The 57,068-nt window shown below is 71.1% G+C and carries 52 protein-coding genes (1 of these 52 only partly in view); 31 read left to right on the top strand and 21 right to left on the bottom strand.

What is annotated here, in order from left to right:
* The 4 genes from ACYVLP_RS22715 to deoC all read right to left on the bottom strand — a co-directional run.
* Positions 1-135: the 5' end (the start) of a uridine kinase family protein gene (locus ACYVLP_RS22715; RefSeq protein ID WP_460629570.1), read on the bottom strand. 387 nt of this gene lie to the left of the window's left edge; only the first 135 of its 522 coding nucleotides appear in the window; its start codon is at positions 133-135; its stop codon lies off the left edge, out of view.
* A 172-nt stretch (positions 136-307) separates the two neighbouring features.
* Positions 308-1,195 (bottom strand): aldehyde dehydrogenase family protein, encoded by an 888-nt coding sequence (locus ACYVLP_RS22710; protein ID WP_460629569.1) that lies wholly within the window; start codon positions 1,193-1,195, stop codon positions 308-310.
* Positions 1,192-2,664, bottom strand: a complete 1,473-nt coding sequence (locus tag ACYVLP_RS22705; protein ID WP_460629568.1) for an aldehyde dehydrogenase family protein — start codon at positions 2,662-2,664, stop codon at positions 1,192-1,194. Before ACYVLP_RS22705 ends, ACYVLP_RS22710 begins: the two co-directional genes overlap by 4 nt.
* A gap of 16 nt (positions 2,665-2,680) precedes the next feature.
* Positions 2,681-3,667: a deoxyribose-phosphate aldolase gene (deoC, locus tag ACYVLP_RS22700; RefSeq protein ID WP_460629567.1), complete on the bottom strand. Its 987-nt coding sequence runs from the start codon at positions 3,665-3,667 to the stop codon at positions 2,681-2,683.
* 170 nt (positions 3,668-3,837) lie between these two features.
* Here deoC and ACYVLP_RS22695 point away from each other — a divergent pair, with 170 nt between their 5' ends.
* The gene (locus tag ACYVLP_RS22695; protein WP_460629566.1) at positions 3,838-4,554 is read left to right on the top strand and encodes a PH domain-containing protein; all 717 of its coding nucleotides are present in this window, start codon (positions 3,838-3,840) and stop codon (positions 4,552-4,554) included.
* A gap of 27 nt (positions 4,555-4,581) precedes the next feature.
* Here the strand turns inward: ACYVLP_RS22695 and ACYVLP_RS22690 are convergent, their stop codons facing one another.
* Together ACYVLP_RS22690 and ACYVLP_RS22685 are read right to left on the bottom strand one after the other, a co-directional pair.
* Positions 4,582-6,267, bottom strand: coding sequence for a phospho-sugar mutase (locus tag ACYVLP_RS22690; protein ID WP_460629565.1), 1,686 nt, complete (start codon positions 6,265-6,267; stop codon positions 4,582-4,584).
* Entirely contained in the window at positions 6,267-7,106 is an 840-nt protein-coding gene (locus ACYVLP_RS22685) for a purine-nucleoside phosphorylase (RefSeq protein ID WP_460629564.1), read from the bottom strand. The genes ACYVLP_RS22690 and ACYVLP_RS22685 overlap by 1 nt, the downstream gene beginning before the upstream one ends.
* Positions 7,107-7,158: 52 nt before the next feature.
* Here ACYVLP_RS22685 and ACYVLP_RS22680 point away from each other — a divergent pair, with 52 nt between their 5' ends.
* Entirely contained in the window at positions 7,159-8,571 is a 1,413-nt protein-coding gene (locus ACYVLP_RS22680; RefSeq protein ID WP_460629563.1) for an NAD(P)H-quinone dehydrogenase, read from the top strand.
* Between the two features lie 121 nt (positions 8,572-8,692).
* Here ACYVLP_RS22680 and ACYVLP_RS22675 read toward each other — a convergent pair whose 3' ends face one another.
* Positions 8,693-8,983 (bottom strand): hypothetical protein, encoded by a 291-nt coding sequence (locus tag ACYVLP_RS22675; protein WP_460629562.1) that lies wholly within the window; start codon positions 8,981-8,983, stop codon positions 8,693-8,695.
* A 20-nt stretch (positions 8,984-9,003) separates the two neighbouring features.
* Positions 9,004-10,779, bottom strand: coding sequence for an acetyl/propionyl/methylcrotonyl-CoA carboxylase subunit alpha (locus ACYVLP_RS22670; protein WP_460629561.1), 1,776 nt, complete (start codon positions 10,777-10,779; stop codon positions 9,004-9,006).
* Positions 10,780-10,895: 116 nt separating this feature from the next.
* Between ACYVLP_RS22670 and ACYVLP_RS22665 the strand changes: the two genes are divergently transcribed.
* The 6 genes from ACYVLP_RS22665 to ACYVLP_RS22640 all read left to right on the top strand — a co-directional run bounded on the left by ACYVLP_RS22665 (position 10,896) and on the right by ACYVLP_RS22640 (position 15,665).
* On the top strand, positions 10,896-11,738 hold the full coding sequence (locus ACYVLP_RS22665; protein WP_460629560.1) for an aldo/keto reductase: 843 nt from the start codon (positions 10,896-10,898) through the stop codon (positions 11,736-11,738).
* 137 nt (positions 11,739-11,875) lie between these two features.
* On the top strand, positions 11,876-12,385 hold the full coding sequence (locus ACYVLP_RS22660) for a DUF3806 domain-containing protein (protein WP_460629559.1): 510 nt from the start codon (positions 11,876-11,878) through the stop codon (positions 12,383-12,385).
* 22 nt (positions 12,386-12,407) lie between these two features.
* Positions 12,408-13,283, top strand: coding sequence for a tryptophan 2,3-dioxygenase (kynA, locus tag ACYVLP_RS22655; RefSeq protein WP_460629558.1), 876 nt, complete (start codon positions 12,408-12,410; stop codon positions 13,281-13,283).
* Between the two features lie 2 nt (positions 13,284-13,285).
* Positions 13,286-14,080, top strand: coding sequence for a class I SAM-dependent methyltransferase (locus ACYVLP_RS22650; protein ID WP_460629557.1), 795 nt, complete (start codon positions 13,286-13,288; stop codon positions 14,078-14,080).
* A 74-nt stretch (positions 14,081-14,154) separates the two neighbouring features.
* The gene (locus ACYVLP_RS22645; RefSeq protein WP_460629556.1) at positions 14,155-14,757 is read left to right on the top strand and encodes a DUF6318 family protein; all 603 of its coding nucleotides are present in this window, start codon (positions 14,155-14,157) and stop codon (positions 14,755-14,757) included.
* 62 nt (positions 14,758-14,819) lie between these two features.
* Positions 14,820-15,665: a hypothetical protein gene (locus ACYVLP_RS22640; RefSeq protein ID WP_460629555.1), complete on the top strand. Its 846-nt coding sequence runs from the start codon at positions 14,820-14,822 to the stop codon at positions 15,663-15,665.
* An 85-nt stretch (positions 15,666-15,750) separates the two neighbouring features.
* Here ACYVLP_RS22640 and ACYVLP_RS22635 read toward each other — a convergent pair whose 3' ends face one another.
* The 3 genes from ACYVLP_RS22635 to ACYVLP_RS22625 form a co-directional block, all read right to left on the bottom strand.
* Positions 15,751-16,206 (bottom strand): SufE family protein, encoded by a 456-nt coding sequence (locus ACYVLP_RS22635; protein WP_460629554.1) that lies wholly within the window; start codon positions 16,204-16,206, stop codon positions 15,751-15,753.
* A 13-nt stretch (positions 16,207-16,219) separates the two neighbouring features.
* Positions 16,220-17,098, bottom strand: coding sequence for a sulfurtransferase (locus ACYVLP_RS22630; protein WP_460629553.1), 879 nt, complete (start codon positions 17,096-17,098; stop codon positions 16,220-16,222).
* 82 nt (positions 17,099-17,180) lie between these two features.
* A complete protein-coding gene (locus ACYVLP_RS22625; RefSeq protein ID WP_460629552.1) occupies positions 17,181-17,585 on the bottom strand; it encodes a MerR family transcriptional regulator in 405 nt (134 codons plus the stop codon).
* Positions 17,586-17,672: 87 nt separating this feature from the next.
* On the opposite strand from ACYVLP_RS22625, the gene ACYVLP_RS22620 reads away from it, so the two are divergent.
* Genes ACYVLP_RS22620 through ACYVLP_RS22610 form a run of 3 tightly spaced genes read left to right on the top strand, consistent with a single transcriptional unit; the run spans position 17,673 to position 21,671 of the window.
* A complete protein-coding gene (locus ACYVLP_RS22620; protein WP_460629551.1) occupies positions 17,673-18,854 on the top strand; it encodes an acyl-CoA dehydrogenase family protein in 1,182 nt (393 codons plus the stop codon).
* Entirely contained in the window at positions 18,851-20,410 is a 1,560-nt protein-coding gene (locus tag ACYVLP_RS22615; protein WP_460629550.1) for an acyl-CoA carboxylase subunit beta, read from the top strand. Before ACYVLP_RS22620 ends, ACYVLP_RS22615 begins: the two co-directional genes overlap by 4 nt.
* The gene (locus tag ACYVLP_RS22610; RefSeq protein ID WP_460629549.1) at positions 20,364-21,671 is read left to right on the top strand and encodes a hypothetical protein; all 1,308 of its coding nucleotides are present in this window, start codon (positions 20,364-20,366) and stop codon (positions 21,669-21,671) included. Before ACYVLP_RS22615 ends, ACYVLP_RS22610 begins: the two co-directional genes overlap by 47 nt.
* On the opposite strand, the gene ACYVLP_RS22605 is transcribed toward ACYVLP_RS22610, so the two are convergent.
* From ACYVLP_RS22605 to pknB, 3 genes are all read right to left on the bottom strand, one after another.
* Entirely contained in the window at positions 21,662-22,381 is a 720-nt protein-coding gene (locus tag ACYVLP_RS22605) for a Maf family protein (protein ID WP_460629548.1), read from the bottom strand. The two genes, ACYVLP_RS22610 and ACYVLP_RS22605, sit on opposite strands and share 10 nt — an antisense overlap.
* 110 nt (positions 22,382-22,491) lie before the next feature.
* Entirely contained in the window at positions 22,492-24,189 is a 1,698-nt protein-coding gene (locus ACYVLP_RS22600; protein ID WP_460629547.1) for a DUF885 domain-containing protein, read from the bottom strand.
* Between the two features lie 52 nt (positions 24,190-24,241).
* Complete coding sequence (gene pknB / locus ACYVLP_RS22595; protein ID WP_460629546.1) at positions 24,242-25,909, bottom strand: Stk1 family PASTA domain-containing Ser/Thr kinase; 1,668 nt, start codon at positions 25,907-25,909, stop codon at positions 24,242-24,244.
* A 181-nt stretch (positions 25,910-26,090) separates the two neighbouring features.
* Here pknB and ACYVLP_RS22590 point away from each other — a divergent pair, with 181 nt between their 5' ends.
* The 5 genes from ACYVLP_RS22590 to ACYVLP_RS22570 are packed head-to-tail and all read left to right on the top strand — an operon-like array spanning position 26,091 to position 34,850.
* Positions 26,091-27,851 carry a hypothetical protein gene (locus tag ACYVLP_RS22590; protein ID WP_460629545.1) on the top strand — a complete coding sequence of 587 codons (1,761 nt, stop codon included), beginning with the start codon at positions 26,091-26,093 and terminating at the stop codon, positions 27,849-27,851.
* 4 nt (positions 27,852-27,855) lie between these two features.
* Positions 27,856-31,125, top strand: a complete 3,270-nt coding sequence (locus ACYVLP_RS22585) for an ATP-binding protein (protein WP_460629544.1) — start codon at positions 27,856-27,858, stop codon at positions 31,123-31,125.
* A gap of 1 nt (position 31,126) precedes the next feature.
* Positions 31,127-33,211 (top strand): FAD-dependent oxidoreductase, encoded by a 2,085-nt coding sequence (locus ACYVLP_RS22580; protein WP_460629543.1) that lies wholly within the window; start codon positions 31,127-31,129, stop codon positions 33,209-33,211.
* Positions 33,208-33,819 (top strand): hypothetical protein, encoded by a 612-nt coding sequence (locus ACYVLP_RS22575; protein ID WP_460629542.1) that lies wholly within the window; start codon positions 33,208-33,210, stop codon positions 33,817-33,819. Before ACYVLP_RS22580 ends, ACYVLP_RS22575 begins: the two co-directional genes overlap by 4 nt.
* The gene (locus ACYVLP_RS22570; protein ID WP_460629541.1) at positions 33,816-34,850 is read left to right on the top strand and encodes a polyprenyl synthetase family protein; all 1,035 of its coding nucleotides are present in this window, start codon (positions 33,816-33,818) and stop codon (positions 34,848-34,850) included. The genes ACYVLP_RS22575 and ACYVLP_RS22570 overlap by 4 nt, the downstream gene beginning before the upstream one ends.
* Positions 34,851-35,143: 293 nt before the next feature.
* On the opposite strand, the gene ACYVLP_RS22565 is transcribed toward ACYVLP_RS22570, so the two are convergent.
* The 3 genes from ACYVLP_RS22565 to ACYVLP_RS22555 form a co-directional block, all read right to left on the bottom strand.
* Positions 35,144-35,617 (bottom strand): SRPBCC family protein, encoded by a 474-nt coding sequence (locus ACYVLP_RS22565; protein ID WP_460629540.1) that lies wholly within the window; start codon positions 35,615-35,617, stop codon positions 35,144-35,146.
* 68 nt (positions 35,618-35,685) lie between these two features.
* Positions 35,686-35,961, bottom strand: a complete 276-nt coding sequence (locus ACYVLP_RS22560; RefSeq protein ID WP_460629539.1) for an acyl-CoA carboxylase subunit epsilon — start codon at positions 35,959-35,961, stop codon at positions 35,686-35,688.
* Positions 35,958-37,610, bottom strand: coding sequence for an acyl-CoA carboxylase subunit beta (locus ACYVLP_RS22555; RefSeq protein ID WP_460629538.1), 1,653 nt, complete (start codon positions 37,608-37,610; stop codon positions 35,958-35,960). Before ACYVLP_RS22555 ends, ACYVLP_RS22560 begins: the two co-directional genes overlap by 4 nt.
* A gap of 23 nt (positions 37,611-37,633) precedes the next feature.
* On the opposite strand from ACYVLP_RS22555, the gene ACYVLP_RS22550 reads away from it, so the two are divergent.
* From ACYVLP_RS22550 to purE, 8 genes are all read left to right on the top strand, one after another.
* Positions 37,634-38,503, top strand: a complete 870-nt coding sequence (locus ACYVLP_RS22550; RefSeq protein WP_460629537.1) for a biotin--[acetyl-CoA-carboxylase] ligase — start codon at positions 37,634-37,636, stop codon at positions 38,501-38,503.
* A gap of 93 nt (positions 38,504-38,596) precedes the next feature.
* On the top strand, positions 38,597-39,790 hold the full coding sequence (locus ACYVLP_RS22545; RefSeq protein ID WP_460629536.1) for an adenylate/guanylate cyclase domain-containing protein: 1,194 nt from the start codon (positions 38,597-38,599) through the stop codon (positions 39,788-39,790).
* A 39-nt stretch (positions 39,791-39,829) separates the two neighbouring features.
* Positions 39,830-40,663, top strand: coding sequence for an enoyl-CoA hydratase/isomerase family protein (locus ACYVLP_RS22540; protein ID WP_460629535.1), 834 nt, complete (start codon positions 39,830-39,832; stop codon positions 40,661-40,663).
* A 131-nt stretch (positions 40,664-40,794) separates the two neighbouring features.
* A complete protein-coding gene (locus ACYVLP_RS22535; protein WP_460629534.1) occupies positions 40,795-41,472 on the top strand; it encodes a response regulator transcription factor in 678 nt (225 codons plus the stop codon).
* Between the two features lie 2 nt (positions 41,473-41,474).
* Complete coding sequence (locus ACYVLP_RS22530; protein ID WP_460629533.1) at positions 41,475-42,503, top strand: sensor histidine kinase; 1,029 nt, start codon at positions 41,475-41,477, stop codon at positions 42,501-42,503.
* Positions 42,504-42,617: 114 nt separating this feature from the next.
* Positions 42,618-43,292 carry a GtrA family protein gene (locus ACYVLP_RS22525; RefSeq protein ID WP_460629532.1) on the top strand — a complete coding sequence of 225 codons (675 nt, stop codon included), beginning with the start codon at positions 42,618-42,620 and terminating at the stop codon, positions 43,290-43,292.
* Between the two features lie 345 nt (positions 43,293-43,637).
* The gene (locus ACYVLP_RS22520) at positions 43,638-44,876 is read left to right on the top strand and encodes a 5-(carboxyamino)imidazole ribonucleotide synthase (RefSeq protein WP_460629531.1); all 1,239 of its coding nucleotides are present in this window, start codon (positions 43,638-43,640) and stop codon (positions 44,874-44,876) included.
* Positions 44,877-44,922: 46 nt separating this feature from the next.
* Positions 44,923-45,420: a 5-(carboxyamino)imidazole ribonucleotide mutase gene (gene purE, locus ACYVLP_RS22515; RefSeq protein WP_460629589.1), complete on the top strand. Its 498-nt coding sequence runs from the start codon at positions 44,923-44,925 to the stop codon at positions 45,418-45,420.
* A gap of 28 nt (positions 45,421-45,448) precedes the next feature.
* Here the strand turns inward: purE and ACYVLP_RS22510 are convergent, their stop codons facing one another.
* Positions 45,449-45,925 carry a CoA-binding protein gene (locus tag ACYVLP_RS22510; protein WP_460629530.1) on the bottom strand — a complete coding sequence of 159 codons (477 nt, stop codon included), beginning with the start codon at positions 45,923-45,925 and terminating at the stop codon, positions 45,449-45,451.
* 52 nt (positions 45,926-45,977) lie between these two features.
* On the opposite strand from ACYVLP_RS22510, the gene ACYVLP_RS22505 reads away from it, so the two are divergent.
* Positions 45,978-46,994: an LLM class F420-dependent oxidoreductase gene (locus ACYVLP_RS22505; RefSeq protein WP_460629588.1), complete on the top strand. Its 1,017-nt coding sequence runs from the start codon at positions 45,978-45,980 to the stop codon at positions 46,992-46,994.
* 315 nt (positions 46,995-47,309) lie between these two features.
* On the opposite strand, the gene ACYVLP_RS22500 is transcribed toward ACYVLP_RS22505, so the two are convergent.
* Genes ACYVLP_RS22500 through ACYVLP_RS22490 form a run of 3 tightly spaced genes read right to left on the bottom strand, consistent with a single transcriptional unit; the run spans position 47,310 to position 49,917 of the window.
* On the bottom strand, positions 47,310-48,095 hold the full coding sequence (locus ACYVLP_RS22500) for an SDR family oxidoreductase (RefSeq protein WP_460629529.1): 786 nt from the start codon (positions 48,093-48,095) through the stop codon (positions 47,310-47,312).
* Positions 48,096-48,097: 2 nt separating this feature from the next.
* The gene (locus ACYVLP_RS22495) at positions 48,098-48,862 is read right to left on the bottom strand and encodes an acylneuraminate cytidylyltransferase family protein (protein WP_460629528.1); all 765 of its coding nucleotides are present in this window, start codon (positions 48,860-48,862) and stop codon (positions 48,098-48,100) included.
* On the bottom strand, positions 48,859-49,917 hold the full coding sequence (locus tag ACYVLP_RS22490) for a Gfo/Idh/MocA family protein (protein WP_460629527.1): 1,059 nt from the start codon (positions 49,915-49,917) through the stop codon (positions 48,859-48,861). The genes ACYVLP_RS22495 and ACYVLP_RS22490 overlap by 4 nt, the downstream gene beginning before the upstream one ends.
* Before the next feature lie 163 nt (positions 49,918-50,080).
* Here ACYVLP_RS22490 and ACYVLP_RS22485 point away from each other — a divergent pair, with 163 nt between their 5' ends.
* Genes ACYVLP_RS22485 through ACYVLP_RS22460 form a run of 6 tightly spaced genes read left to right on the top strand, consistent with a single transcriptional unit; the run spans position 50,081 to position 57,064 of the window.
* Positions 50,081-51,502, top strand: a complete 1,422-nt coding sequence (locus ACYVLP_RS22485) for a lipopolysaccharide biosynthesis protein (RefSeq protein WP_460629526.1) — start codon at positions 50,081-50,083, stop codon at positions 51,500-51,502.
* 57 nt (positions 51,503-51,559) lie between these two features.
* Positions 51,560-52,993 (top strand): hypothetical protein, encoded by a 1,434-nt coding sequence (locus ACYVLP_RS22480; RefSeq protein ID WP_460629525.1) that lies wholly within the window; start codon positions 51,560-51,562, stop codon positions 52,991-52,993.
* 1 nt (position 52,994) lies between these two features.
* Entirely contained in the window at positions 52,995-53,639 is a 645-nt protein-coding gene (locus ACYVLP_RS22475) for a NeuD/PglB/VioB family sugar acetyltransferase (RefSeq protein ID WP_460629524.1), read from the top strand.
* Entirely contained in the window at positions 53,636-54,754 is a 1,119-nt protein-coding gene (locus ACYVLP_RS22470) for an N-acetylneuraminate synthase family protein (protein ID WP_460629523.1), read from the top strand. The genes ACYVLP_RS22475 and ACYVLP_RS22470 overlap by 4 nt, the downstream gene beginning before the upstream one ends.
* A 1-nt stretch (position 54,755) precedes the next feature.
* The gene (gene neuC, locus ACYVLP_RS22465; RefSeq protein ID WP_460629522.1) at positions 54,756-56,012 is read left to right on the top strand and encodes a UDP-N-acetylglucosamine 2-epimerase; all 1,257 of its coding nucleotides are present in this window, start codon (positions 54,756-54,758) and stop codon (positions 56,010-56,012) included.
* Entirely contained in the window at positions 56,009-57,064 is a 1,056-nt protein-coding gene (locus tag ACYVLP_RS22460; protein WP_460629521.1) for a nucleotidyltransferase family protein, read from the top strand. Before neuC ends, ACYVLP_RS22460 begins: the two co-directional genes overlap by 4 nt.
* The last annotated feature ends 4 nt before the right edge of the window (positions 57,065-57,068 follow it).

Below are 57,068 nucleotides of genomic sequence, written 5' to 3'. Positions count from 1 at the left end.
GACGAGCTCCCGGAGCGCGGCCACCGCCGCGTCGGCGTTCCAGGAGTCGACATGGTCCCAGTCGGCGATGCCGAGCGGCGACCGCGGGAGTCGCGGGTCGTCGACCTCGCGGTAGAAGTCGTCCAGCCGGACCACCGGCCAACCGTGCGCAGTGCTCAGCCGCGCCGACAGCCGGCTCTTGCCCGCCCCGCTGGGGCCGGTGACGAGGATGACGCGGTGGCGTCCGTGGGGTGCTGGACGGCCGGGAGGGCGACTGCCCGGTGGGGTGGTGTCGGCGGATCCCAACGGTCGAGCCCGTGCCCGCTGCTCAGAGACCCTTGGGGTGCCAGACCGTCTTCGTCTCGACGAAGGCACGGATCCGGCCGAGGCCCGGGTCGGCGGTCCAGTCCGGCTCGACCGGGGTGCCGTCGGCCAGGGCCGGGCGGTAGACCCGCTTGAGGTTGCCGGCCGCGTCCGCCTCGAGACCGGCCCAGTCGACGCCCTCGGCGCCGGCGACCCCGGTGAGGTCGATGGCGTTGACGTCCCGGTGTGCGGCCAGCCACGACGCGACCTCGGCCGTGCGCGCCGTCACGATGTTGACCACGCCGCCCGGCACGTCGGACGTCGCGAGCACCTCGCCGAACGTCACCGCCGGCAGGGGACGGTCGGTCGACGAGACGACCACCGCGGTGTTACCCGACGCGATCACCGGGGCGACGACGGATACCAGCCCGAGCAGCGAGCTCGCCTGCGGGGCAAGGACGCCCACGACGCCCGTGGGCTCCGGCGCAGACACGTTGAAGAAGGGGCCGGCGACCGGGTTGAGGTTGCCGAGGACCTGGGCGATCTTGTCGGTCCACCCGGCATACCAGACCAGCCGGTCGACGGTCGCGTCGACGACAGCGGATGCAGCGCGGACCGTGAGGCCCTCGCCGGCGCTCACCTCGTCGACGAACTGGGCCCGGCGGCCCTCCAGCACCTCGGCGGCTCGGTAGAGCACCTGGCCGCGGTTGTACGGCGTCGCACCGGACCAGCCGGCCAGGGCGGAGCGTGCTGCGACGACGGCGTCTCGGATGTCCTTGCGGGAGCCGAGGGAGGCGTTGGCGAGGAACTCGCCCTTGGCGGATACCACCTCGTAAGACCGCCCGGACTCGCTCCGGGGGAACTTGCCCCCGATGTAGAGCTTGTACGTCTTGCGGACGTCGAGGCGCGTCATCGGGTGGCTCCAGTCAAGCTCGCAGGGCTGGTGGTGACATAGGCTTCGAGGCCATGCCGGCCGCCTTCGCGGCCGTAGCCGGACTCCTTGTAGCCGCCGAACGGCGACGTCGGGTCGAAGCGGTTGAAGGTGTTGGCCCAGACCACACCGGCACGCAGCTGGTCGGCCATCCAGAGGATCCGGGATCCCTTCTCGGTCCAGACGCCTGCCGAGAGGCCGTATGCCGTGTTGTTGGCCTTCGCGACCGCCTCCTGAGGCGTGCGGAAGGTCAGGACCGACAGGACCGGCCCGAAGATCTCCTCCGTCGCGACGCGGTGGGTCTGCGACACCCCGGTCAGGACGGTCGGCGGGAACCAGTAGCCCTTCGCGGGCAGGGTGCACTCCGGGCTCCAGCGGTCCGCCCCCTCGGCCACGCCGGCCTCGACGAGCGAGGTGATGCGGTCGAGCTGCGCCTTGCTGTTGATCGCGCCGAGGTCGCTGTTCTTGTCCATCGGGTCGCCGACCCGCAGGGTGCCGAGTCGGCGCTTGAGGCGGGCGACGACGTCGTCGTGGACGCTCTCCTGCACGAGCAGGCGCGACCCGGCGCAGCAGACCTGGCCCTGGTTGAAGAAGATGCCGTTGACGATGCCCTCGACCGCCTGGTCCACCGGGGCGTCGTCGAAGATGATGTTCGCCGCCTTGCCGCCGAGCTCGAGCGTCGCCTTCTTCCTCGTGCCCGCGATCGAGCGGGCGATGAGCTTGCCGACCTCGGTCGAGCCGGTGAACGCGATCTTGTCGACGTCGGGGTGCTCGACGAGGGCCTGGCCAGTCCGGCCGTCGCCAGTGACGATGTTGACCACGCCCGGCGGGAGCTCGGCCTGCTGACACACCTCGGCGAAGAGCAGAGCTGACAACGGCGTCGTCTCGGCAGGCTTGAGCACCACCGTGTTTCCGGTCGCCAGGGCCGGCGCGATCTTCCAGGCCAGCATCAGCAGCGGGAAGTTCCACGGGATGACCTGTGCGACCACGCCGTGCGGGCGGGGCGCCTCGGCCCCGGAAGGCGACAGGCCGGCATACTCCAGCTTGTCGGCCCAGCCCGCGTGGTAGAAGAAGTGCGCCGCGGCGATCGGGACGTCGACGTCGCGCGTCTCCTTGATCGGCTTGCCGTTGTCGAGGGTCTCGAGGACCGCGAACTCGCGCGACCGCTCCTGCAGGATGCGAGCGATGCGAAAGAGGTACTTTCCGCGCTCGGCGCCGCTCATCTTCCCCCAGACACCTTCGAAGGCGCGGCGCGCGGCAGCGACCGCCCGGTCGACGTCCTTGGGACCGGCCTGGCTGACCTCGGCCAGGACCGTCTCGTCGGCGGGGTTGACCGTCGCGAACGTCGCCTTGGGGCGGGTGAAAGCGCCGTCGACGAAGAGGCCGTACGACTTCTCGATGGTGACGATGGCGCGCGACTCGGGCGCAGGGGCGTACTCGAACGTGGGCATGATGTTCCTTCGTCGGTCAGTCGATCGTCACGTAGTCGGCACCGGAGTAGGCGCCCGTCGCGAGCTTCTGCCGTTGCAGGAGAAGGTCGTTGAGCAGGCTCGATGCGCCGAAGCGGAACCAGTCCGGCGACATCCAGTCGTCGCCCGCGATCTCGCTGACCATGACGAGGTACTTGATCGCGTCCTTCGCGGTGCGGATGCCTCCGGCGGGCTTGACGCCGACCTGCACGCCCGTGAGCTCGCGCCAGTCGCGGACCGCCTCGAGCATGACCAGGGTGACCGGGAGCGTCGCGGCCGGCTGGACCTTGCCCGTGGAGGTCTTGATGAAGTCACCGCCCGCGAGCATGGACAGGTAGGACGCACGGCGGACGTTGTCGTGCGTGACGAGCTCGCCGGTCTCCATGATCACCTTGAGGTGCACGTCGCCGCACGCCTGCTTGACCTCGGCGATCTGGTTGAAGACCGTCAGGTAGTCGCCGGCGAGAAAGGCTCCGCGGTCGATAACCATGTCGATCTCGTCGGCTCCTGCAGCGACAGCGTCTCGCGTGTCGGCGATCTTCACCGGCATGCTCGCGCGTCCCGAGGGGAACGCCGTCGCGACCGCGGCGACGTGAATCCCGCTGTCGCCCAAGGCTTCCTTCGCGGTTGCGACCATGTCGCCGTAGACACAGACCGCAGCGGGTCTCGGGGTCGTCGCGTCGAGCGGGTCGGGCACGAGCGCCTTGGCGCACAGCGAGCGCACCTTGCCGGGCGTGTCGGCGCCCTCGAGCGTCGTGAGGTCGATCATCCCGATGGCGGTGTCGATCGCCCATGCCTTGCTCGTCGTCTTGATGGAGCGGGTGCCAAGGGACGCGGCGCGGGCCTCGCAGCCGACCTGGTCGACTCCCGGCAGCCCGTGGACCCACGCGGTGAGCGCGTGGTTCGTCAGCCGCGACACACCCAGGACGTCGCGCGCGTGGGCGGTCAGTTCCTGCGCCGTGCGCGTCGTGGTGCTTACTGTCACCCGCCGAGTCTATCCACGGAATGAGACGGCCCGTGGCGGCTCCAGGCGCCCCGCAGAGGCACCGACCCGGCATACGCTGGCCGCCCGGCGATGTCATCATGCAGGCGCCGTGAGAGAGTCGAGGTGCGGCGTCGCGCACGGCGACCCGACGCAGCAGGAGGACCCCCACAGTGAGCCAGGACGCCACCGACCAGCCGTCCGACGACGCCAGGAACGCCGCCAAAGCAGCGGATGCCGCGAGCACAGCCGGCGCCCCGAGCTCGGCCCTCGCCTCGGGGCTCGGCCGCAGGCGCGACCTGCGCGACGCCCGGACGTTGCGGCCCGGCTCGGCCGTCGGGATCAGCGTTGCGGGCGGGATCGTCGGGCTGGCCCTGCTGGTCCCCGCCGTCGGCACGTCGCAGCGCAGCTGGACGCTGATCTCCTCCATCGTGCTCGGGCTCGTCCTGCTGTGGCTCTTCGTCTACCGCCCGTGCGCGGTCATCCACGCGGAGGGCATTCGCCTCGTCAACCCGATGCGCGTCGTCGACCTCACCTGGCCTGCGATCTCCGAGGTGCGGTCCCGCTGGACGCTCGAGCTCTTCTCCGACGGGAAGCGCTACACCGCGTGGGGCGTGCCCGCCGATCCTGGGCGCCCGAGGCACGGCAGGCAGCTGCTCACGATCCCGACCAACCGCCTCAAGCAGAAGTCCGCCGCCGATGCCGAGCCCAAGAAGCCGAAGCTGGACGCGCAGCTGGTTGCTGCGGAGGTCGAGGAGCGGATGGCAGCCGACCGCCGGCGCAAGGATGGGCGCACTCCACGGATCGCGGTCCAGCACTGGGACCCGGTCGCCGTGGGCCTCCTCCTTGCGGCAGTGGCCTTCTTCGTCATCGGCACCTTCGTCGTCTGACCGGGCGCCCGAGCTCGACAGGAGGCGTCAGAGCGCGGTGAGCCGCTCGAAGTCGGTGCGTATGCCGTCCATCCGGGCCTGCGCGGCCGCGCGCGACGCCGCGAGGCCCGACGCGTCCGGGACCGGCTCGATGACCTCGAGGTAGATCTTGACCTTGGGCTCGGTGCCGCTCGGCCGGACGATGACCCGTGAGTCGTCGGCGAGGTGGTAGCGCAGGCCATCGGTCGGCGGTAGCCCACCCTCGCCGAGAGCCAGGTCGTCGACCCGGTCGACGGCGACTCCCGCGACCTGTGTCGGCACGTCGGCACGCAGCCGGGCCATCAGGGGATCGATCTGGGCGAGGTCGGACACCCGCACCGAGAAGGAGTCGGTGGCGTGGACGCCATGCTCGACGGCGAGGTCGTCGAGCAGGTCGGTGAGCAGGCGGCCCTCCGCCTTCAGGGTCGCGGTCAGCTCCGCGAGCAACAGGGCCGCGCTGACGCCGTCCTTGTCGCGCACCAGGTGCGGCGCGACGCAGTAGCCGAGGGCCTCCTCGTAGCCGAAGCGCAGCCCCGGCACACGGGAGATCCACTTGAAGCCGGTGAGCGTCTCCACGTGGGCGATGCCGGCCGCGCGGGCGATGGACGCGAGCAGCCGGGACGACACGATCGAGCAGGCGAAGACGTCGTCGGGCCTGATGCCGCGCCGCACGATGTGCGCCCCGAGCAGCGCTCCGACCTCGTCGCCGCGCAGCATCCGCCAGTCGCCGATGGCGGGGTCACGGACCGCCGCGGCGCACCGGTCGGCGTCGGGGTCGTTGGCGATGACGATGTCGCACCCCATCGACCGGGCCTGACCGAGCGCCAGGTCGATAGCGCCCTTCTCCTCCGGGTTGGGGAACGCGACGGTCGGGAAGTCGGGGTCGGGCACGGCCTGCGCGTCGACCGGTGTCGGCGCCGGGAAGCCGGCTCTGACGAATGCAGCGTGGACGGTGCCGTGACCAACGCCGTGCAGGCTGGTGTGCACGCAGTCGAGGTCGCGCGGCGATGCGGGATCGACCACGGTGACGACCGCGTCGATGTAGTCCTCGAAAAGCCGGTCGCCGAGGACCTCCCAGCCATCGGCGGCTCGTGGCACGTCCGCGACCCGGTCGACGCGGGCGATGTGTGCGGCGATGTCCGCATCGGCCGGCGGGACGATCTGGCTCCCGTCGCCGAGATACACCTTGTAGCCGTTGTCCTGCGGTGGGTTGTGGCTGGCGGTCACCATGACACCCGCGTCGGCGCCGAGGTGGCGGATCGCGAACGCCAGGACGGGCGTGGGCAGCGGCTGAGGCAGCAGCAGCGCACGCCCTCCGGCGCCGACCACGACCGCCGCAGTGTCGCGCGCGAACACGTCGGAGTTGTAGCGAGCGTCGAAACCGATGACGACACAAGGACTGTCGCCGACGTCCCCCTCAGCCTTGAGATATGCCGTCAGGCCAGCAGCCGCTCGGATCACCACGCTGCGGTTCATCCGGTTGGGTCCGGCACCCAGGGCGCCGCGGAGTCCGGCGGTGCCGAACTCCAGCATCCCGGAGAAGCGGTCGGCGAGGTCGGCGCGCGCGGACTCGTCGCCGTCGACGGCCGACGTCAGGAGGGCGTCCAGCTCCTCGCGCGTGGTGGAGTCGGGGTCGTCGTCGCGCCAGGCTCGGGCGGCGGCGTACAGGGTCTCGGTGGAGTCGGTGGCGGTCATCAGATCCGCCCCACCACAGCCGCCAGGAGCCGCCCGCACCGCTCGGCTGCAGCCTGACCGGCCTCGAGGACCTCCTCGTGCGACAGAGGCGTGTCGGAGATCCCGGCGGCCAGGTTGGTGACGAGGGAGATGCCGAGCACGTCGAGGCCAGACTGCCGGGCCGCGATCGCCTCCAGCGTCGTCGACATCCCGACGAGGTCCCCGCCGATGGCCTTGGCCATCTGCACCTCCGCGGGTGTCTCGTAGTGCGGCCCCCGGAACTGGACATACACGCCTTCGTCGAGCCCCGGGTCGACCTCCCGCGCCAGCGCCCGGAGGCGAGGGGTGTAGAGGTCCGTGAGGTCGACGAAGTTCGCGCCCTCGATGGGGGAGTGTGCCGTGAGGTTGATGTGGTCGCGGATCAGCACGGGTGTGCCGGGGCCCCAGGCCGGGTTGAGGCCTCCGCACCCGTTCGTGAGCACGATCGTGGAGCAGCCCGCGGCCTTGGCGGTGCGCACACCGTGCACGACCGACCGGACGCCGCGCCCCTCGTAGAAGTGCGTCCGCGTCCCGAAGACCAGCGCTCGCCGCCCGGTGTCGCCGATGGCCACCGAGCGCATGCTGCCGGCATGGCCGGCGACCGCGGCCTTGTGGAAACCGGGCACGTCCGCGTTGTCGACGGTCGCGAGCGTCTCGCCGATCAGGTCGGCGGTCTGGCCCCAGCCGGAGCCCAGCACGAGGGCGACGTCATGTCGCTCGACGCCGGTGCGTTCCGCGATGACGGCGGCAGCCTGGGCCGCAACGTCGAAGGGGTCGGTGGCAGGGTCGCGGAGGTCAGCCGCAGAACTGGTCACGGACATGGACTCTAGCCGCCGTACTACCGCCCGGAGCAGGCATCGCCGGGATGGTTGGATGGTCTCCGTGATCACGCGTGAGACATCCGTTGTCATCATCGGCGGCGGCCCGGGCGGCTATGAGGCGGCGCTCGTGGCCGCCCAGCTCGGGGCGCAGGTCACGATCGTCGAGAAGGACGGGGTCGGGGGAGCGGCGGTGCTCACCGACTGCGTCCCGAGCAAGGCGCTGATCGCCACGGCCGACTACATGTCCGACTTCGAAGTGGCCTCGGGACTCGGGGTGCGGCTTCAGGACGACGAAGGCGACCAGGTGTCCGATGCGGTCGTCGAGGCCCGGACGGTCAACGGGCGCATCCTGGCGCTCGCAGCCGCCCAGAGCGCTGATATCCAGACCAGTCTCGAGCAGGTCGGCGTGACCGTGCTGCGTGGGCGGGCACGCATCGCCACGCGGGAGCTCGTGATGGCGGACCTTGCCGACGGCAGGACTGCCGAGCTGTCCGCCGACGTGATCCTGGTCGCCACCGGGGCGACGCCGAGGGTCATGCAGACGGCTCAGCCCGACGGCGAGCGGATCCTCACGTGGCAGCAGATCTACTCGCTCGACGAGCTGCCCGAGCGGATCATCGTCATCGGCTCCGGCGTCACGGGCGCCGAGCTCGCGCAGGCGTACCTCGGTCTCGGCTCGCAGGTCGTCCTCGTCTCGTCGCGCGACCGCGTGCTGCCAGGCGAGGACGCCGATGCGGCCTCGGTCATCGAGGACGTCTTCCGCAAGCGCGGGATGGAGGTGCTCAGCAAGTCACGCGCTGCGAGCGTCACCCGGTCCGAGCACGGCGTCGTCGTGACGCTTGAGGACGGGCGCACGGTCGAGGGCAGCCACGCCCTGCTTGCCGTCGGTTCGGTGCCGCAGACCCAGGGCCTCGGGCTCGAGGAGCTCGGGATCGAGCTCGGCCCCGCGGGGCACATCCAGGTCGACCGCGTGTCGCGCACCAACATCGGCGGGGTGTATGCGGCCGGCGACTGCACGGGTGTGCTGCCCCTTGCCTCGGTCGCCGCGATGCAGGGCCGGATCGCCATGTGGCACGCACTCGGCGACGCGGTGAACCCGCTCAACGTCAGGGGTGTGGCGGCGAACATCTTCACGGAGCCCGAGATCGCCACGGTCGGCATCTCCCAGCGGGCCGCCGACGAGTCAGCCGACGTCGAGTCGGTCATGCTGCCGCTGGCCCGCAACCCGCGCGCAAAGATGCAGGGCATCACCGACGGCTTCGTGAAGCTCTTCTGCCGCAAGGGCTACGGGACCGTCCTCGGTGGCGTCGTCGTGGCGCCCAAGGCTTCTGAGCTCGTCTACCCGGTGGCCCTGGCTGTGCAGAACCGGCTCAGCGTCGACCAGGTGTCCTCGACCATCACGGTGTACCCGTCGCTGTCCGGCTCGATCGCCGAAGCGGCCCGGCAGCTGCACCAGGCCGACTGAGGCGTCCTACATCCCGGGCGCGGCATGTGCGTTGGTCCACGGGGTGGAGCAACGCACAGGGTGGCGACACCACGACCGACAACCCTGAGAGCGGCCTGCTGGGAGCGATGCCCGGGGCCGTTCAGGAGCCGTCGTCCGGACGATCCTCGGGCCCGGTCGCCTGGCCGCTGGACGGGTCCGCGGACGAGCCCGTCGCCGGACCCTGCTGAGCCTGCTGCTCTTCCTGGAGGCGCATCCGCTCCTGCGCCTGCCGATCCTCCTCGGCCCAGCGCTCCTTACGACGCTTGGAGACGCTTCCGCGCAGCCACTTCTGCAGCGGGTACAAGATCACTACAGCGGCCAGCAGGATGATGATGTTGGCCCACGTGAACGTCGTCGGGCTGCCGGTCGCACTGGCCAGGTTCGCAAACACCCATGCAGTGTGCCAGAGGCTCAGGCGTCCTTGATCTCGGCCAGGACTGCACCTGATGTCACGGTCTCGCCGACCTTCGCCGACAGGCCCGTGACGACACCGGCCTTGTGGGCGTTGATCGGCTGCTCCATCTTCATCGCCTCGAGCACGATGACGAGGTCACCGGCCGCTACTGTGGCGCCGTCGGTGACCGCGAGCTTGACGATCGTGCCCTGCATGGGCGCGGTGAGCGAGTCGCCCGACGTCGCCGCACCGGCCTTGCCCCCGCCGGACCGCTTCGGCGCCTTCTTGCGCGTCGTGGCCGCGGATCCGCCACCCAGGGCGAGCCCACCCGGTAGGGACACCTCGATGCGCTTGCCGCCGACCTCGACGACGACCTTCTGGCGCTCCTCGGGCTCGGCGCCGTCGGCAGCCGGCCCACCGGCATACGGCGGGATCGTGTTGTCCCATTCCGTCTCGATCCAGCGGGTGTGGATGCGGAACGGCGCATCGCCCTCGGGGGCGAACGCCGGGTCGGCCACGACCGCGCGGTGGAAGGGCAGGACGGTCGGCATCCCCTCGACCTCGAACTCGGCGAGCGCCCGGCGGGAGCGCTCGAGCGCCTGCTGGCGCGTGCGCCCGGTGATGATGAGCTTGGCGAGCATGGAGTCGAAGGCGCCACCGATGACGTCGCCCTCGACGACGCCGGAGTCGACGCGGACGCCGGGACCGGACGGGGTGCGGTAGACGGCGACGGTGCCGGGTGCGGGCAGGAAGTTGCGGCCGGCGTCCTCGCCGTTGATCCGGAACTCGATCGAGTGGGCGTGCGGCTCCGGGTCGGGGTAGTCGAGCGTCTCGCCGTTGGCGATGCGGAACTGTTCGCGCACGAGGTCGATGCCGGTCACCTCCTCGGTGACGGGGTGCTCGACCTGCAGGCGGGTGTTCACCTCGAGGAAGCTGATGTCGCCGTCGGGACCGACGAGGAACTCGCAGGTGCCGGCGCCGACATAGCCGGCCTCCTTGAGGATCGCCTTGCTCGCGCGCAGCAGCTCCGCGTGCTGCTCCTCGGTGAGAAAGGGAGCGGGTGCCTCCTCGACGAGCTTCTGGTTGCGGCGCTGGAGGGAGCAGTCACGCGTCGAGACGACCACGACGTTGCCGTGCTGGTCGGCCAGGCACTGGGTCTCGACGTGGCGTGGGCGGTCCAGGAACCGCTCGACGAAACACTCGCCGCGTCCGAAGGCCGTGACGGCCTCTCGCACCGCGGACTCGTAGAGGTCAGGGATCTCCTCGATCGTGCGCGCCACCTTGAGGCCACGACCGCCGCCACCGTATGCCGCCTTGATCGCCACCGGGAGGCCGTGCTCCTGCGCGAAGGCGACCACCTCGTCGGCACCGGCGACCGGGTCCTTCGTGCCCGGCACGAGCGGCGCACCGGCCTTGGTGGCGATGTGGCGGGCCTTGACCTTGTCGCCGAGGGAGTCGATGGCCAGAGGGCCGGGGCCGATCCAGGTGAGGCCGGCGTCGATGACGGCCTGGGCGAAGCCGGCGTTCTCGGCGAGGAAGCCGTAGCCGGGGTGGACCGCGTCCGCGCCGGCCTGCTCGGCGACCTCCAGCAGCTTGTCCTGGAGCAGGTAGCTGTCGCCGGGAGTCGAGCCACCGAGGGCATACGCCTCGTCGGCGACCTTGACGTGCAAGGCATCCCGATCCGGCTGTGCGTACACCGCGACCGAGCCGATGCCGCTGTCCTTGCACGCGCGCGCGATGCGTACTGCGATCTCACCACGGTTTGCGATCAGGACCTTGCTGATGGATGCCATGGATCGGACTCTATCGGGCTGACGTAGCGTCAACTCGGGGCTGTGAGGTTTGTTCGGGCCCCTCCCGGAGTGAGGTCCGGCACATCTGCGATGTGCCCGGGCATAGCGTGGGGACCATGTCCACTCACGAGCGCGCTGCCACCCTGTCCCTCGGCCATGCCTCCGCCCCAGGCCAAGCCATCCCGCAGGTCGGCTTCGGCGTGTGGGAGGTGCCGGACAGCGAGGTCGACGCCGCCTTCGGGCACGCGCTGGACGTCGGCTACCGCCACATCGACACGGCGCGCCTCTACGGCAACGAAGAGGGCGTCGGCCGGGTCCTGGCCGCCACGGCCATCCCGCGCGACGACATCTTCGTGACCTCGAAGGTGTGGAACGACGACCACCGGCGGGTGCCGGCGGCCTTCGACGGGTCGATGCGCCGCCTCGGCCTCGAGGTGCTCGACCTGTTCCTCATCCACTGGCCAGCGCCGAAGCAGAACGCCTACGTCGAGGCGTGGCAGGCGATGCTCGACCTCCAGCGCGACGGTCGCGTGCGGTCCGTCGGTGTCTGCAACTTCCAGGTGCCGCACCTGCAGCGGCTCCTCGACGAGACCGGCGTGCTGCCCTCGGTGAACCAGGTCGAGCTCAGTCCCTACCTGCAACAGGGCGAGCTGCGCGCGTTCCACACCCAGCACGGCATCGTCACCGAGGCGTGGAGCCCGCTCGCCGCGCGGGCCGGCCTGCTCGAAGACCCGGCGATGGTGTCCCTCGCCTCGAAGCACTCCGTCTCGCCGGCACAGGTCGCGCTGCGCTGGCAGGTGCAGCTCGGCAACGTCGTGCTGACGCGGTCGGTCACGCCGGCGCGGATCGAGGAGAACTTCGATGTGTTCGGCTTCTCGCTCGACGACGACGACCTGGCGACCATCGCCGGGCTCGACCGCGGGCACCGCACCGGCCCGGACCCGGACCGGCTCGGCTGAGGCCGTCCGGTCGCGATCTCGCGGCGACGTCGCGCCAGCCAGTCGACGGCACGATCGCTCAGTGGCGTCGCAGCGCTGCGGCGTCGCCGGCCTTCGGCGGTCCCGTTGAGACGCATCACTGACTAGATTTGCGAGACATGGGCCTGTTCTCCCGCAAGAGCAAGGAATCGCCCGTCGAGGAGACCGACACCTCGGGCGACCAGCCAGACCCCGCCGACGTGCTCGCCAGTGACTTCACCGGCCGACCCGTGTCGAGCCCGGTCGGCGAGGACGACCGGCGGCGGATCACGGCAGCCCTGGACCGGGCGGCAGCCGCGGGCGTCGACGTCGACGACCTCGAGTCGATCGGCGCGCACTACGACGAGGCCTACCGCGCCTTCGTCGCGGACGAGTCCGGCTCGCAGGGTCCCGACGTTCTCGTGGACACGTTCGCGATGGCGATCGGGGAGCACCTGGCCAGGCACAGTGCCCGGGAGTGGGCGGTCGTGACGGACGTCTTCGGAACCGACCTCGGGCTCGTGGCCGCGCGCGCCGAGACGGTGATCGTCCCGCACAACCTCGTCGGGGCCCGCTGGATGCGCGGTGAGACGGGGTGGATCCCGGGCGTCGTGTCGCACCTGGTCCGCATGCGCCCGCGGCCTCGCTGACGGGACGCCTAGGATCGCCAGCATGGACAGTGTCGTTGGCGAAGGGACCGAGTCGCGGAGCAAGCGGGAGCTGGAGCACGGGATCGAGCGAGACTTCACGCGCAAGATGTCGTACGGCGACTACCTCTGTCTGGACGTCCTGCTCAGTGCCCAGCGGCCGCTGAGTGAGCCGCCTCAGCATGACGAGCTGCTCTTCATCATCCAGCACCAGACCTCTGAGCTGTGGCTCAAGCTGCTCATCCACGAGCTTCGTTCTGCCAGAAGGCTGCTGCGCGAGGACGACCTTGCCCCGGCACTCAAGCGCATGGCTCGGGTCAAGCACATCCAGCACACGCTCACCGACCAGTGGTCGGTGCTGGCGACGCTCACTCCGAGCGAGTACGCCGAGATCCGGCCGTTCCTGGCCACCAGCTCGGGCTTCCAGTCGGCGCAGTACCGCGAGGTCGAGTTCCTGCTCGGCAACAAGAACGCCGACATGGTCGCGGTGTTCTCCCACGACGAGAAGGCGCGGGCCGAGCTCGACGCGCTGTTGCACGAGCCGAGCCTGTACGACGAGTTCCTCGCCTATCTGTCGCGGCGTGGGTATGCCGTCCCGCAGGAGCTGCTCGACCGTGACTGGTCGCAGCCCTACCGGCACCACGAGGGGCTCGTCGACGTCTTCGCCAAGGTGTATGCCGCACCCCACGACCACTGGGGCGTCTACGAGACGTGCGAGGAGCTCGTCGACGTCGAGGACAACTTCCAGCAGTGGCGCTTCCGTCACCTGCAGGTCGTGCAGCGCACCATCGGGCAGAAGACCGGCACCGGCGGCTCGACCGGCGTCGACTTCCTGCGACGTGCGCTCGACCTGACCTTCTTTCCCGAGCTCTACGAGGTCCGCACGCGGATCGGCGGCTGACCATGGTGCGCGCCTGGGACGAGCGGGCGGACGAGCTCGCCTCGGTCGCGATCGAGTCCGGCGAGCCGACCTCGTGGTTCGACCGCCTGTACGGCGAGGGCGAGCGTGGCGAGGTGTCGATGCCCTGGGACCGCCGGACTCCGAACCCGGTTCTGGAGCAGTGGGCTCGATCCCAGGACCTCTCCGGACACGGCCGGCGCGCGGTCGTGGTCGGGTGCGGCCTCGGCGCCGACGCTGAGTACCTCGCCTCGCTGGGCTTCGCGGTCACAGCGTTCGACGTGTCGCCGACGGCGGTGCGCCTTGCGGCACAACGCAACCCGGGCTCGACAGTCGAGTACCGGCAGGCGGACCTGCTCGACCTGCCCGAAGAGCTGGTCGGCGCTTTCGACCTCGTCGTCGAGATCTTCACGCTGCAGGCGTTGCCGGACCCGCCACGGGCGAGTGCGGTCCCGGCCGTCAGGAGCCTGGTCGCGCCGGGCGGGACGCTGTTCGTGGTCGCGCTGCGCAGCAACACCGACTCAGACGCCGTGACCGGCCCGCCGTACGCGCTGGGCGCGCGACGCTTCGCATGCTCGCGGCCGGCACGCTCGAGCTGGAAGAGCTGGTCGCGCTCGACGTCCCGCTGTGGCAGGCCGTGCTTCGGGATCACCGAGCCTGAACGCACCGCGCCGCTCCGGCTCCGTGAGGGCTGTGGACAACGCGCGCACCCTGATGCGTGGATGGGCCACGATAGTGATACGGCATCAGTCGTAGGCAAACGGCATCATCCGTGGGTGAGTGCGGTTTCCCGTTCGTGAACCAGTCAGGGGCATCGATGCAGCCACACGCGCGACAGGCTCGCCGACCGCCGAATTCGTATGGCGCCTGGCTCGTGGCCCTTGTCGCGCTGTGGCTGGTCACGGGCTGCGCCGGTGCGGGGGCGGACCGTGCGGCGGGTCCGAGCGCCGCGGGTGTCGCGACGCATTCAGTCGCCACAACCAGCGGAGCGCTGGCAGCCACGTCAGCCGCCCAGACGCCGACGACCCGCCCGCCGGCACCACCTGCCGATCCGGTCCTGGCTCGCATCCCACCCGCGGCCCGCGCCGAGACCGAACGAGCGGCACAGTTATTTGCCCAGTACTTCTTCGACACGCTGAATGCGGCTGCCATGTCCGCTGATCCAGCGTTGGTCGACGGCCTCTTCGGCGAGCAGTGCAAGACCTGTGTCGCAATGCAGCGATCACTGCGCGACCTCAAGGCCTCCGGACAACACCACGAGAAGCCCACGATCCGAATTGTGAGTGTCACCACGGACTCGTTCGTGACGGAGCGCCGGGTGGTTCTGGTCGCCGTCGATCAGGCCTCTGTAGCCGTCCTGGACCGGTGGGGGAGTGGCACGTCGCGCACGCTTGCCGACCGTGGCACCTTCGCAATGACGCTGCTTTACGGCCATTCGCACTGGGTCGTTGCGCGTTTGCAGACGGTGGAGCGATGACCGCGGCCACACTGGCATTGGCCCTGAGCCTGTCTCTCGCACCGGGGCCTATAGGGCCGTCCATGGCCCACGCGCCGAGCTCGCCGTGTTCCAAGACATGGATCGGCTGCGGGACGACTCAGGACGCCGCCTATGTGAACGTCATGTCGGGCGACGAGGTGCACGCGCTTGAGAAGTTCCCGGGGGACCAAGGGACCGTCGTGGTGGACCGGGCTGGGGATGCGCCGGTCTACGAGTACCTCTCGCTCAACGACTGCCCTGAGGCGCGGCCCGACACGGTCACCGAGCAGGTGTCGTGCGCGCACGCCCTGCGCGACTGTCCACCGGGCGAGGCCGGGCCGTTGCTGCGGATCTGGCGACGCACGACGCAGGCCGGTCGCGTGGTCGAGCCGTGGCGGTCGGTCGGCATCACCTGCGCCGCCGACGTCGCGCCAGGAGCCCGCCCCACCCTGACCATGGCCGACATCACCGCCCAGCTCATGCGCACCCCCTGGGCCCAGCCCCACGTCGATACCCAACCGGCCGGCAACCTCACCCTGGTCAACCTGCCCACCTACTACCAGGTCCACTGGAGCACCGCCGGCTACCAGCCCGGCGAGACCGACCAAGCCGTGCTGCGAGGCATCCCGGTCCGGATCCGCCCCACCCTGGTCGGGTTCCGCTACGACTTCGGCGACGGCACCACCCACGGGCCCACTACCTCGACCGGCGGCACCTACCCCGACGGCGATGTCCGCCACGCCTACCGCGCCAAGGGCACCTACCGGACCCGGGTCATCACCACCTTCGGCGCCGACTACAGCCTCGACGGCACCACCTGGAACCCCATCCCACAGACCGTCACCGTCCCCGGACCCGCCACGACTATCACCGTCCGAGAAGCCCGAGCCGTCCTCGTCCAGCACTAGGTCCGAGGCGGGTCAACGTCGGGCGGGGGTCAATGTCGGGCGGGGTCTCCGTCAGGCGGGGGTCTCCGTCAGGCGGAGGTCTCCGTCAGGCGGCGGTCTTCTCGCGCACCTGGCGCTTGATCCGGCCGAGCATCGCGACCATGCCGCGCATCCGCAACGGGGAGACCGCTTCGGACAGGCCGAACCGCATCGGGGCGTCGTCCGGCACCGCAAGCACGTCCGACGCGCTCAGACCATCGAGACCCTCGTGCAGGATGCCCGCGAACCCCCGCGTCGTGGGTGCCTCGGGCGGTGCGTCGAAGAAGATGTTCACCACCCGGTCGTCCAGCGAGTCACCCGGGCTCACCTCGACCACGAGGAACAGCGGCGACTGGCACTCGTCAACCCGCTCGAGCTGGTCGAGGTGACCGACATACCGCTCCGGCAGCGCGGGCAGCTCGTCGCTGAACTCCAGCAGCAGCTGAAGCTTGAGCTCGTTCGTCGCCGACTGGAAGTCCTCGGCGATCTCGGCCAGCGAGGGAGGCAATGTCACGTCGATCATCTGGGCTCCGGGGTCACTTCTCGATCGGCATGCGCACGGCGTTGCCCCACTCGGTCCAGGAGCCGTCGTAGTTGCGCACGCTGTTGAAGCCGAGCAGGTAGGTCAGCACGAACCACGTGTGTGACGACCGCTCGCCGATGCGGCAGTACGCCACGACGTCGTCGCTCGGGGCGAGCCCCTGCTCGGTGAGGTAGATCGCCTCGAGGTCGTCGCGCGACTTGAACGAGCCGTCCTCGTTGGCGGCCCGGGCCCACGGCACGGACTTCGCGCCGGGGATGTGACCGCCGCGCATCGCGCCTTCCTGCGGGTAGTCGGGCATGTGCAGCAGCTCGCCCGAGAACTCGCCGGGAGAGCGGACGTCGACCATCGGCTTGCCGATATGGGCCAGCACCTCGTCGCGGAATGCCCGGATCGGGGCGTCGTTGCGCTCGGCCACCGGGTAGTCCACGGACGTCGGAGTCGGCACGTCGCGCGTCACCTCCCGACCCTCGGCGATCCACTTGGCCCGGCCGCCGTCAAGCAGCCGGACGTCTGCGTGACCGAACAGGCTGAACACCCACAGGGCGTAGGCCGCCCACCAGTTGCTCTTGTCGCCGTAGATCACGACGGTCGTGTCGCGGCCGATGCCGCGCGAGCCCATGACCTTGGCGAAGCCGGCGCCGTCCACGTAGTCGCGCGTCAGCGGGTCGTTGAGGTCGAGATGCCAGTCGACCTTGATCGCGCCCGGGATGTGCCCGGTGTCGTACAGCAGGACGTCCTCGTCGGACTCGAGCAGGACGATGCCGTCAGGGCCTCCGAGCCGACCGGCGGCGAGCTGCTCAGCCAGCCACTCGGTGGTCACCAGCCGCTCGGGGTGGGCGTACTCGGCGATCTTGGTGTCGTCAGCGGTCATGACCCCATCGTTTCACGCTCACAGGTCAGCATCGCTATTGGAGTCCATAACCCTCTGTTTGGCGCAGCCTCGAGCCGGCTACTCAGGCCGGTCCGTCGAGACGGGCCAGGTCCTGCCGGCACCGGTGCTCGAAGTCGCCGAGCTCGGCGATGGCGTCCTCGACGTCGCGCAGGCGCTGCTCGAGGTCCGATCGACGCTCGTCGATCTGGCCCAGCACGTACTCGAGCTGGGTCCGCCGCCCCCGCGGCGCGTCGAAGAGGTCGATGATCGTGCGGATCTCGTCGAGCGGGAAGCCCAGGCGCTTGCCGCGCAGGATGAGGTTGAGGCGGGTGCGGTCGCGCCGGTGATAGACCCGCTGGGTGCCGCGCCGCTCGGGGGAGATGAGCCCGAGGTCCTCGTAGTGGCGCACCGTGCGATGGGTCACGCCGAACTCCTCGGCGACCTGGGCGATGGTCCACGTCTGCTCCGTCGTGGCCGCACTTGTCATGTCGACGATAGTGCTTTACGTTTACGTCAACGTCAAGTACATCTCACGAGCCGGTCGTGAGGACGGCAAGTGTGCAAGGGGACATCGATGTTCGAGCTCAGCCAGGACCACGAGGACTTCCGCAAGGTCGTCCGCGACTTCGCCGAGAAGGAGGTCGCGCCCAACATCGCCAAGTGGGACGCCGCCTCCCACTTCCCGGTGGACCTCGTCCCCAAGATGGGCGACCTCGGCCTGTTCGGCCTCGTCGTGCCCACGGAGTACGGCGGCAGTGCGGGCGAGGGTGGCGACTTCACCAGCCTCTGCGTCGCGATCGAGGAGCTCGGCCGGGTCGACCAGTCGATCGGCATCACGCTGTCCGCGGGCGTCGGCCTCGGCATCAACCCGATCCTCACCTACGGCAACGACGAGCAGAAGCAGCGGTTCCTGCCCGACCTCGTCTCCGGGCGGGCACTCGCCGGCTTCGGCCTGACCGAGCCCGAGGCGGGCTCCGACGCCGCAGCGACCCGGACCAGGGCCACGCGCGACGGCGACGAGTGGGTCATCAACGGCGCCAAGGCCTTCATCACCAACTCGGGCACCGACATCACCTCCGTGGTCACCGTCACGGCCCGCACCGGCACGAACGACGACGGCTCGGCCCAGATCTCGGCGATCCTCGTCCCCGCCGGCACCCCCGGTTTCGTCGTCGAGCCCGCGTACCACAAGCTCGGCTGGCACGCCTCGGACACCCACGGCCTCACCTTCGCCGACTGTCGCGTGCCGGTCGAGAACCTCGTCGGGCAGCAGGGGGAGGGCTTCAAGCAGTTCCTCAAGACCCTCGACGACGGCCGCATCGCGATCTCTGCGCTCGCCGTCGGGTGCGCGCAGGCCTGCCTCGAGCTGGCCACGGACTACGCCAAGACCCGCACCGCCTTCGGCAGGCCGATCGGCGCCAACCAGGGGATCTCGTTCCAGCTCGCCGACCTCGCCGTGATGGTCGAGGGCGCTCGCCTGCTGACGTACAAGGCCGCTTGGCTCAAGGACGAGCTGCACGACGGCCGCAGGTCGGTCAAGGAGGTCAAGCACGCCGCGGCCATCGCCAAGCTCTACGCCACCGAGGCGGCCGTCACCTCGACCCGCATCGCCACCCAGGTCTTCGGCGGCAACGGCTTCATGGAGGAGTTCCCGGTGGCCCGCTTCTACCGCGACGCGAAGATCCTCGAGATCGGCGAGGGCACCTCCGAGGTGCAGCGGATGCTCATCGCCCGAGGGCTCGGCCTCCCGTCATGACCGACGTAGACCCAGCCGGCGACCCGCGCGTCGCCGACGTCCGCGAACGGCTCCGGGCGGCATACCTCGCCTCGGACACTGCGCCCGACAAGGCGCAGGCGAAGCTGGACGCCCAAGGCAAGATCTACGTCCGCGACCGCATCGCCCTGCTCTTCGACGAGGGCTCCTTCGTGGAGGACGGCCGCTACGCCAACGCCCTCGCGTCCGGACTGCCCGCCGACGGCGTCGTCACCGGGCGCGGCACGGTCGATGGCCGGCCTGCGATCGTCATCGCCAATGATCCGACCGTCAAAGCGGGCAGCTGGGGCGCGCGGACGGTCGAGAAGATCGTCCGGGCGACCGAGATGGCCCTGCGCGAGGAGCTGCCCGTCTTCTGGTTCGTCGACTCGGCGGGCGCCCGGATCACCGACCAGGTCGAGATGTTCCCCGGACGGCGTGGCGCGGGACGGATCTTCCACAACCAGGTCGCGCTGTCCGGCAAGGTCCCCCAGATCTGCTGCCTCTTCGGGCCGAGCGCTGCCGGCGGCGCGTACATCCCCAGCTTCTGCGACCTCATCATCATGGTCGAGGGCAACGCCTCGATGTACCTCGGCAGCCCGCGGATGGCGGAGATGGTCGTCGGCGAAAAGGTGTCGCTCGAGGAGATGGGTGGCGCCCGGATGCACTGCACCGTCTCAGGCGTCGGGGATCTGCTGGCCCACGACGACACCGAGGCGATCGAGCTCGCCAAGCTCTACTTCTCCTACGTCCCCGGCAGCTGGCGCGACCACCCCCCGACGTATGCCGCCGAGGAGCCCGCCGAGCCGCTCACCCGCGCGAGCGTGCCCGAGCGCGAGTCGGTCCCCTTCGACATCCACGCCGTCATCGACGGCCTCGTCGACGACGACTCGTTCTTCGAGCTGAAGCCGCTCTGGGCCGGTGAGCTCGTGATCGGCTTCGGCCGGCTCAACGGCGAGAGCATCGGGATCGTCGCCAACAACTCGATCGTCAAGGGCGGCGTGCTGTTCACCGACAGCGCCGACAAGGCTGCCCGCTTCATCTGGCTCTGCGACGCGTTCAACATCCCGCTGGTCTATCTCGCCGACGTCCCCGGCTTCATGATCGGCTCGGAGGTCGAGCGCGGCGGCATCATCCGGCACGGCGCCAAGATGGTGAGCGCCGTCGCGTCAGCAACGGTGCCCCAGGTCTGCGTCGTCGTGCGCAAGGCCTACGGCGCCGGGCTCTACGCCATGGGCGGGCCGGGCTTCGGCCCGGACGCCACGATCGCGCTGCCGACCGCGCGGATCGCCGTCATGGGCCCCGAAGCCGCGGTCAACGCTGTCTACGCCAACAAGATCGCCGAGATCGAGGACCCCGCAGAACAGGCCCAGTTCGTCGCCGACCGCCGCCGGGAGTACGAGGAGGACGTCGACATCGAGCGCCTCGCCGCAGACCTCGTCCTCGACTCCGTCGTCGAGGCAGATGAGCTGCGATCTGACCTCGTCAGGCGTCTGGCCTATGCTTCCCGGCGTGACCGTCACTTCAGCGACCGCCGACGCTCCGTCCCGCCGGTCTGAGTCGCGTCTCGGTCACCGCCTCGAGCATCCCGACCGCGAGGTCGAGGCCCGCACCCCCTTCTACCTCAGGTTCGCCGTCTGGTTCCCCCTCGCGGTGTTCGGGGTCTCTCGGATCTTCGTGCTGATCTCAGCGAGCTACCTGGCCAAGTACCAGATCGCGCTGCCCATCGGGACGCAGAACATCCGCATCTTCTACCCGTCGCCGGCTGCCCCCGGATACCTCACCGCCATGACGAACTGGGACGGCCAGTGGTACCGCGTCATCGCCGAGCACGGATACCCGGCCGTGCTCCCGCGCGCCCCTTGGGGCGGGGTCGACATGAACCCCTGGGCCTTCTTCCCGGTGTTCCCGATGACCGTCGGCGGCATCATGCGGGTCACCGGGCTGCCCTTCGAGGTCGTCGCGCCCCTGTTGTCGACGCTCATCGGCTTCGTCGCGATGTACCTGCTCTTCAAGCTCGTCGACCAGGCCGTCGGCCGGTGGGAGGCCATCGTCGCGGTCGTCGCCACCTCGTTCTACATCGCCTCGCCGGCCTTCTCGGCCTCCTACACCGAGTCGACCGGGCTGCTGCTCGTCGTCACCGTCCTGTGGCTGCTCCGCAAGCGCAAGTACTGGTGGGTCGTGCTCGCGCTGCTCGTGCTCGCCCTCACCCGCAACGTCGTCATCGCGATGGCCCCCGTGATCGTGGCGCACGCCGTCGTGCGGTGGTGGCGCAACGACGAAGGCCCGCACCCGGTGCGGTTCCGGGTCGCCATGGGGGCGCTCGCGGCATACGCCGCCGTCCTGACCTGGCTCTGGCCGACCATCGTCACCATCGCGACGGACACCCCCAACGCCTACAACGACACGATGCTGGCCTGGAACATCCAGACCAAGGTCAAGCTCTACATGTGGTGGAACCTGCTCTACGACTACTGGGGCGTGCTCGGACAGGTGCTCGGGGTGGTCGCGATCGCCGGCTTCACCTGGTTCATGCTGTCCAAGAACTCCTGGCGCTGGGGCCCGGAGATCTGGGGCTGGGCGGGCGCCTACCCGGCATACATCGTCCTGGTGACCAGCACGACGCCCAGCCGGATCCGCTACGGCCTGCTGGCCTTCCCGATGGCGCTGATCATCGCCTGGTTCCTCAAGCTGCGCTGGTGGCGGCGCTACCGCTACTGGCTGCTCGGGGTCGTGGTCCTCGCGGGTGCCCTGCAGATGTGGTGGTGGACCGAGCACTACCTCATCATCGAGAACCTCACCGACGACCTCTATCCCTGAGGCGTCGCCTCCGCCGTGACCGGCCCGGTCTCCACGGCCTGCCCCGCCTCAGCCTCGGCGCGGCCGACCACGTCGAACCACTCGATGCCGGCGTCGCCGAGCAGGTCGCGCAGCAGCGGCAGGGACAGACCCACGACGTTGTGGTGGTCGCCCTCGACGGCCGTCACGAACGCACCGCCCAGCCCGTCGATCGTGAAGGCGCCCGCGACGGTGAGCGGCTCGCCCGTGGCGACGTACGCGTCGATCTCGGCGTCGCTGAGTCGCGCGAAGTGCACCGTCGTCGAGGCGGTCGCACCGAGGGTCGCGCCGGCGGTGCCGCGCTCGTCCACGAGCCAGTGGCCCGTGTGCAGGACCCCCGAGCGGCCCCGCATCCGCCTCCAGCGGGCCGTCGCCTCGCGGGCGTCGGCCGGCTTGCCGTGCATCTCGCCGTCGAGCTCGAGCACCGAGTCGCAGCCGATCACGACCGCCGCGAGCTCGTTGCGGCGGGCGACGTCCTCGGCCTTGGCCCGCGCGAGGAGCAGGGCGATGTCCGCCGGCTCGAGCGGCCCATAGCGCTCGGTGGCCTCCGCGACGGCGAGGTCCTCGTCGACCTCGCTGACCACGACGACAGGCTCGATGCCCGCCGCGAGGAGCGTCTTGTGCCGGGCGGGAGAGGCGGACGCGAGGACGAGGGTGACGGCCGGCGCGCCAGCGAGAGGGGTGGACGGCATTCCGGAATGATAAGGCTCGTCGAGTGGCCCCGTCGTCACACCTCTTCCAGCGAAGGTCGCCCTTGCCGTGGGACTGGTGTGACGACGAGGCCACTCGACGGGAGAAGGCCTCAGATCTCCCCGAGCACCGCGGAGCGCAGGGTGTCGAGCCCGACGCCGCCGATGTCGAGGGCGCGGCGGTGGAACGCCTTGAGGTCGAACGCGTCGCCCTCGCGCTGCTTGACCTCGTCGCGCAGCTGCAGCCACAGCCGTTCGCCGATCTTGTAGGCCGGCGCCTGCCCGGGCCAGCCGAGGTACCGGTTGAGCTCGAAGCGCAGGACCTTCTCGTCCATGAAGCCGTAGCGGGTGAGGTACGTCCACGCCTTGTCGTAGTCCCACGCGCCGCCGCCGACCTCGTCGGGCGCGTCGAAGCCACAGTGCACGCCGATGTCGATCACCACGCGCGCAGCCCGAAGTGACTGACCGGCGAGCCAGCCCATCCGGTTGCCCGGGTCGTCCATGTAGCCGAGCTCGGCCATGAGACGCTCGGCGTACAGTGCCCAGCCCTCGCCGTGGCCCGAGGTCCACGCCTCGAGGCGGCGCCACTTGTTGAGCAGCTTGGACCGGTAGACGGTCTGGGCGACCTGCAGGTGGTGGCCGGGGACGCCTTCGTGGTAGACGGTCGTCAGCTCGTTCCACGTCTTGAACTCGGTGTTGCCCTTGGGCACCGACCACCACATGCGGCCAGGCCGGCTGAAGTCGTCAGAGGGCCCGGTGTAGTAGATGCCGCCGGTCTGGGTCGGGGCGATCATGCACTCGATCTTCTGGACGGGGCCCGGGATGTCGAAGTGGACGTCCTTGAGCTTCGTGATGACCTCGTCGGCACGCTCCTGCATCCACGCCTTGAGCGCGTCGGTGCCGTGCAGCTGGTACTGCTCGTCGGCGTCGAGGATCTCCACGCCCCGCTCGACCGAGGCGCCCGCTTCGAGCCCCTCGGCGATCTGCGTCATCTGCGCGTGCAGGTCGGCCACCTGCTGCTGGCCCCAGCGGTAGGTCTCCTCGAGGTCGACCGCGGCACCGAGGAAGTAGCGGGACTCCAAGGCGTAGCGCTCGACACCGCACGCGTCGGCCTCCGGCGCATGGGGGAGCAGCTCCCGCTCGAGCCAGTCAGCGATGTCAGAGTATGCCGCTGCGGCCGCTCGGGCGGCCTCGGCCAGCTGGCCCTTGACCTCGCCATCGAGCGGGGCGTCGCCGGTCTTGGCGTCCTCGACCACCTTGGCGAAGTACCCGTCGTCGGCCACGAGGTCGCGTGACTGGTCGGCGCAGGCCGTGACCTGACGCCGGGGCGTGACCTGGCCACGCTCCCGCGCGAGCAGCAGCGACTCCTTGTAGCCCTCGAGCGCGCCCGGGATCTTGGCCATCCGGACGGCGAAGGTGCGCCAGTGCTCCTCGGAGTCCTGCGGCATCAGGTCGAAGACGTCTCGGACGCCCTGGAGGGGGGAGGCGATGACGTTGAGCGACATCTCGTCGAGGCCCGCGGCATACCGCTGCTGGGCGAGCTCGAGGCGCTCGGTCATCGCCGCGACGGTGACTCGGTCGACGTCGTCGGCGGGCGTCGCGGTGGCGAGCTCGGCGAGCGTGGCCTCGCGCAGCGTGGCGTGGGCAGCGTTGCCCGCGGGCGACAGGTCGTCGAGGTCCTCGTCACGACCAGGGACGCCGAGGTAGGTGGCGTTGATCGGGCTCAGGTCGACAGCGGCGTCGAAGTACCTCTCGGCGATGCGGTCGACATCGGTCTGGGGTCGCGCGGTCTGCGCGGTCGTGTCAGTCACCCGCCGAACGTATCCCACGCCTCTGACGTCGGGCGCCCGGATTTGCGCCCCGTCAGTCGCTGCTGTTGCCGTCGCCGCCGGTGCCGCTCCCGCTGCTTCCGGGGCCCTTGTTGTCGCTCTTGCTCCCGCTGTCACCGGAGACCACGAGCACCACGACGCCCTCGGTCGTCGGCTGTCCGGCCGCAGGCCACGTCGCCACCACCTGGCCGCCGTCGCCGCCCGTGGGGATGGTCACGCGGGTGACCCGCACGTCCTCGTGGCCGAGGCGGTCCTCGGCGTCCTTGGCGCTCATGCCGACGAGGTCGCCCGGCACGACCCAGGTCGAGTTGACGTGGTCCGGGGCCTTGCCGCGGCTCACGACGAGGGCGACGGTCTGGCCGCGCTTCATCGGCTCGCCCTGCGCCGGCACCGTGCCCAGGACCGCGCCCTCGGGCTGGGCGGACCTCACGAGGACCCAGCGCACGTTGACCCCGAGGCCGATGAGCTCGTCGACCGCGGCGTCGCGCTGCATGCCGACGATGCCCTCCGGCACCGTGCGGCCGTCAGGGCGCGCCGTGGTCGTCGCGTCCGACGTCGTGGGAGTGGACTCCGAGGTCTTGGTCGCGGACGGTCGGTTGGCGTTGGCCGTCGGCGTGTCGTTGCCGGAGGTCAGCATCGCGACGAGCGCGAGGACCAGGACGATGCCGCACGCCAGAAGCACCCACGGCAGCGGGTTGACCCGCCGACGCGTCGGCTGCCGCCGGACGGGAGGGGCCGCTTCGGCGTGGGGAGCTGCGGCATACGCCGGCTCCGGCGTCGCCGGCAAGGCAGTGGTGTGCTGCTGACCGCGCACGTCGAGCACGGACGTCGCCTGGGCGCCCACAGCCAGCGCGCGGGTCGCGTCCACCGCGGCCGCCTCCCGGCGGCCCAGCGCGCGAGCCATGGCATCGGCGTCGCGGTAGCGGTCCTCGGGTGCCTTGGCGGTGGCGCGGAACACGACCTCGTCGAGCGCGGCCGGCAGACCCCTCACCTTCGAGCTCGGCGGCGGCACCGGCTCGTCGAGATGGCGCAGCGCGATCGCGATCGGGGTGTCCCCGGAGAACGGCAGCTCGCCGGTCAGCATCTGGAAGAGCAGGATGCCGAGCGAGTAGATGTCGGATGCCGGCGTCGCGGAGCGGCCCTGGGCCTGCTCCGGCGGGATGTATGCCGCCGTGCCCATGACGGTGCCCGCCTCGGTCAGCGTCACCTCGCCGCGCGAGCGTGCGATGCCGAAGTCGGTCACCTTGACCCGGCCGTCGTCCGACACGATGACGTTGCTCGGCTTGATGTCGCGGTGCACGACGCCCGCCTGGTGGGCAGCCGCGAGCGCGGCGCACACCTGCTCGGCGATGTCCACGGCCGCCGCCGGAGCGATCCGGCCGTGGTCGCGCAGCAGGCGCGCCAGATCGGTGCCAGGGACGTACTCCATGACGATGAAGTGAGAGTCGCCGTCGATGCCGTAGTCGTACACCTGTGCGATGTTGGGGTGGACGAGCCCCGCGGCGGTGAGCGCCTCACGGCGGAACCGCTCAATGAAGTCGGGAGAGTCGGAGAAGGCGCGGGCGAGCACCTTGACGGCGACCTGGCGCTGCAGACGCTCGTCGAGGGCGAGGTGCACCTCGCCCATCCCGCCTGCGGCGATGCGCTCGATCAGGGAGTAACGCTCGGCGAGGCGAGTGGCAGCGAAACGGTCGACGGACACGAGGTAAGAGAGTAGGCGACCGAAGGCCCCAGCGGCGAATGGCGTCGGCGCTTTGTGCCTGCCGTCTCTGCGTGAACGACAGACAGGTCCGTGATCTGGTCCTTACACTCCGTAGCAGCGTGCTGTTTACGTTTCAAGCCTCGACACCGTCCCTCTCGGCGAGAATTCAGGCAGGTGCGTCATGTTCGATCGGCCCCCGACATGGAAGGGTGACGCGGACCAGGAGGCCGCGGACCGCCAGAAGCGGTACCACGCCCTGCTCGGGCTGTACTCCCTCGCCAACCAGCTGGGCGGCATCGACCTCGGCGACGTGTCCGGGTTCCAGTCGGCCCCTCCCGCCACGGCGCTGCAGCTCGTCGCCGACGCCCCCGAGGACCAGATCTCTGCCTCGGCGCGGCTCGACGTCCTCTACCAGCTGACGGCGGCCAGGCTTCCGGCCTACGACAACACGGGTGACGCGTACCGCCAGCTGGCCGAGTCGGTGGTGGGCCCGGGCCACGGCGACCAGCTGCTCAGCGACCTCAAGGCCGCGGCCACCGACGGCGTGCCGTTCGAGTCGACAGCAAGCGGCCAGGCGCTGCCGCACCACGTCACTGCCTTCCTGGGCCAGGACATCTGCAACACCAGGGCGGTCGAGGTCGGCGGCCTCAAGGCGACGTGGATCTTCTCCGAGTTCGAGACGGACGCGCCGCTCGAGGGGATCACCCAGTGGCTCGACCCGCGCAACTGGACGGACTGGGGTCAGACCTTCTTCAAGCGGATGGACGTCGTGGCCTCGGAGGGACCGGTGTCACTGAGCGACCCGGGCGAGGACCACTGGCACGCCGTCTTCCACGAGGAGGTCCAGATCGTCTGGCCGCTCAACACGCTGCTGCACTGTGACTTCTGGACGGACCGCAAGCAGGCCTCCGGGATGACCTACGAGCTCGATGTCAGCCTCGACCGGCAGATCGGCGTCGACCGGGGCTTCCTCATCGTGAGCGACTTCGGCTCCGTCCGCCGGGTGAGGGCGCTGAAGATCGTCGGGTTCACCCAGCCCGGGTGGGACGACTTCGCCCTGTTCGTGCGGCCTTTCTGGACCGACTGGATGCGTTCTGCCGTGCGCAGCGGAAGCCACTCCGCACCGAAGTCGCCGACCAAGGTGCCGTCCGGCGATGACGGGTCGAAGGTGCCCAGCGGTCAGCTCTACGACCAGTGGGTGAAGTACTTCGGCGAGTCGGCCCGCACCTATGCCGGCCTCTTCGACGACCTGACGTCGCGCGTGGCGGCCGGCAACTACAACCTCCAGGACGGCATGGCGGACGGGACCAAGGTCTGGGCCCAGCTCGCCGCCGACTGGACGGCGGCGTGGAACTACGGGATGGACACGATGGGCGAGATCTCGGGCCACGGGATCGATGCCGGTCTGACGCCGCCCGGCACGCCACGGGAGCAGGCGCGCGGATCGCTTCGGGCCCTGGCGTCGGGTTCCGCCGCCATGGCCGATGGGGCTGCGCGGACGTTCGGGATGGTCATGCCGGGAGCGACGGGCGCGGCCTTCGGCGCCGCTGCACCCGCCGGGCCGGGAGCTCGCGCAGCAGCCCCTCCCCAGCCGACCCCACCTGAAGGAGGTCCAGTCGGGACCGGTCCCGGCGGACCGATCGATTCCAGGCCCACCACGGCCGCGCCGGAGTCGACGATCGTGCCGGTGCAGGGCCTGCGACCGAACGACGCGCTGGTCATCTCGGCCCTGACCTCGATCGAGGCAGGCGGGGCGGTCGTCCCGGCGGACGCGATCCAGGTCACGGTGACGGCCCTCGACGACGGGACCTACGGCGCGGAGGTGGTGGCCATCGACGCCGTCGTCGCCCCCGGCCTGTACCTCGGACAGCTCACCAGGCCGGACGGCTCGGCCGTCGCCCCGGTGCAGCTGTACATCGCGCGCGCATCCGGGCCGGCGTGACCGAATGGCTGGCTCCGTCCCAACGGTCGAGTCACCTCTCGCCCGACTCATCGAACGACTCCTGACCGCAGCCGAGAACGCGCTCGCCTCGGGTGACGCCGAGTCGGCCAGGGCGATGGCCGAGGAGGTGCGGGCCGTCGACCCGGACAACCCGCGCGCCGACCGCCTCATCCAGCGGCTCGAAGCCCGGCAGCTCGGTCCTTCCGGCGAGCGTGCGCTGATGACCCTGCTGTTCTCGGACCTCGTGGGCTCGACGATGCTGTCCGAGCGCGTCGAGCCTGAGCAGCTGCGTGACCTGTTCTCCTTCTACCGCAACGCGGCCCGCGATGCGGTCGGCCGCTACGGCGGCTCGCTGATCCAGTTCTCCGGAGACGGCATCCTCGCGGGATTCGGCTACCCGGAGCCGCACGAGGACGACGCCCGCCGCGCCGTGCTCGCGGGCCTCGACCTCGTCGTGGCGATGCGCGATGCGCGGAGCGACCTCGAACACCGTCTTGGGCTGACCGCCGAGGTGCGCGTCGGCATCCACACCGGCCTGGTGGTGGTGACGGACCTGAGCGCCGAGTCGGTCGCCGAGCGTGACTCGATCGTCGGCGTCACCCCGAACCTGGCCTCGCGCGTGCAGAACGCTGCCGAACCCGACTCCGTCGTCATCAGCGACGTCACCAGCCAGCTCGTCGACACCGACTTCTACCTCGAGTCGCTGGGCGAGCAGCAGCTGAAGGGGATCAGCCGCGCTGTGGAGATCTTCGCCGTGCAGCGCCCGCGTTATGCCGCGGCGCGCTTCGAGGCGGAGCGCTACCACCGCGCGGGACTCGTCGGCCGGGCCGGGCCGAGCAGCGAGCTGCTCGAGGCCTGGCAGTCGGTCCGCGAGTCCCGTGAGCCCCCGGGGGAGCGGTCCTTCCTGCTTGTCGGCGAGGCCGGCATCGGCAAGTCGCGGCTGGTCGCCGCGCTCCTGGACCGGGTCGAGGCCACCGGGGGCAAGGTCGTCGGGATCGGCTGCCTGCCCTACTACGCCAGTGTGTCGTTGTGGCCGGTCGCCCGGATGCTCGAGCGGGTCCTCGATCTCGACACCGCGGACCGGCTGGGGTCACTCGAACGCCACCTGTCCGGGCTCGGGCTCGAACCCTCGCGGTCGGTCCCGTTCCTCGGCTCCCTCGTCGGGGTCGCCGACCCGGCTCGCTACCCGGCGCCTGAGCTGGACCCGACTGCCTTCCTCGACGAGACGATCAACTGCCTCCTCGACTGGCTCCGGGCGCTGGCGCAGCAGGCGCCGCTCCTGTTCGTGGTCGAGGACCTCCACTGGGCGGACCCGTCGACGAACACTCTGCTCGGACGCCTGGTGGGGCATCCCGCCGCTCCGCACCCCGGCGTTGACGGGTCTCGCGTGCTCACCGTGGCTACGACCCGGCAGGCGCCGTCGCTGAGCTGGGTCGGCGATGTCCGCGTCATCCAGCTCGAGCGCCTCGACGCGACGGCTGCGGCGCAGCTCGTGGACAACCTGGCCGGTGAGGGTCTGACGGAGGCCGCCAGAGCCTCGATCGTGGAGCAGACCGACGGGGTGCCCCTGTTCATCGAGGAGCTCACGCGCTCCTACCTGGGTGGGACCCGTGTCGAGCCGGTTCCGCTGCGGCTGCAGGAGCTGTTCACCTGGCGCTTCAAGGCTCCCGGTGTCGACCTGCGGGTCGTCCAGGTGGCGGCGACGGTCGGCCCGGCCTTCGATGCCGCGACGGTGGCCGGTGTCCTCGAGGACGACCAGCGGGTGAGCGACCAGCTGGTCGCCCTGACGCGAGCGGGCATCATCGAGCGCGGCGACGCGGCCGCAGGCAGCTACCGGTTCCGCCACGCCCTCATGCGGGACGCGGCATACGAGACCCAGGTCCTCGACGTCCGGCGACACACGCACGCCAAGGTCGCCGAGGTGCTCGGCGCCCGCGGCGCGGAGCCGGCGCTCGTCGCCCAGCACCTGGACCTCGCCGGCGAGGCGGCGCAGGCGATCGGCCTCTACCTCGCGGCCGTGCAGGCCGAGCAGGCGCGCGGCGCGCACACCGTGGCGACCAAGCTGCTGACGCGCGTCCTCGAGCTTGTCGAGACCCTGCCCGAGTCGGCAGAGCGCGACGTGAGCGAGCTGACTGCCCGGCTGCTCCGTGCCCTGAGTGTGAGCTCCATGCAGGGGTATGCCGCTCCGGCCGTCCAGGCGGACCACCGTCGGGCCGAGGTGCTGGCCACGCGGCTGGGCAACGCGGTCCAGGTGGTGCCCTCGCTGGTCGCGATCTGGTCCTACTGGCTTGCCGCCGGCGACACGCCGACGTCGCGCCGCGTCATCGACCGGCTCAGCGCGATGGTCAGTGATGTGGATTTCGCGTCGTTCGCGCCCGAGGTGGAGCAGTGCGTTGGCTTCCAGGAGTTCTTCGAGGGGCATCTGGACCTCGCCATGGCCCACCAGGAGCGGTCCTTCGCCGGGTTCTCGGCCCGTCCGGCGGAGGCGCTCATCACTCCGTTCTGGCCCCTGCCCACCGACCCGTTCTCCGTCTGCCTCATCGGCACTGCGTGCCTGATGACGTTGCGGGGGGAGTCCGGCGCGCTGGAGTGGGAGAACCGGGCGATCCGCCGCGCCGAGGAGATCGGGTTCCCCCGCGGCCCGTTCACTCTCGCCTTCGTCAAGCTGTATGCCGCCTGGATCCGTCGGTTCAACGGCGACCACGAGGACGCGCAGAGGCTGGGCGCCGAGATCGTGGCCATCGGGCAGGAGCACGGGTATGCGTTCTGGTCGGTGATGGGGATGGCCTACGCGACCGCCGAGGCTCCCGGCAGCGCCGCACACCGGCAGGCGTTGCAGCAGATCTTCGACACGCTGCACCTCATGGGGCAGGAGGCGTTCAAGGCCTTCGCGCTGGGCCATCTGGCCGAGCTCCACGCCGCGGCGGGCGAGCTCGACCGCGCCCAGGAGCTCGTGGGTGATGCGCTCCTCGTCGTTCAGAAGTCCGGCGAGTACGTCCACCTGCCCGAGCTCCTGCGCCAGCGGGCGGCATACACGATGGCCGTGGGCGGCGACGCCGCTGACGTCGCGGCCGACCTCACCGAAGCGGTGCGGTGTGCGTCCGAGCAGGGCGCCCACGTCGCCAGGCTCCGGGCTGCGGTCGACCTGGCGGGGCTCCAGGACGGCGCTCGGCCCGCGTCCTGGCGGCGAGTGCTGGTGGAGGCTCGGGGCTGCCTTCCTGCCGGTGTGGTGAACGGGGCGACCGCAGCCGCCGACGCGCTGCTCGAAGGCTGACGTGGGCGGGCCGCGGGTCGTGATCCTCGGCGGCGGCATGGCCGGTCTGTCCGCCGCCTGGGAGCTGAGCAGCGGCGACTGGCGCAACCGTGTCGAGTCGATCACGGTGTACCAGCGCGGGTGGCGGCTCGGCGGCAAAGGAGCCAGCAGCCGCGGACCGAACGACCGGATCGAGGAGCACGGGCTCCACGTGCTGCTCGGGTACTACGACGCGACCTTTCGGGTGCTGCGCGAGGTCTACGCAGAGCTGGACCGGCCCGCCATGGACCCGGCGAGCCCGATCCGCACGTGGCGCGAAGCGGTCGCTCCCACGGGCGACGTCGGACTCGCGGACCACGACGGCCTGGGGTGGAGCCACTACGTCACCTCGTTCTCCGAGAATGCCGCCCTGCCGGGGGAACCCGGGGCGGAGGACCGGCCGCTTCGTCCCTTCGACCTGGCCTCCCGGGCGCTGCAGCTGCTGGCGGACTTCCACCGTGGCGTGGCGGGGCCTCCGGCCCGCCCGCAGGTCTTCCTCAGCGCCAGCCCGGTGCCACCCCCGTCCGGAACCGACGCCGAGGCTCTCGTCCGCGGCGCCGCGCTGACGGCCGTCGCCGCGATCCTCACCGGCCTCGAACGGGCCTCGAAGCTCACCCAGGGAGTCGGGCTGGGGTCGGTGGCCGCCGGGCGGCTGACCAGGCTGCTGCACGACTGGAGGGACGGCATACGCAGGACCGTGCTCGCCGACCCGGCCATGCGGCGTACCTGGCAGCTCGTCGACCTCGTCGTGACCAACCTGCAGGGCATGGTCGCCGACGGCCTGCTGTCCGGCACTGGGTACGACGCCATCGACCACCTCGACTACCGCGAGTGGCTGGCCCGGCACGGCGCCGCGCCGGAGACGCTCGACTCGGCCATCGTCCGCGGCATGTACGACCTGACCTTCGCCTACGAGGGCGGCGACCGGAAGCGGCCGAGGTTCGCGGCCGGTCTCGGTCTCCAGCTCGCCGGCCGGATGCTCTTCGACTACAAGGGGTCGATCTTCTGGCACATGCAGGCGGGTATGGGGGAGGTCGTCTTCGCCCCGATGTACGAGGCTCTGCGCCGCCGGGGCGTGGAGTTCCGCTTCTTCCGGCGGCTCGACCGGATGACCCTCGGTCCGGACCGCACGGTCGGCTCGGTCACGCTGACCCGTCAGGCGGACCTGAGGCCGGGGCTGGACCGGTACGAGCCGCTCGTCCGTGTCGGGGGCCTGCAGTGCTGGCCGGACGGACCGCTGCTCGACCAGCTCGACGGTGTGCCGGGTGATGGCTGCGACGAGCTCGGTCACGGGCTGGAGTCGCACTGGGGCCCCGCAGACGGGACAGGCACCGAGACCCTGACCGCAGGGGCCGACTTCGACGTGGCCGTGCTGGCAGTCTCCCTGGGGATGGTGCCCCACGTCGCTGCCGACCTCGTCGCGGCCGACTCACGCTGGCGTGCGATGGTCGACGGCGTCGCCACCGTCGCCACCCACGCCGCCCAGCTGTGGTTCGGCGCGAGCGAGCACGACCTCGGCTGGCAGGGCCCGGCAGGAGTGACCCTCACCGGCTTCGGAGACAGGTTCGACACCTGGGCGTCCATGTCGCACCTGCTCCCGCGCGAAGGGTGGCCGTCCGCCGGCCCGACGAGCCTGGCCTACCTGTGCGGCGCGATGCCTGACGCGCCCCCGGCCGCCGGACGTTCGCTGGTCCGGGACCACCTGGTCCGCTTCCTGGACGACGAGGCGGGGGACCTGTGGCCGGGCGCGGCGACGGCTGCGGGCTTTCGCTGGGACCTGCTGTGGGACGGCTCCGGCCGCACCGGCAGAGCCCGGCTCGACGGGCAGTACTACCGCGCCAACCTCGACCCGTCCGACCGGTACGTCCAGTCCCTACCGGGCTCCGGCAGGCACCGGCTCCCGCCCGACGGGTCCGGGTTCGCCAACCTCGCGCTCGCCGGTGACTGGACGGCCTGTGGGCTCGACGCGGGATGCGTCGAGGCGGCCACACGCTCCGGGGTCCAGGCGGCGCGGGCCATCCTGTCGGGTGCCCTGTCTCGGCCTGCCACCGACAAGGCTGCGTCGTGACGAGCGGCAGGTCGCGGGCCACGGCGGCCGATCTCGCCGGTGAGGTACAGCGGTTCGGGCTGTTCTCCGCCGCGGCCGTCGTCGACCGGTACATCGCGGTCGTGGACCGGGCGATCCACCACGAGCCGGAGCTCTCCGGATTGTCATCCGGGGACTCCGCCGCGGCCCTGCTGGACAGCGCGGGTCGCGCCGCCGATGCCGGTCTGGCCCTCCTCGAGGAGCTCACCTCGGTCCTGGCCAGAACGGTGACGCCCGGCCGCACTCCGGGTCCTGACCACCTCGTCCTGCCGCCGGCTGCGCCGGGCTCCTGCTCGGAGGTGTCCGTCTGGGTGCACAACCCGACCACGTCGCCAGTCGCGCACGTCCGGCTGCGAGCCACGAGCCTGGTGGCCTCGACGGGGGTCATCATGGCCGAGGCGGTGGCCTTCTCGCCCGAGGCGCTCCCCGTCGTGGAGCCAGCGACCGTGGGGGAGTCGCGCCTCCGCGTGACGGTGCCCGCGGACCAGCCTGCCGGTGAGTACCAGGCCCTCGTGCTCAGCTCGGTCGACGGCTCACCCCCGATCGGCCTGACCCTGTCGGTGCGCGTCCAGGCGGCCGAGCCCCGATGAGCAGCACGGCGCCGGAGTTCCTCCTCCAGCTCGACGCGTATGCCGCGATGGCGAGGCGGGCGGCCCAGTCCCACCTGCTCGCGGACGGGCTGTCGCCCTACCTCGGCGGCCCCGCGAGCGAGTACCTCGAGCGCGGCGGAAAGGGGCTGCGCCCAGCCCTCTGCCTGGCCACGTGCAGCGCCTTCGGGGGCAAGGTCGAGGACGCGCTGCCCTCGGCCGCGGCCCTCGAGCTGCTCCACACGGCATTCCTGGTCCACGACGACGTCGAGGACGACAGCGAGCTCCGCCGTGGCAAGCCGACGCTGCACGTCACCTACGGCTCGGCGCTCGCCATCAACGCAGGGGACGGCCTCGCAGTCCTCGCACTGGGCTCCCTGCGCCAGAACGAGCGCCGCCTGGGACGGGCCCTGGCCGCCCGGATCTGGTCCGAGTTCGACTTCATGGCCCGACAGACCGTCGACGGCCAGGCGCGGGAGCTGGGGTGGCTGCGCGACGGCCGTGTCGACCTCACCCCGGACGACTACCTCGACCTGATCATGAAGAAGACGTGCTGGTACACGACTCTGCTGCCGCTCCGGGTCGGCGCGCTGATCGGGTCCGGGACGGACGTCGACCTGCGGCTCATGCTGCGTTTCGGTTTCTTCCTCGGCGCGGCGTTCCAGATCCGCGACGACATCCTCAACCTCACGGGATCGGAGAGCCGTTACGGGAAGGAGCGACTGGGCGACCTGCGAGAGGGAAAACGCACCCTGATGCTCATCCATCTCCTGGCCGCCGCCACGGGACCCAGGCGGGTGCGTGTCGAGCAGTACCTCGCACTGGACCCGGCTCAGCGGTCGAACGGGGTCAGGGAGGAGATCCTCGACCTCATGGAGAGCCACGGGAGCGTGGCGTTCGCCGAGGAGTTCGCGCGCGGCATCGCGCGGTCGGCGCTCGTCGCGTTCGACGACGCGTTCGCCGACGTCCCGCCGTCGTCCGCGCGGACGTTCCTGCGGGATCTCGTCCCGTACATGGTCGAGCGCGACCGCTGACGACACCACATTCGACCAGCTGGACACTTGTCGTCGCCCAACCGCCGTCGCCGCCACAACGGCTGACCAGTTGGTCGATTGTGGAGGGCGCCCGCCTGGTACCTCGCCGCCCACCGCGCGATCCTCGGGACCCGCGACTTCCTGGGCTGAGTCGCCCTGCGAAAGGCTTCGCCGCCTACACGATCGGGCCGCGGCCGGATCCTGTCGGTCATTCAGCGAAATTCGCTACGAAATCCCGCCCCGGGCTCGGTCCCGTAGGCGTCGCCCGACGAACAGGGCACGGGCGGCTGCGTTCAGCGGTCAGGGGCCTCGACGAGAGCCGCGAGCCGGTCCATGGATGCCTGCAGCCGGTCGGGAGTGGTCGCCCGGGCGCGCGGAATCCTTCGGTCGTCATCCGCCAAGCGGGTCCAGTCGTAGCTGTGGGTCACCCGCGTCAGCGACGGGCTGATCGGTTCCAGCTCCCACCGCCACAGGTGACCGGGCGGCTCCTGACCCGGCTCGGCGGGGGTCCAGGCGATTCGCCGGCCTTCGACGAACTCGACCACATGGTTCTCTCGGAGGTTGCCCTTCGTGGTGGTCATGGTGAATACGTCGCCGACTGCGTGGACTCTCTGACCGGTCGCGGCGTGGGACAGGTTGTCGTTGCCGTCCCATCGCGGCTGTTCGGCCGGGTCAGCGATGAGCTCGAAGATCCGAGTGGAATCGGCCGCGATCTCACGGCTGGCACGCGCCGTCCGTGGCTCGCCACTCTCGTGGGAATCGCTCATGAATCCATCAAAGCACTCACACCGCCGACGACCTCCGAGGACATCAGCGTGATGCCCGGTCAGCGATGTCAGTGCGGCAGGCCGCTGGCCCGCCAGCCACCGGCACGGGCTTCCGGGCCGATGAGACGCCAGGACGGGTCGGACCAGGCCGAGCGCCGACGCGGCGCCGCCGGCTCGTCGTCTCCGCTTGCGCTCGCGAGAACCGCGAGGAGCACCGCGATCTCCTCGGGCGTCGGGCTGCCGGACTCGACGCGGACGACCGGAAGCTCCGTGCCGGGCGCGGACGTCTCGCCCGATCCGCCGGGGGTGGGCCGTCCGGTGCTCGCAGTGTCAGGGGTGCTCACAGCGGGATGTTCCCGTGCTTCTTCGGCGGCAGGGTCTCGCGCTTGTTCTTCAGGGCCCGCAGCGCCCGGGTGACGTTCATGCGAGTGTTGGAGGGGCTGATGACGGTGTCGATGTAGCCCCGCTCGGCCGCGATGTAGGGGTTGGCCAGGGTCTCCTCGTAGTGGCTGACGAGCTCCGCGCGGCGGCCCTCGACGTCGCTGCCCGCGGCCTGGGCGGCGGCGAGCTCCTTGCGGTAGAGGATGTTGACCGCGCCCTGGGCGCCCATGACCGCGATCTGCCCGGTCGGCCAGGACAGGTTGATGTCGGCGCCGAGGTGCTTGGATCCCATGACGTCGTATGCACCGCCGTAGGCCTTGCGGGTGATCACGGTGATCTTGGGGACGGTGGCCTCGGCATACGCGTAGATGAGCTTGGCCCCTCGGCGGATGATGCCGTCCCACTCCTGGGAGGTGCCGGGCAGGAAGCCGGGCACGTCGACGAACGTCAGCACGGGCACGTTGAAGCAGTCGCAGGTGCGCACGAACCGGGCCGCCTTCTCGGAGGCGTGGATGTCGAGGCATCCCGCGAACTGCATGGGCTGGTTGGCCACGATGCCGACCGACATGCCGTCGACCCGGGCGAAGCCGGTGATGATGTTGGGCGCGAAGAGCGGCTGCACCTCGAGGAACTCTCCGTCGTCGACAACGTGCTCGATGACCTGTTTCATGTCGTACGGCACGTTCGGCGAGTCCGGGATGCAGGTGTCGAGCCACCGGTCCTCGTCGGTGACCGCGAGGTCGGACTCACCCTCGGCGTACGACGGCGGGGTCTCGAGGTTGTTGCTCGGCAGGTAGGACAGCAGGGCCTTGACGTAGTCGATGGCATCCTGCTCGTCGGTGCCCATGTAGTGGGCGACACCCGACTTGGAGTTGTGCGTGAGCGCGCCGCCGAGCTCCTCGAAGCCGACGTCCTCGCCGGTCACGGTCTTGATGACATCCGGGCCCGTGATGAACATGTGCGAGGTCTGGTCGACCATCACCGTGAAGTCGGTGATCGCGGGGGAGTAGACCGCGCCGCCTGCGCACGGGCCCATGATGAGGCTGATCTGCGGGATGACCCCGGAGGCGCGGACGTTGCGGTAGAAGATCTCGCCGTAGAGTCCCAGGGAGACCACGCCCTCCTGGATCCGGGCGCCACCGGAGTCGTTCAGGCCGATGACCGGGCAGCCGATCTTCATCGCGAAGTCCATGACCTTGACGATCTTCTCGCCGAAGACCTCGCCGAGGGACCCGCCGAAGACCGTGAAGTCCTGGGCGAAGATCGCCACCTGGCGCCCGTCGATGGTGCCGTAGCCGGTGACGACGCCGTCGCCGTAGGGACGGTTCTGCTCCTGGCCGAACTGGGTGGACCGGTGCCGGGCGTACTTGTCCATCTCGATGAACGTGCCCTCGTCCAGGAGCATCTCGATCCGCTCGCGCGCCGTCTTCTTGCCGCGCGCGTGCTGCTTCTCGACCGCCCGCTCGGATCCGGCGTGGGCGACCTCGGCGACGCGTCGCTTGAGGTCTGCCAGCTTGCCCGCTGTGGTGGTGAGGTCGAGCTCGGACCCGGATGGCGCAGGGTCGGACGGCGCGGGCGCCGGCGGCTCGGCCAGGGCGTGATCGGTAGCCATGGCCGCACTCTAGCCTTGGAACCGTGCGTAGCCCGCTCGTCCCGGAGATCGTCAGTGCGGGGTTGGTCACGTCTGACCAGCCCTGGCGCGGCGTCGAGTTCCACCCTGCCATCGGATCGACGAACACTCGCCTGCGAGAGCTGCTGACCGGCGGTGCTCCCCACCTCGAGAGGTCCGTTCCCGCGTCGGGCGACGGGCCGGCATCCCTGTGGTGGGTGGTGCTGACCGACCACCAGACGGGCGGGCGAGGCCGTCTCGGCCGCGTGTGGGAGGTGCCGGACCGGGCGTCGGTCGCGGTTTCGGCGGCGGTTCCGGTGAGCGGTCCGGAACGGGCGGGGTGGCTGCCCCTCGTGGCCGGCCTCGCGCTGGCCCGCGCCCTGCGCGAGGTCTCCAGGGACGCCGGCTACGAGCTGACGCCGCGGCTCAAGTGGCCGAACGACGTCCTGCTCGCCGACGACGGCGACCGCAAGGTGAGCGGGATCCTCTGCGAGCTCGTCACGCTCCCGAGCGCGCCGCTGGGTGACCGCCGACCGTCGTATGCCGTCGTCGTGGGGACGGGTGTCAACGTCGACCAGACGCGTGAGGAGCTCCCGGTCGAGACCGCGACGTCGCTCGCCCTCGCGGGCGTGCGCGTCGGTCGCGAGACTCTCGTCGTGGCGTATCTGCGCGAGCTGGCCGCGCTGGTCCGGAGCGTGCGGCCCGAGGAGGCTGCGACGGCATACCGGCAGGAGTGCTTCACGATCGGCCAGCGGGTGCGCGTCCACCTGCCGACGGGCGCCGCGGTCGAGGGCGAGGCGCTGACCGTCGACGACGACGGCGCTCTGGTCGTCGCCACCCCCGAGGGCAGGCGCAGCTTCGCCGCGGGTGACGTCGTGCACGTGCGGCGGTCGTGACCTGTCGCCTCCCCGGCGGCTCCGGCAGGCCCGAACGGCTTCGGTAGGTCGGGCGAGTCCGGCGGCCGGCGGGCTGGCTGGCATGATCGGCCCATGACCGAGCCCGGCGCCGAGCCGCACAGGCGGGCGAGCGAGGACTACACAGAACAGCTGCTCGGACGCCCCCTCGAGCTGCGTCGTCGCGACGTGAGCCGCGGCGCGGAGGTGTCCCTGCTGTCCGCGCGCAAGTTCTGGCACGCGCTCGGGTTCCCGGTCGTCGACACCGACGACGAGCTGTTCACCGAGGCCGACCAGCGCGCCCTTGCCGCCGTGGCCGGCATCGTGCGCGACGGTCTGCTCGACGAGCCGACGGCGCTGGCGATGACGCGGGCGTTCGCCCGCTCGACCGACCGTCTCGCCGGATGGCAGTCCCAGCTCATCGCCGAGGCGGTCGAGGAGCACATGACCGCCGCCCTCGCCGAGGACCGGGAGACCGACGACGACGCCACCCGCTCGGTGCCGGACATCGAGACCGCTGCGGAGACCGCGCGGCGCCTGGCCACCTTGACCGACCGGCTCGAGCCGCTGCTCGTGTACGCCTGGCGCCGACACCTGTCGGCGACGGTGTCGCGCATGCTCGCCGACGCCGACCCGGAGGCGTACGGCATGACGAAGATGCGCTCGGTCGGCTTCGCCGACCTCGTCAACTTCACCGCGCTCGTGCGCCGGATGTCCGAGCGCGACCTGGCTCGGCTGGTGTCGCGGTTCGAGGCGCTGTCGGCCGACGTCATCACCGCCCACGGCGGCCGCCTCATCAAGACCGTCGGCGACGAGGTGCTGTTCACGACCGTCGGGGTGGCTCCGGCGGCCGCTATCGCGCTCGACCTCATCGAGACGATGACCCAGGACGACGTGCTGCCTGACGTGCGGTGCGGGATGGCCCGCGGGCCGATCATCTCCCGCCTCGGCGACGTCTTCGGGACGACCGTGAACCGCGCCTCGCGGCTGACCGCCGTCGCTCAGGCGGGCAGCGTCCTCGTCGACGGCACGATGGCGCGCGAGCTCGCGAGCCTGTCCGGCTTCGAGCTGACGGGCCAGCGGCGACGCATCCTGCGGGGTGTGGGACCGGTGACCCCGTCGATGCTGCGGCGGGCCACGGCGTCCGGCCGGCGCCCGGCCAGTGAGCCCCCGGGGCCGGGCGAGCGCGTCCAGCCCCCTGAGCCCATCGGGCCCATCCGGCCGGCCGAACCAGGCATTGAGTCCGGCACGGAGCCACGCACTGATCCCCGTACCGGCCCGGCCGCCTGAGCGGCCGGCGCACCACCCGCACGCCAAAGGAGACGACGTATGCCGCCCATCACCTCAGATCCGACCGGGCTGGCCGAGCCACGGGCGCTCGTGCGCGTCGAGCGCTTCGCGGACACCGCGCTCGAGCACGTGGCCGAGATCGTCCTCGACCGCCCCGAGGCGATGAACGCCGTCTCGACCGACATGGCCCGCGCGATCGAGTCGGCCACCACAAGCGTTGCGCAGGACCCGACCGTGCGGTGCGTCGTGCTGTCGTCGAGCCACGACCGGGCGTTCTGCGTCGGGGCCGACCTCAAGGAGCGCAACTCCTTCACCGACGCGGAGCTGCTGGCGCAGCGCCCGCTGGCCCGGGCGGCATACACCGGCGTTCTCGACCTGCCGGTGCCCGCGGTCGCGGCAGTCGACGGCTTCGCCCTGGGTGGCGGGTTCGAGCTCGCGCTCTCGTGTGACGTGGTCATCGCGGGCGAAGGTGCCCTCGTGGGGCTTCCCGAGGTCAGCGTCGGGGTCATCCCCGGTGGGGGAGGCACGCAGCTGCTCGTCCGGCGGGTGGGCTGGTCCCGCGCGGCCCGCGCGATCTTCTCGGCCGCGAGGCTCTCGGCCCGCGAGGCTTTCGAGATCGGCGCGGTCGACGAGGTGGTGCCCGCGGGCACTGCCCGTGCCCGCGCTCTCGAGCTCGCCGCAGTGATCGGCGCGAACTCGCCCGTCGGCTTGCGCAACGCCAAGCGGGCCATGCGGCTCGGCTCCGGGGTCGACCTCGCCGCCGGTCTCGAGATCGAGGACGCGTGCTGGCGGGCCACGGCGTTCTCGGGCGACCGCCGCGAGGGTGTCGCGGCGTTCGCGGAGAAGCGGCGCCCGCAGTGGCCGGGGGTGTGAGCGTCCGGACGAGCAGGAAACGGGGTCCGGCGACCGCGTCAACGTGCGAATGGGGACGCAGTCGATAGGCTTCGCACGGGTCGGCGCACCGCCGGCGCCAGGTTGGGCGACGGAACTCGGAGGACGGTCACATGACGCGAGTGCTCCTGGCGGAGGACGACCCGGCCATCTCCGAACCGCTCGCCCGGGCGCTTCGGCGCGAGGGCTACGACGTCGACGTCCGCGAGGACGGCGCGGCGGCCCTCGACGGCGCCAAGGAGAGTCCCGACCTCGTCCTGCTCGATCTCGGCCTGCCCAAGATCGACGGGCTCGAGGTATGCCGGCGGATCCGCGCCGAAGGGCGAACCATCCCGGTGCTCATCCTCACGGCCCGCGCCGACGAGGTCGACACGGTGGTCGGGCTCGACGCCGGAGCCGACGACTACGTCACCAAGCCGTTCCGGCTGGCCGAGCTGCTCGCTCGGGTCCGCGCGCTGCTGCGCCGGACGCCGACCGAGGTCGTCGCCTCGGGCGAGCTCGTGCGGATCGACTCCGACGGTCGTCGCGCGTGGTTCAAGGGGGAGGAGCTCCAGCTGACCGCAAAGGAGTTCGACCTCCTGCGGGTTCTCGTCCGCGAGCAGGGCAAGGTCGTGTCCCGCGAGCAGCTGATGCGCGAGATCTGGGACACCGCGTGGTTCGGCTCCACGAAGACCCTCGACATGCACATCTCTGTCTTGCGTCGCAAGCTCGGTGACGACGCCACCTCGCCGCAGTACATCGCGACCGTGCGCGGGGTCGGCTTCCGCTTCGAGCGACCTCAGGCCGACTGACCGTGCGCCACCTGCTCGACCGGTTGTGCCTCGTCGTCGCTGGGGTCACGGGCGGGCTCACCGTGCTGCTCTCGACGGGGGTCGTCTGGTACGTCGTGACCCAGCGGCCCAGCGTGGTGCGGGAGTGGCTCGGCACCGACCCGCCCTCGGGAGTGGGTCGGTATGCCGTCGCCGTCCTCGCATGCGCCGTGGTCGGTGCTGGGGTCGCGTACCTCGTCACCGCGCCGACCCGCCGCCGCGTCGAGCAGTCCTCGAGGGAGCTGGTCGAGCTCGCGAACCGCTTTGCGGCGGGCGAAGCACGGCTGGCGCCGCTCCACTCCGACATCGCCGAGCTCGACGAGGTCTCCGGGGTCATGACCCGGCGGGCCCACGACATGACCAAGTCGCTCGCGGCCGAGCGCGACTTCGCCGCGGACGCGTCCCACCAGCTGCGCACTCCGCTCACTGCGCTGCTCATGCGGCTCGAGGAGATCTCGGAGACCGATGATGCTGCTGTGGTCAAGGAAGAGGCGACCATCGCGATCGCCCAGGTCGAGCGGCTGACGAGGGTCGTCGACGACCTCCTCGGGCGTACTCGCGGGTCGGGCGGCCCGTCTCCGGCGGTGTCGCTCGACTCCGTGATCGCAGCCCTGCAGCGGGAGTGGCAGCCGGCCTTCGAGCAGGCGCGACGGTCCGTGCGGGTGCGCGGCGAGCGCGGGCTCTTCGTGCGGTCGACGCCGGTGGCGCTCTCGCAGGTGCTGTCCACGCTGCTCGAGAACTCCCTCGTGCACGGACGGGGGACCGTCGACGTGCACGCGCGGCGCTCCGGGCCATCGGTCATCGTCGAGGTCAGCGACCAGGGCGACGGGGTGCCAGCCGCGATGGCACCGCACATCTTCGAGCGCTCGGTGAGCAGCGGAGCCGGCGGCAGCACCGGCCTCGGACTCGCCCTGGCACGGGACCTCGCCGAGTCCAACGGAGGCCGCTTGGACCTCGTCCAGGCGCAGCCGGCCCGGTTCGCACTGTTCCTCTCCGAGGCAGAGACCGACTGACACCCCGGGTCGATGTGATCCCGCGCGGTATGTGACGCGCGAATACATCGACCGCGGGGTCGGGGTCTGCGGGACTTGGCGGTGGCCCACGGGTACGCGGGGTAGGGTGCCCGGGTGAGGCGCCTGCACACCTTCCTGTTCGTGCGCCACCGCCACAACTGGGTGTTGCTCGCCCGGTTCGCCGCGGTGGGGCTGTCAGGTGTGCTCGTGAACATGCTGACGCTCATCGTCCTGAAGAAGCTCGGACCCGACCTGCGCGACGCGATCGTCGGCATCCCGGGCACCGACTTCAACGTGCGGTGGTACCACGTCTACTCGACCATCGCGTTCCTCGTCGCGAACCTGTGGAACTTCCAGCTCAACCGGTCGTGGACGTTCCGGACGAGCCATCGCGCCCCGTGGCTGCGCGAGTACCTCCCGTTCCTGGCCGTGGGGATGCTCGGCCAGGTGGTCGGCCTGGTGCTCCTCACGCTGCTCATGCACCCCAACTCCGCCTTGCACCTTCCCGAGTCGGTCTTCGACAACTCGACGGGCTTCCGCACCCGGCTCTACTGGGCCCAGCTGATCGTCATCGCCGTCGTGACCCCGGTCTCGTTCGTGCTCAACAAGCTGTGGACCTTCGCCGCGGTGCGCTCGCACCACCCAGCACTGGCCGACCCGAGCCACGTCGAGGCCGCACTCGCCGAGCCGGGTGACGAGGCCATGGCAGCTGCCGGGGTGCCCGGTGGTCAGGAGGCGGCCGAGGCGCTCGAGGTCGCCGCCCCCAGCCGGCGCGACCCCGCCGCCTGACCAACCGCTCCCTTCCAGGTCGAGTGAGCAGCTCGTCCCTCTGGTCACTCTGGTCACGTGGCTCCTGTGACGAGGCGCCCACTCGACCGGGCCTGCCCGCACGCCCCCTCGAGCCGAGTGGGCAGTTCGTCCGTCTGGTCACTCTGGTCACGTGGCTCCTGTGACGAGGCGCCCACTCGAGTGGGGCTGGTGGGGCGGGGTGCCCACTCGACGGGGGATTGTGAGGCTGGTGGGGCGGGGTGCCCACTCGACGGGGGATTGTGAGGCTGGTGGGGCGGGGCGCTCACTCGACGGGGGATGTGGGGTGGAATTCGTGGGGGCGGACACCTATTAGGCTTGGGCGGCGTGAGCGAGCCGAAGAACGCCCCTGGAGGGTTCCCCGTCGTCGGCGTCGTCGGAGGCGGCCAGCTCGCCCGGATGATGCAGGGTCCCGCGATCGAGCTCGGCATCCAGCTCTCGGTGCTCACGGTCAGCGATACCGACTCGGCTGCGCTGGTCGTGCCGAGCGCGCCGGTCGGCGAGCACACCGACCTCGAGGCGGTCCGTGCCTTCGCCAAGGCCTGTGATGTGGTGACCTTCGACCACGAGCACGTGCCGCCCGACATCCTGGCCACCCTCGAGGCCGACGGGGTCATGATCCACCCGACGCGCAGCGCCCTGCACTACGCCCAGGACAAGCTGGCGATGCGCGAGCGGCTCGCCGGCCTCGGCATCCCCTGCCCGCGCTGGGCCAAGGCCATGACCGCTGCGGACGTGACCGCGTTCGGTGACGCGGTCGGGTGGCCGATCGTCGCCAAGACCCCGCGCGGTGGCTACGACGGCAAGGGTGTGGCGATCGCCGGGTCGGCCGACGACCTCGCCGACTGGCTCGCGCGCGTCGGCGAGCCCGGCCCGGTCGAGGGCGGGCTCCTGCTCGAGGAGAAGGTCGACTTCGTCCGCGAGATCGCGGTGCTGGTGGCCCGGAGCCCGTCGGGGCAGGCGGCAGCGTGGACGGTCGTCGAGACCGTCCAGACGGACGGCATCTGCACCGAGGTCCTCGCGCCGGCACCGGGTCTCGATCCGCACCTCGCCTCGCGGGCGACCGAGGCAGGACTCCGGATCGCCGGCGAGCTCGGGGTGACCGGTGTGCTCGCCGTCGAGATGTTCGAGCTTCGCAGCGCCGAGGCTGCCGGCGACAACGGCGGCAGCGACGCCGAGGGTGGCAGGGCGGCATACGTCGTCAACGAGCTCGCGATGCGCCCCCACAACAGCGGCCACTGGTCGATGGACGGCGCGGTGACGGGCCAGTTCGAGCAGCACCTGCGGGCGGTCCTCGACCTGCCGCTCGGCGATCCGCGTCCGCGGGCGCCCTGGACGGTCATGGCCAACGTGCTCGGCGGCGACCTGCCGGAGCACGAGGAGCTGTACTCCGCCTACCGGCACATCATGGCGCGCGACCCCGGCGCCAAGGTGCACATGTACGGCAAGGGCGTCCGCCCGGGCCGCAAGATCGGGCATGTCAACGTCTGCGGCACCGACCTGGGCGACGCTCGCGAGCGTGCGGGACACGCAGCCGCTTACCTGCGCGGCACGATCACGGAATGAGGACCACGTGACAGAGCAGAGCGAGCAGCCCGTCGTCGGCATCGTGATGGGCAGCGACAGCGACTGGCCCGTCATGCGTGAGGCAGCAAAAGCGTTGCAGGAGTTCGGGATTCCCTTCGAGGCCGATGTCGTCTCAGCCCACCGTATGCCGGACGAGATGATCGCTTACGGCCAGGCAGCCGCCGGGCGGGGTCTGCGGGTCGTCGTCGCCGGCGCCGGGGGAGCGGCGCACCTACCCGGGATGCTTGCCTCGGTGACGCCGCTGCCCGTCGTCGGCGTGCCGGTGCCGCTGAAGTACCTCGACGGGATGGACTCGCTGCTGTCGATCGTGCAGATGCCCGCAGGGGTGCCGGTCGCGACCGTGTCTATCGGCGGCGCGCGCAACGCCGGGCTGCTGGCGGCCCGCATCGTGGGATCCGGCTCCGACGCGCTCGCCACGCGCGTCCGCGAGCGGATGGTGGGCTTCCAGTCGGAGCTGCGGGACCAGGCGCACGCCAAGGGTGCCTCGCTGCGCGAGCAGGTCGCCAAGGGCCTTCCCGACTGACAAGGCCGGGGGACTCCAGCGGGGGGCTTCAGTCGGTCACTGCGTCGGCGCCGTCGCCGGGCTGGATCCGCGGAAACTCGATCTTCGGACACGTGTCCATCACGACCGACAGGCCCGCCGCCTCGGCCCGCGCCGCGGCGGCCTCGTCGATGACGCCGAGCTGCAGCCAGACCGCCTCGATGCCGAGCCGGTCGCGCTCGGCGATCGCCTGGTCGACGACCTCGCCGACCCGGGCGCTGTTGACGAAGCAGTCGACGACCTTGACGACCAGGCCGTCCGGGATGTCGGCCAGCGTCTTGTACCCCTGCGCACCGTGGACCTTGGCCGCCGTCGGGTGGATCGGGACCAGGCGCATCCCCAGCTCCGCCTGGAGCCACAGCGACACGCGGTATGCCGTCCGGTCGGGGTTGTCACCGAGACCGACGATCGCCCACGTGGCTGGGGTGTAGAGCACATCGCGGATCACATCCGGGTCGTTCCGGTGCGCGGGGAGGGACTCGGTCATGGCATCCATCCTCACACGCATCGCCGGATGGCGGCGTGACAGGATGGCGAACATGCGCTTCGGAATCTTCGTGCCCCAAGGCTGGCGGATGGACCTCGTCGGGATCGAGCCCGACCGGCAGTGGGATGCGATGGTGGGCCTGGCCCGGCGCATCGACGAGGGCGACGTCTTCGAGTCGGTGTGGGTCTATGACCACTTCCACACCGTGCCGCTGCCCTCTGAAGAGGCGACCCACGAGGCCTGGACGCTCATGGCGGCCCTCGGCGCCACGACCGAGCGCGTGCGGCTCGGGCAGATGTGCACGTGCATGGCCTACCGCAACCCCGCCTACCTCGCGAAGGTCGCTGCGACCGTCGACGTCATCTCGGGCGGTCGCGTCGAGATGGGCATCGGCGCCGGCTGGTACGAGCACGAGTGGCGGGCCTACGGCTACGGCTTCCCCAAGGCGGGCGACCGGCTCGGCGCACTGCGCGAGGGCGTGCAGGTCTTCCGGGACATGTGGACCAAGGGCTCAGCGACCCTTGACGGCAAGTTCTACCAGGTCGACGGCGCGCTCTGTGCCCCGCGACCCCTGCAGGGGACGGTCCGTCCCGGCAGTGCCGACAACGGCATCCCGATGTGGATCGCCGGCGCCGGGGAGAAGGTGACGCTGCGGATCGCCGCGCAGTACGCCGACTACACGAACTTCTTCGACAAGCCCGAGGAGTTCACGCGCAAGAGCGAGATCCTCGCCGCCCATTGCAAGGACATCGGGCGCGACTTCGACTCGATCGTGCGCTCCGGCAACTTCAACGTGGTCATCGGCGAGACCGAGTCCGACGTCGACGACCGGCTCAAGTTCTACGGTGACCTGCTGCGGCGGGGCGGAGTGCCGGAGTCACGCGTCGAGCATGACGTGGCTAACCTCCGCAACCAGCCCACGGTCGGCACCCCGGAGAAGATCGTCGCGGTGCTGAAGGATGCGCAGTCGCGCGGTCTCAGCTACGCGATCACGTACTTCGCCGAGGCGGCCTACGACCGCTCGGGCATCGAGCTGTTCGAGCAGACGGTCGCGCCCGAGCTGCGCTGAATTCTTGGCGCCGCGCTTCGCTGAATGTTCGGCGCCTCGCTTCGCTGCGGCGCGTGCCGCGGCGCCCGGTAGGCGTTGCCTTCCTCCGCTCCGCTCGCTCGTTCCTCGCTCGCTGCGCTGCGTCCAGGCAACGCCGGCGCCGCGGCATGCTTTTGGCGCCTCGCTTCGCTGCGGCGCGTGCCGCGGCGCCACTTAGGCGTTGCCTTCCTCCGCTCCGCTCGCTCGTTCCTCGCTCGCTGCGCTGCGTCCAGGCAACGCCGGCGCCGCGGCTGCCACGATCAACGTCGACCGCCCGCTCGAAGTGTCAGCCCGCGGCTACCAGGCCGTCCAGCCGCCGTCGACGGCGATGACCTGGCCGGTCACGTACGCCGACGCGTCGGAGGCCAGCCAGGTGACGACGCCCCGGAAGTCGTCCTCGGTCGCCATCCGTCGCAGCGGCGTCAGCCCCTCGTAACGCTCGACGAACGCCTCGTCCTGACCGCGCTCGATGCCGCCGGGGGCGAAGGCGTTGACCCGGACCGCGGGCGCCAGCACGGTTGCGAGGTACCGGGTCAGCTGGGCGAGCCCGCCTTTCGAGGCCGCGTATGCCGCGGGGTTGCCCATGCGAGTGCCGGCGTAGAGGCCGAGGTTGGGCCCGACGATGCCGTAGATGCTCGACACGTTGACGACGCTGCCGCGGCCGCCCGAGCGCAGCAGCGGCGCGAGCCGTCGGGTCAGCGAGAACGGGGCAGTGAGGTTGAGCGCCAGCGCCATCGCGAAGGCCTCGTCGGTCTGCTCCTCGAACGGGACGGCATACCCGGGCACGCCTGACGTGCCCGTGAAGGCGGCGTTGTGCACGAGGATGTCGCACGAGCCAATGGCTTCAAGCGTCTCGACAACGTCCGTAAGGCCCTGTGGGTCAAGGAGATTCGCTGGACGTGACACGTGGCCCTCGCCGGGCAGCTCTGCTGCGGTCGACGCGCAGGCCTCGGCGTCGAGGTCGACGACGACGACGCGCGCGCCAGCCACAGCGAGGGCATCGGCGAGCACACGCCCGAGCGGACCGGCGCCGCCGGTCACCACTGCGGTGCGGCCAGTGAGGTCCTGGGCCGGTGCGGCCATGGTCACGCTCCTTGTCGCGGTTCGAGCCAGGGCAGCGTGATGATGCCGGCCCCGACGAGCGCCTCGATGAGCCGGAACTCGTACTCGTCGTCGATCGAGAACGCTTGCGCCTCAGGGATCTCCGCCCCAGCGTGGACACCCTCGTCGAACCACGACGCGGCGAGGCGGCGGACGAAGTCCGAACGCCACAGGTAGAAGTTGCCGTTGATGCGAAGGAAGCGCCCGGCGTCCTGGCGGCGGGTCACGCCCACGCCGCTGTCGAAGTACCGGGCGAGGGTGCCTCGCGGCGACTCGTCAGGACGGACGCCGACCCAGACCGGGTTGAACGTGGGCTCCGAGACGCTGACAACGCCGTCCAGTGCGCGGTCAGCCGCGAGCCTCGCCGCGGCGTCGGCGAGCTGCTGCGGGACGCGGGCCGGGCTCGTCGGGTCGAGCAGCAGCACAGCGTCGTACGTCTGCGCCTCCTCGCGCTCGACCCACTCCAGGGCGTGGCGGACGACCGGTGCCATCGGTGTGTCGTCCTGAGCCAGCTCCGCAGGCCGCAGGAACGGCACGTCACCGCCGCCGGCGCGAGCGACCTCGGCGATCTCTGCGGAGTCGGTCGTGACGACGCATCGCGTGACCACGGGCGTGAGGGCTGCGGCACGGATGGAGTGCGCAATGAGCGGCAGCCCGCAAAGTGGGCGAATGTTCTTGCCGGGCAGGCCTTTTGAGCCGCCGCGGGCGGGGATGACAGCCAGGATCCGTTGGGACGTCGGGTCGCTCACGTGCTCGTTGCCTTTCCACCCCGGGCTCCGTGCGGGGTCGCCCGGCCGTATGCCGTGTCGCTCAGTCGGCGTGCCGCGTCGCAGAGTCGCAGGGCTGCGAGTCCTTCGGCGAGCGTAGCCGGGGCACCGGCTTCGAGGCGGGCCGCTCCAGCGGCCACGGGCAACAGGTCCAGGGCGGCGCGGGCCTGGGTCGCCATCACGGTGTCACGGTCGAGGTCGGCCGCAAAGACGCGCTCCGTGACCTCGCCGTCGGCAGCATGATGCCGGACCCTCCCCGTGACGACGTCCCACTCGAGGCTGCCCTCAGGGCCGCGGAGGAGGAGGCCGCGGGTCGCCGGCCGCGAGATGTAGTCCAGGCGCATCGTCACGGTCGCGCCGCTCGGGGTGGTCCACAGCAGGGACGCGGCCTGCTCGGCTGCCATGTCGAGCGGGCCGTCGCGGTCCAGTCGCGCACCGAGCAGAGATGGCTCTCCGAGCAGGACCGTCGCGTAGTCGACCTCGTGCACGAGATCGCGCAGGACACCACCCTCGTCGGCGCGGGCGGAGTAGGACTCGCGGTAGTCCCGGCCGGGCCTCCAGTCGGGGAGCCACGACTGCGACCAGACGTGCGCCGAGACCGGCGACCCGACCTCTGACGCATGCGCCGCGATGTGGCGGAAGCCCTGGTGCGCTCGTAAGGGCGCCGCGACCCAGACCGCCTCTGCCCGCGGATGGCCCGCGAGCGGGTCGGCCGCGACGACGGTGGGGGCGACCGGCTTCTCGACCAGCACCCGGCGAGCGCCGGCGTCGAGCGCCTGGACCGCGTCGGCGACGTGCCGGGAGGTGTCGGTCGCGACGACGACGAGGTCTGCGTCAGCGAGGGCGGCCGGGCCGGTCGCGTCGTCGAGGAGTCGCGAGCCCGGAGCGTCGGTGACCTCGCTGTGGCGGCGCGGGCGGACGGGCCACACGGCGACGTCGGCACCCAGGGTGGCGAAAACGCGGGCGTGCCGCTGGCCGATCGAGCCGGACCCGCGCACGACGACGACCGGGGGTCGCTCCTGCCTCAGCCCGTCCACAGCATGCACCATCTCATGCCGCCCCGGGACCGGTGGACCGCCACGAGAGGGGCCATCACGCAGCCGTATGCCGGAGAGCGGGGTTCGTGGAGGTCGGTCGGGCCCGGCGTCGCTAGGGGCACGGACCCAGGCGAGACCGGCGCGGACCAGTAGGTTTCGGGGTGTGAGCACCGAGCCGACCACCGACGCCGAGTCCACCGGCCGGTCCGGGTCGCTGGCCGGGCACTCGGTCGTCTACCTCGTCGGCACCGCGCTGCAGGGTCTCGGCGTGCTGCTCGTGCTGCCCTTCGCGACCCGCGTGCTCGGGCCGACGGAGTTCGGCCGGGTCGCGACGGGGCTGGTCATCGTCCAGATGGTCGGGACCATCGCGGCGGCCGGCCTGCCGCAGGTGATCCTCCGGGAGCACCACCGCGGGCCGGAGGGACCGCGCGTCGCCAGAGCCCTCGCGGGCACCATGATCCTGCTCGCCGGTGCCCTAGGTGCGCTCGGCATCGTCGTCGCCATCGTGCTCTCGGCGAGCGGTCACGCGGACCTCGCCCAGTGGATCCCGCTCGTGGTCGCGGCGGTCGGCCTCACGACGGTCGTCTCCGGACAGACCTTGATGCGAGCGCGCCTGCAGCCCTGGGGCTTCCTCCTCCTCGCGGTCCTCGCGACGGTCGGCGCTCAGCTCGCCGGACTCCTCGCGGCGCGCACGGACCCGACCGCTGGGAGGTACCTGACGGCATACGCCGTGGTCGTCGCGCTCTCCGCGGTCGTCGCGGTCGTGCTCGGGCGCCCGCTACCCCCGACGTCCGAGCGCGAGCGTGTCAGGGCGGGTGTCCGCCTTGCCGCGCCGCTGCTCCCGCAGGCGGCTGCCATGCTGGGGCTGCTCAGCGGTGATGTGCTGCTGACCCAGTGGCTTCTGGGGCCGGATGCCGCGGGCAGCTACCAGGTCGCCCTCCAGCTGGGCAACATGCCCTTCGTCCTCGCGGTCGCGCTCTTCAACGCCTGGGGCCCCCTGGTGCTGTCCCATCCGCTCGGCAACCGCTGGGCGTGGACCGCCCGCACCGGCACGTCCCTGACGACGGTCGTCGGCGGAGGCGCGGCCGGGGTGGCCCTGCTCGGGCCCTGGCTCGTGACCGTGATGACACCCGCCGACTTCGACCGAGCAGCCATCGTCGGCGCGCTCGGGGTCATCTGCACGGTCGCCGTCTGCTACATGGTCTACCAGGGGAGCTCGCTCGCCGTGCTCGACGCCGAGCGCACCGGCCGCCTCGCGTGGGCGGCGCTCACCGCCCTCGCCGTGGTCGTGGCGTTGGCGGTGTGGCTCGGGCCGGCGGAAGGGATCGTCGGCATCGCCATCGCCAAGGCTGTCGGGTACGCCGTGCTCATGGCGCTGACCACGTGGTTCGCCCGCACCCACTCACCGCTGCGCTGGCCCCGCGCCCTGTGGGGCGTGGCCGCCCTGGCCGTGGCGGTCGCGCTGCTCGGCGCTGCTCTTCCTGTCGACGGGCCGCTCCGGTGGTTACGCCTCGCTCTCGCAGGCGTGGTCGCTGTCGCCGGCGTGGTCCTCGCGCCGCGGATCCTGCGCGTGCTGCGCGGATAGGATGGGGCGCCGCCCGGCCAGCCGCCCGCGACACACGCTAGGAGACATGCTTTCGTGGTGACACCGCTCGTCCATATGGGCTTGGGCTACGACGACCTGCTCGTTCCGGCCCTCGTGCATGCGGGGTTCGACACGAAGGACCTCATCCTCGTCGTGCGCACCGACGCCAACCTCGCGTGGGTCCGCAGACACGCGCCGCGAGCCACAACCGTGAGGCTCCCGTATGCCGCCGCGCGCAAGGCGAACGTGGTCAGTGGCCTCGCGCCCCACGCAGCTCTCAAGCGGGCCTGCGCCGGCGTCGGTCTCGACGTGCTCGACCTCCTCGTGTCGGAGCGCGCCCTGCGGCGCAACCGGGTCGACACCGCGATGAACTTCCTCAACCTTGCCGCGGAGGAGCTCGAGTCGGCCATCGAGGGCCGCGGGCCGGTGCTCGCGCTCGTCGAGTTCACGGTGACCTCCGAGCTGCTCACAGCCGGCCTCGTCACCCACCACGGTGGGCTCGCGACGTGGCCGCGCGGCATACGGCTCCCGTCCGACCGGTTCGGCCTCATCGGCGCGCCGAAGGGGATCACGCTGTGGGAGCGAGAGGTCGACGACCCGTCGGCGACCGCCGCGGGGCGTGACTTCATCCGCGCCTGGCGCGAGGAGCACGGACGCCCGATGGGCTACGCGCGCAACCTCAAGGTCGAGTCGGGTCAGGAGATCTGGCGGCTCGCGACCGACCGGATCAGGGAGTTCGCCGTCGACCGGGGCGCCAACCTCCAGCTGCCGAGGCCCACCGACTACGCCCGCCTGCCGTGGCTCAACCCGGTCAAGGCGAGGATGAACCTTCGCGAGTACCGCACCCGCCGCTGGGACCCGGTGCCCGAGCGGTATGTCTTCCTGCCGCTGCAGGTGCAGCCGGAGTCTAGCGCCGACGTCATGGGGCAGGAGTGGCGCGACCAGGCGTACACAGCCCGGGTGCTCGCCGACGCGCTCGCGCCGTTCGACATCGGCGTCGCGGTCAAGGAGCACGCGCACTTCATGTGGCGCCGGGACCCGGACTACTGGCCGCAGTTCGACGTCCACCCCAACATCGCGACGATCGACCCGTTCGCCGACTCACGAGAGCTGATGAAGGGGGCGGCCTTCACGGTCACGGCGACCGGGACCGTCGGCCTCGAGGCGGGCCTGCTGGGGCTGCCCGTTGTCACCGGTGCCGACATGCCGTGGAGCAGGTTGCCTAACGTCGCGACGCTCGCATCTCCCGACGACCTGCGCGAGTTCGTGGCCGACCACGCCTGGGAGTCCCTGAGCGCCGACGAGAAGGATATCGACGACTGGTTCGTCGACCGCTACGTGCGCAACTCATGGGAGGGGCTCGTGCTCGACCCACCGCGGGTGCCGGCCGTTCTCGAGCCGGACAACATCCGCAAGGTGGGCGCGGCGTTCGCCGAGGCCGCCGCGTCGCTCGGACCCCACGCCGCCCACTCCACCGCAGAGGGGGCCTGAGATGGGGGCCCAGGAGGCCGTCGGCTGGGTGGTGTTCGGCGCCGGCGGGCACGCGCGCTCGGTGGTCGACGTCCTCGAACGCGCGGGAGAGCGGGTCGTCGCCGTCACCGGCGTCACGGACTCCGATCCGTGGCACCTCGACGTGCTCGCCGACGACCGTGAGGCGTTCGCCCGGATCGAGGCCGAGCAGCTTTCCGGTGTCGTCGCGATCGGGGCCAACCCGGCGCGTGCGTCGATCGTCCACGAGCTCGTGGCCCGCGGCCTGCCGGTCCCACCGGTCGTCGCTCGCACGGCCACGGTCTCACCGCGCTGCGTCCTCGGCCCCGGCACCGTCGTGCTCGAGCACGCGCATGTCGGGCCGGCGGCGCGGATCGGCGAGGCCGTCATCATCAACACCGGCGCCGTCGTCGAGCACGACTGCCGCGTGGGCGCCGGAGCCCACATCGCCCCGGGCGCCGCGCTGCTCGGGGGCGCAGCGGTGGGCAGCGGCACCCTCGTCGGCAGTGGCGCGCGCGTGCTGCCACGCGTCACGGTAGGCGCGGGTGCGACGATCGGTGCGGGCGCGGTCGTGACGGGTCATGTCGCCGACGGCGAGACCGTCGTGGGTGTGCCGGCCGTGAAGCGCAGACGAGGAGGTGCATCGTGAGCGGGACCGTGAGCGGGTCCGAGGTGCCCGAGGTGGCCGAGGTGACCGGCGTGCCTGAGCTGCCCGAGATGTCCGGCGTGCGGCGTGCGCAGGTCGGCGGCCGCATCGTGCCGACACCGGGAGACGTCTATGTCATCGCCGAGGCCGGCGTGAACCACAACGGCGACGTCGACCTCGCACACCGGCTGGTCGACATCGCCGCAGCCTCAGGCGCCGACGCCGTGAAGTTCCAGACGTTCTCACCCGACAAGCTCGTCTCGTCGGCGGCGGCGACGACTCCCTACCAGCGCGACCGCGGCGGCAGCGCCGACCAGCGCAGCCTCCTCGAGGCGCTCACCCTGCCCAAGGCCGCCTGGGTCGAGCTGCGTGACCATGCCGTGGAGGCCGGCACGACCTTCCTGTCGACGCCGTTCGACATCGACAGCGCCCACCTGCTCGTCGAGCTGGGCGTGTCCGCGCTCAAGGTGAGCTCGGGCGAGCTGACCAACCTGCCCTACCTGCGTGAGATGGCCCGGCTCGGGGTCACGCTGCTCGTCTCGACGGGGATGGGGACCGAGGCTGAGGTCGCGGGCGCAGTCGAGGCGTGCGCCGACGCGCCCGGGCTCGTGCTGTTCCACTGTGTCTCGGCCTACCCGGCGCCCGTGGAGGAGTGCAACCTCCGGGTGATCCCGCGGCTCACCGAGCGACACGGCATACCCGTGGGGTGGTCTGACCACACGCCGGGGCTGACGACCGCACTCGGCGCCGTGGCGCTCGGTGCTCCCATCCTCGAGAAGCACTTCACGAGCGACCGCACCCTGCCCGGGCCTGACCACCTGGCCAGCCTCGAGCCTGACGCCCTGACCGAGTACGTCTCTGCGACAAAGGAGCTCGCGCGCGCGTTGGGAGACGGGGTGAAGCGCCGTATGCCGTCCGAGGAGGAGAACGCCACGCTGGTCCGCCGCTCGTGGCACGCCGCCCGCGCCCTCCCGGCCGGCACCACGCTGGGCGGCGCCGAGCTGCAGCTGCTGCGTCCCGAGGGCGGGATCAGCCCGGCCGTCGACATCCGGGGCCGGGTCCTGGCCCGCGAGGTGGCCGCCGGCGCCCCGGTCACGTTCGACGACCTCGAGCGCTGACATGGCACCACTGACCGTCGCCGTCTTCGTCGGCACCCGGGCCGATCTCGGGCCCCTGTCGCCGGTCATCGAGGCGCTCCAGGCCTCCGAGGACATCTCGCTGCGCGTCCTCACCGGCGTGATGTATGCCGCCGACGACCTTGCCGCGGCACTCCCGTCCTCCGCGACCGCGGAGCACTGGCGGGACGTCGTCGTCCAGCTGGCGCCGCCGATGACGGCCGTGACCGCCCAGGCGCAGCTCGACCAGGGAGCCGAGCTGACCCGTGCTGCGGGCGTGCTCCTTCCCGAGCTGGGCATCGATGTCCTCGTCGTGCTCGGCGACCGGTGGGAGCTGCTCTATGTGGTGCCCCCGGCGTTCCTGCTCGGGATCCCTGTCGTGCATCTGCACGGCGGGGAGGTGACCGAAGGAGCGGTCGACGAGCGCGTCCGTCACGCGGTGACCAAGCTGGCCGACCACCACTGCGTCGCATCTCCCGACGCAGCCGACCGGCTGCGGCAGCTCGGGGAGCCCGACGACCGCATCCACGTCACGGGCGCGCCTGGTCTGGACCGCCTGTTTGCCGCGACACCGTCGACGGACGCCGACCTCGCCGGTCTGCTCGGCGTGGACGCCGTCGAGCGCCCGGTCGCGCTGTTCACGTACCACCCGCCGACGGCCCAGGTGGGCGCGCCGGTGGGTGACTGGGCCCGAGAGGCCGCGGAGGCGACACTTGCCGTGTGCGGCACCGTGGTGGCGACGTACCCCGGCATGGACGCCGGCCGCGACGACATCATCCAGGAGCTCACCGAGCTCGCCGACCGGGAACCGCGCGTGCGGCTCGTCGAGGCACTCGGGCGCGACTACCCGGGCGTCCTCGGGGCGGTCGATGTCGTCGTCGGCAACTCGAGCTCGGGGGTCATCGAGGCGGCGACCCTGCACATCCCGGCGGTCGACATCGGTGACCGGCAGCGTGGCCGCCTGCGGGGCGAGAACGTCGTGCACGCCGGCGAGGGTCGCACCCCCGTGGAGGCGGCGGTCCGTGAGGCCGTGTCGGAGCAGGGGCGCGCCCGGGCGAGGACGGTCGTCAACCCCTACGGCACGGGTGCGGCGAGCGCGGAAATCGTCGATATCGTTCGGGAAGCGGCGCACGCCCCGCGCGTCAAGAGGTTCGTGGACCGGCCGGTGACTCCGCCTCCGGGTGGGACGGGGACGCACGGCGCCCAGGACCTCCCCACCAAGCCTCGGACGCCGTCCAGCGACCGGAAGGAGCAGCCGTGACCGCTCGAGACCTGCGGGCCACGTCCGCCCCGACGACGGCGACGATCCGCGACGCCCTCGAGGTCGTGGACCGCACCGGGTCGTTCGCCTGCCTCCTCGTCTCCGACGACGGGCGCCTCGCCGGCTTGCTCACCGACGGCGACCTTCGGCGCGCGTTCCTCAAGGGGTCGAGCCTCGACGACGCCGCCATCGACCACGCGACGCGCTCGCCGCACGTCGTGGCTGCCGGCTCGCCGCGCGCCCTCGTGCTCGACCTCATGCAGGCCCTGCGGATCTCCGTGGTCCCCGAGCTGGCCGCCGACGGCACGCTCGTGGGACTGCACACCCTTTCCGACGTCATCGGGGCGGCACCTCTGCCGAACACGGCGGTCATCATGGCGGGCGGTCGCGGCACTCGCCTCGGCGACCTGACCAGGGACACCCCGAAGCCGCTCATGACGGTCGCCGGCCGGTCGATCCTCGAGTGGATCGTGCTCGGCCTCGTCGGCGACGGCATCCGCGAGATCTACGTCAGCGTCAACTACCTCGCGGACCAGATCGAGGAGCACCTCGGCGACGGGTCACGCCTCGGCTGCACGGTCCGCTACCTGCGCGAGCAGCCGGACCTCCCGCTCGGCACGGCCGGCTCGCTGACGCTGCTGCGGGCGGAGCGGCCCGACCTTTCGCACCCACTCGTGGTGATGAACGGCGACCTCATGGTCGAGTTCGACGCGAGCGACCTCCTCGAGGCGCATGGGCGGACCGGCGCCATGGTGACCGTGGCGACCCGCACCTACCAGCACGAGGTGCCCTTCGGCGTCGTCGAGAGCCAGCGGGGACGGGTGACCGGGATCTCCGAGAAGCCCACGCTCAGCTTCGACATCAACGCCGCCGTGTATGCCGTCGACCCGCGGGCGCTCGCGTGGCTCCCCGAGGGGCAGGCGAGCACGATGCCCGAGCTCGTCGAGACCTGCCTCGAGCGTGGCGAGCCGGTCGCCGCGTGGCCGATCCAGTCCGACTGGATCGACGTCGGCACCCCGACCGACCTGGCCCGCGCCAAAGGCGAGGCATGACCTG

This window comes from Intrasporangium mesophilum (assembly GCF_054783095.1).
This window is presented reverse-complemented; position numbering and strand designations above follow the sequence as displayed.

Coding starts and splice junctions, on each gene's coding strand:
- ACYVLP_RS22685 (WP_460629564.1), bottom strand. CDS start 7,106: ATGTCCGTGACCAGTTCTGCGGCTGACCTCCGCGACCCTGCCACCGAC.
- ACYVLP_RS22570 (WP_460629541.1), top strand. CDS start 33,816: ATGAGCAGCACGGCGCCGGAGTTCCTCCTCCAGCTCGACGCGTATGCC.
- ACYVLP_RS22670 (WP_460629561.1), bottom strand. CDS start 10,779: ATGGCATCCATCAGCAAGGTCCTGATCGCAAACCGTGGTGAGATCGCA.
- ACYVLP_RS22555 (WP_460629538.1), bottom strand. CDS start 37,610: ATGGCTACCGATCACGCCCTGGCCGAGCCGCCGGCGCCCGCGCCGTCC.
- ACYVLP_RS22660 (WP_460629559.1), top strand. CDS start 11,876: ATGGGCCTGTTCTCCCGCAAGAGCAAGGAATCGCCCGTCGAGGAGACC.
- ACYVLP_RS22505 (WP_460629588.1), top strand. CDS start 45,978: ATGCGCTTCGGAATCTTCGTGCCCCAAGGCTGGCGGATGGACCTCGTC.
- ACYVLP_RS22615 (WP_460629550.1), top strand. CDS start 18,851: ATGACCGACGTAGACCCAGCCGGCGACCCGCGCGTCGCCGACGTCCGC.
- ACYVLP_RS22665 (WP_460629560.1), top strand. CDS start 10,896: ATGTCCACTCACGAGCGCGCTGCCACCCTGTCCCTCGGCCATGCCTCC.
- ACYVLP_RS22630 (WP_460629553.1), bottom strand. CDS start 17,098: ATGACCGCTGACGACACCAAGATCGCCGAGTACGCCCACCCCGAGCGG.
- purE (WP_460629589.1), top strand. CDS start 44,923: ATGGGCAGCGACAGCGACTGGCCCGTCATGCGTGAGGCAGCAAAAGCG.
- ACYVLP_RS22545 (WP_460629536.1), top strand. CDS start 38,597: ATGACCGAGCCCGGCGCCGAGCCGCACAGGCGGGCGAGCGAGGACTAC.
- ACYVLP_RS22625 (WP_460629552.1), bottom strand. CDS start 17,585: ATGACAAGTGCGGCCACGACGGAGCAGACGTGGACCATCGCCCAGGTC.
- kynA (WP_460629558.1), top strand. CDS start 12,408: ATGGACAGTGTCGTTGGCGAAGGGACCGAGTCGCGGAGCAAGCGGGAG.
- ACYVLP_RS22540 (WP_460629535.1), top strand. CDS start 39,830: ATGCCGCCCATCACCTCAGATCCGACCGGGCTGGCCGAGCCACGGGCG.
- ACYVLP_RS22590 (WP_460629545.1), top strand. CDS start 26,091: ATGTTCGATCGGCCCCCGACATGGAAGGGTGACGCGGACCAGGAGGCC.
- ACYVLP_RS22620 (WP_460629551.1), top strand. CDS start 17,673: ATGTTCGAGCTCAGCCAGGACCACGAGGACTTCCGCAAGGTCGTCCGC.
- ACYVLP_RS22635 (WP_460629554.1), bottom strand. CDS start 16,206: ATGATCGACGTGACATTGCCTCCCTCGCTGGCCGAGATCGCCGAGGAC.
- ACYVLP_RS22680 (WP_460629563.1), top strand. CDS start 7,159: ATGGTCTCCGTGATCACGCGTGAGACATCCGTTGTCATCATCGGCGGC.
- ACYVLP_RS22565 (WP_460629540.1), bottom strand. CDS start 35,617: ATGAGCGATTCCCACGAGAGTGGCGAGCCACGGACGGCGCGTGCCAGC.
- ACYVLP_RS22650 (WP_460629557.1), top strand. CDS start 13,286: ATGGTGCGCGCCTGGGACGAGCGGGCGGACGAGCTCGCCTCGGTCGCG.
- ACYVLP_RS22475 (WP_460629524.1), top strand. CDS start 52,995: ATGGGGGCCCAGGAGGCCGTCGGCTGGGTGGTGTTCGGCGCCGGCGGG.
- ACYVLP_RS22705 (WP_460629568.1), bottom strand. CDS start 2,664: ATGCCCACGTTCGAGTACGCCCCTGCGCCCGAGTCGCGCGCCATCGTC.
- ACYVLP_RS22535 (WP_460629534.1), top strand. CDS start 40,795: ATGACGCGAGTGCTCCTGGCGGAGGACGACCCGGCCATCTCCGAACCG.
- neuC (WP_460629522.1), top strand. CDS start 54,756: ATGGCACCACTGACCGTCGCCGTCTTCGTCGGCACCCGGGCCGATCTC.
- ACYVLP_RS22585 (WP_460629544.1), top strand. CDS start 27,856: ATGGCTGGCTCCGTCCCAACGGTCGAGTCACCTCTCGCCCGACTCATC.
- ACYVLP_RS22500 (WP_460629529.1), bottom strand. CDS start 48,095: ATGGCCGCACCGGCCCAGGACCTCACTGGCCGCACCGCAGTGGTGACC.
- ACYVLP_RS22690 (WP_460629565.1), bottom strand. CDS start 6,267: ATGACCGCCACCGACTCCACCGAGACCCTGTACGCCGCCGCCCGAGCC.
- ACYVLP_RS22605 (WP_460629548.1), bottom strand. CDS start 22,381: ATGCCGTCCACCCCTCTCGCTGGCGCGCCGGCCGTCACCCTCGTCCTC.
- ACYVLP_RS22640 (WP_460629555.1), top strand. CDS start 14,820: ATGGCCCACGCGCCGAGCTCGCCGTGTTCCAAGACATGGATCGGCTGC.
- ACYVLP_RS22510 (WP_460629530.1), bottom strand. CDS start 45,925: ATGACCGAGTCCCTCCCCGCGCACCGGAACGACCCGGATGTGATCCGC.
- ACYVLP_RS22710 (WP_460629569.1), bottom strand. CDS start 1,195: ATGACGCGCCTCGACGTCCGCAAGACGTACAAGCTCTACATCGGGGGC.